A 55,088-nucleotide genomic window follows, 5' to 3' on the forward strand; every position below is an offset into this window, starting at 1 on the left:
CGACAGCATGTGTAACGGGAGCTTCGTTGCTGCGCAAGCCGCCACGCGGCATCGACAACCCTCGACGCAAATCCTTAACTCACCGGCATTGCGCCGTGGCAGCACGAAGTCTTCCGGATCATGGAAACCCGCGCGGCGGGCGACACGGCGCCTGTGACGGGGGCGGGCCCGCTACTGTGGCAGGGTGGATCTGCCGGTGATGCCGCCCGTTGAGCCGATGCTGGCCAAGAGCATTCCCAGCCTGCCGAGCGCGGAGGGGATGAGCTTCGAGCCGAAGTGGGACGGGTTCCGTTGCATCGTGTTCCGTGACGGCGGCGAGGTCGAGCTGGCCAGCCGGGGTGGCAAGACGCTGACGCGCTATTTCCCCGAGGTCGTCGCCCAGGCCCTGGCGCAGCTGCCGGAGCGGTGCGTGGTCGACGGGGAGATCATCGTGATCCGGCGCGGTGAGGGCGAGCCGAAGCTCGACTTCGAGCTGCTCGGGCAGCGGATCCATCCGGCCGCGTCGCGGGTGAACATGCTGGCGGAGCAGACGCCGGCGTCGTTCGTCGCGTTCGACCTCCTGGCGATCGGTGACGAGTCGCTGGTCGAGGTGGGGTATGCACAGCGCAGAGCCAGGCTGGAGGACGCCCTCGAGCACGTCCGGCCGCCGGTGCACGTGACGCCGGTGACCACGGACATCGAGGTAGCGCGGGACTGGTTCGAGCGGTTCGAGGGCGCCGGGCTGGACGGGGTCATCGCGAAGCCCGCCGCAGGCGCCTACGAGCCGGGCAAACGCACCATGTACAAGATCAAGCACGCGAGGACCGCTGACGCCGTCGTGGCCGGGTTCCGGTGGCACAAGGACGGGCCGATCGTCGGGTCGTTGCTGCTGGGGTTGTACGACGAGGAGGGCCGCCTGCACCACGTGGGGGTCGCCGCGTCGTTCACCAGGGAACGCCGGGCCGAGCTGGTCGAGGAGCTCGCGGCGTACCGCGAGGACATCGTCGACCATCCGTGGAACTGGGCGGGTCAGGTGCCCGGCGCGGCCGCCGCGAGTCTCGACGCGGTCCCCGCCGGCGACGCCGCGACGAGGCTGCCGGGCGGGCTGAGCCGTTGGTCGGGCAAGAAGGACCTGTCGTTCGTGCCGCTGCGTCCCGAGCTCGTCGTCGAGGTCGGCTACGACGCCATGGAAGGCGACCGCTTCCGGCACACCGCGCAGTTCAAGCGCTGGCGGCCGGACCGGGAGCCGCTCTCGTGCACCTACGACCAGCTCGACCGCCCGATCCGCTTCGACGTCGAGTCCGTGCTGGCAGGGCGGCCTTGAGAAAGGCGCTGGCGGTCCTGCTCGTCGCGGCGACATTGGGGGGTTGCACGCTCCCTGCGGACCCGGCGCAGGAGGGCCGTCGGCTGGCCGAGCCGTCGGCGAGCGCGTCGACGGCCGACGGCGTCAAGGTCGACCCGGCGCAGTGGAAGTCGTGCCCCGACGTCTACAAGGGGATCTTCGCCAGCCCGCCGCAGAACGTGAAGTACGACTGCGCGACGGTGAAGGTCCCGCAGGACTGGCACAACCCGGAAGGGTCCGGCACGTTCGACGTCGCGCTGGTCCGGGGCCGGTCGACGACACAGCGGGACCGGGTCGGTTCGCTGTTCATCAACCCGGGCGGGCCCGGTGCGTCAGGGTTCGACTACGCCGTCTACCGGTCGGTGTACCTGCCTGCGGAGGTCGTGCGGCGCTTCGACGTGATCGGGTTCGACCCGCGCGGCATCGGCCGGTCGTCGCCGGTGAAATGTTTCTCCGACGCCGACCTCGACGCCAACTTCGGCATCGACCCCGACCCGCAGACGGACGCGGCGTTCGGCGAGTCGGTCGCGTTGACCCGGAAGCTGGCGCAGAGCTGCGGCGACAAGTACGGCGACACCCTGCGGTACTTCTCCACCGAGCAGACGGCCCGGGACATGGACGCGATGCGCGCCGCGGTCGGAGAGCGGCAGCTGACGTACCTCGGCTACAGCTACGGCACGCTGCTCGGCGCCGTGTACGCGCAGCTGTTCCCGAAGAACGTCCGCGCGCTCGTCCTCGACGGGGCGGTCGACCCGACGCTGTCGATGCGGGACTCGGCGGAGAAGCAGGCCGCCGGGTTCGAGCACGCCTTCGACAACTTCAGCACCTGGTGCAAGGCCAACGCGGGCTCCTGCCCGATCGGCCCCGATCCGCGGGCCGTCGTGACGAAGGCGATCGCGGACGCGCGGACGAGTCCCGTGCAGGGCAAAGGGCGCAGCGCGACCACCGGCTGGGTCTTCACCGCGGTGGTGTCGTCGCTGTACAGCGAGTCGAGCTGGCGGTCGCTGGCCACTGCGATGCAGGACCTGCGCGCGGGGAAGCCGGAGAAGATGTTCCAGCTCGCCGACTCGTACGCGGAACGGGACCCGCAGGGCAAATACACCAACATGTTCGACGCCAACGCGGCCGTCGGCTGCGCGGACAGCGACGACACCCCGACGGTCGAGCAGGCCAAGGCGCTGCAGCCGCAGTGGCGGCAGAAGTACCCGCTGTTCGGCGGGGCGCTCGCACTGAACCTCATCTGCGCGCAGTGGCCCGGCAAGCGCGACCCGTACCCGGCCGGCGGGGCGACCGGTTCGGCGCCGATCGTCGTCATCGGCACGCTCGGCGACCCGGCCACCCCGTACGAGCAGGCGCCGGCCCTGGCGAAGATGTTGGGCGTCGGCACGCTGGTCACGTGGAAGGGCGAAGGCCACACGGCCTATCCCAAGACCGGCTGCGTGATCGACGCCGTGAACCGCTACCTGATCGACCTGCGCGTCCCGGCGACGAACCTCACCTGCGACAAGTAGCCGCTACTCGACGGGGCGGGCCCGGCTCGGCTGGACCCGCATCGGCTCGCCCGGCATCTTCGGATACTCCGGCGGATACGGCATGTCGCCCTCGCCGTTCGCGGCGTCGCGCTCCGCCCACTCCAGCAGCGGCGTGATGTCGTGCGCGACGTCGTCGATGCCGGCGTGCGCGTCACCGAGCTTCGCGATCCGCTGCGGCACGGTGCGCAGGTCGAAGTCGTCGGGCTCGACGTCGGGCAGCTCCTCCCAGCGCAGCGGCGTCGACGCCGTCGCCCGGGCGTTGGCCCGCAGCGAGTACGCGCACGCGATCGTGCGGTCCCGCGCCATCTGGTTGAAGTCGACGAAGACCCGCTCGCCGCGCTCCTCCTTCCACCACTTGGTGGTGACGAGGTCCGGCCGGCGGCGCTCGACCTCGCGCGCCAGCGCGATCACGGCCCGCCGTGCCTCGACGAACGTCCAGTTCGGCTGGATCCGCACGTACACGTGGACGCCGCGGCCGCCGCTGGTCTTCGGCCAGCCCTTCCAGCCGAGCTCGTCGAGCACCGCCCTCAGCTCGCCCGCGACGACGGCCGCGTCGGCGAAGTCCGTGCCCGGCTGCGGGTCCAGGTCGATGCGCAGCTCGTCGGGGTGGTCGGCGTGCTCCCTGCGCACCGGCCACGGGTGGAACACGATCGTGCCCATCTGCGCCGCCCACGCCACGTGCGCGAGGTCGACGGGGCACAGCTCGTCGGCCTTGCGCCCGCTGGGGAACGCGATCTGCGCCGTCTCCAGCCACGGCGGGACCCCCTTGGCGGGGACCCGCTTCTGGAAGAACGTCTCGCCGGCGAGCCCCTCCGGGAACCGCTGCAAGGTCGTCGGCCGGTTGCCCAGCGCCCGCATGATGCCGTCGCCGACCGCGACGTAATACTCGAACACGTCGCGCTTGGTGAACCCGCGCTCCGGGAACATCACCTTGTCGGGACTGGTCAGCCGGACCTTCCGTCCTGCGACCTCGATCTCCAACACACTGGCGGCCATGCCAAGCACCCTACGCGCCGGTCACCGCCGTGGTGCCCCACGACACCGTCATGACCGCCGGGTCGCCTGCGGGCTCGGCCTGCGCCGCGGCATCGGCGCCGCCGGCCGGGCCGGGGTCCTGGGGGTGCGCTGCCGGGTCGGCTCGTCGCCCTTGTCGCCGAGCCGGGTCAGGTACAGGATGCCGGCCCCGCCGATGATGAACGCGAACCCGACCGTCGTCATCAGCGACGACGTGCCGGTCACGGGCAGGGTGCCGGTGGCCGTGGCGGTGCCGGTCGCCGCACCCGCCCCGGATCCGGCCGGGACGCCGGGCACTCCAGGACCACCGCTGCCCGAGCCTGTTCCGCCGGGTGTTGTGCCACCGTTCGCGTTGCCACCGCCGCCGCCGGGTGTTGTGCCACCGTTGCCGTTGCCGTTCCCGCCGCCACCGCCGGGCGTCGCGCCGCCCGGGGTCGACCCGCCCCCGCCACCGGGTGTGGTGCCACCGTTGCCGTTGCCACCGCCGCCACCGGGGGTCGTGCCGCCGTTGCCGGTACCGCCGCCGCCACCAGGTGTGGTGCCACCGTTGCCGTGCCCGTTGCCGCCACCGCCGCCGTTGTGCGAGCCACCCGGTCCGCCGTAGCCGCCGCCGTTGCCATGGCCGCCGTTGCCGCCGTGCCCGGAGCCGCCGCCGTTGCCCGAGCCGTGACCGCCGTTGCCGTGGCCGCCGTTACCCGAGCCGTGACCGCCGTTACCGTAGCCACCGTTACCCGAGCCGTGACCGCCGTTACCGTAGCCACCGTTACCCGAGCCGTGGCCGCCGTTACCGTAGCCACCGTTACCCGAGCCGTGGCCGCCGTGGCCGCTGCCGTAGCCGGGGGCGTCGTCGTCGCCGGTGCCGTGGCCCGCGTACAACGGGCCGCCCGTGCCGGCGGTGGTCGGGCTGTCGTACTGCCAGTCGTTCGTGTCGCTCGGGCCGTAGCCGGCGGGGCCGGTGCCCGGGTGGGACGTCTCGCCGTCGGCGCAGAGTTCGAGGTTGCCGCTCCGCGAGTCCCAAGACGTCCCGCAGCCGTCCACCCGCAGCTCGTGTGCCGCGAGTCCGGCGTGCGCCGCGGTGGCCAGTGGCGTGATGCCCGCGGCACCGGCCGCGCCGACCGCAACGGCCTTGTAGAGCAGCCTCATCGTTGTCGTACCCCGTCCATTCGACCGATGTGCCATGAAAAGTCCGAATCACGGCTTTCGTCGGTCCAACGAGGCGGCGGCGGAGACGTCGCGCGCGCAGCACAGAAATCGTGTTCGCGGGCCGTAATGGTCGCCCCGCCCCGCGCCGCCTACCGTTGAGGCATGACCGAGCCAGTTGTCGACCTGCCCACCACCGATGCCGAGTGGCGCGTGCGGCTGTCCCCGGACGAGTTCCGGGTCCTGCGCCGCGCGGGCACCGAGGCGCCGTGGAGCGGGGAATACGTCAGCACCAAGACCGAGGGTGTCTACAACTGCCGCGCGTGCGGCGCCCAGCTCTTCGAGAGCACCTCGAAGTTCGACTCGCACTGCGGCTGGCCGAGCTTCGACGACGCGATCCCCGGCACCGTGAAGGAGATCGAGGACCGCAGCATGGGCATGGCCCGCACCGAGATCCGTTGCGCCCGGTGCGACTCGCACCTGGGCCACGTGTTCCGGGGCGAGCGGATGACCGACAAGAACACCCGCCACTGCGTCAACAGCCTGTCGATCAAGCTGGATCCGGCATCCAGCTAGACATGCACGGATCCGTCATGACCACCGCGCGCTCCGGAGATCGACCGGGCCAGGTGGTCATGGCGATCCCGGCTAACCGCGGGTTTTGGCACGGAAGAGCAGGGCCGTCGCGGCCACCGACACCACCATGATCGCCAGGCACCACGCGACCGCCTTCCACGGCGCGGAGCCGACCGGCTGGTCGAGCAGCAGTCCCCGCAGACTCTCGGTGATCGGCGTGACCGGCTGGTTGCCGGCGAATCCGCGCAGCCACGAGGGCATGGTGTCGATCGGGACGAAGGCGCTGCTGGCGTACGGCAGGAAGGTGATCCCGAAGGTGTAGCCGCTGGCCGCCTCGGGTGAGGACGCGAACAGCCCGAGCGCCGCCGACAGCCACGACACGGCGGCGATCGTCAGCACCAGGATCCCGGCGGCGGCGAGCCACTGGGCCGCCGAGGCGTGCGGCCGGAACCCGATGGCGAACGCGACCCCGAAGACCAGGGCGCTGGAGAACACGTTACGGGCGATGCTCGCGGCGACGTGACCGGCGAGGATGGCCGGCCCGCCGACGTCGAGGGACCGCAGCCGGTCGATGATGCCGCCGGTCATGTCGTTGGCGACGGAGCCCGCGGTCATCGCCGAGCCGAACGTGACGCACAGCAGCATGACGCCGGGCACGACGTAGGTGACGTACGCGGTGCCGGTGTCGATGGCGCCGCCGAAGAGGTACACGAAGACGACCATCAGCATCACGGGCAGCACCAGCGACATGATCAGCGCCTCGACGTTGCGCCGGCCGAGCCGCAGCGAACGGCTGCCCATGGTGAGCCACTGGACGGGAGCGGTGGCGATGTCAGACATTGACGGACTCCTTCAGGACGGGAGTGGTCAGGGCGAGGAACACGTCGTCGAGCGTGGCGCTGTGCAGGGAGAAGCGGCGCACGGCGACGCGCTGCGGGTCGATCTCGTCGAGGACGGCGCGGACGTGCGCCGCGCTGCCGTCCGTGGTGACGCCGATGGTCAGCCGGTCGGGGTCGGACTGCACGACGCGCGCACCGAGCAGGGTGATCACGGCGTCGAACCGGGTCCGGTCGGCGAGCTCCAGGTCGAGGCGCTGGTCGCCGAACCGCCGCTTCAGCTCGGCCGGGGTGCCGGAGGCGACGACCCTGCCGTGGTCGACGACGGCGATGCGGTCGGCGAGCCGGTCCGCCTCCTCCAGGTATTGCGTCGTCAGGAACACGGTCACGCCGGTGCTGACCAGGCCGGTGATCACCTGCCACATCGCCTGCCGGCTGGTGAGGTCCAGACCGGTGGTCGGCTCGTCCAGGAAGATCACCTGCGGGGTGCCGACGAGCCCGGCGGCGAGGTCGAGGCGGCGGCGCATCCCGCCGGAGTAGGTGCCCGCCCGCCGGTTCCCGGCGCCGGTGAGGTCGAAGCGTTCGAGCAGCTCGGCGGCCTTGCGGGTGGCGGCGGCCGCGCCGAGGCCGTTGAGCCGGCCCATCATGCGCAGGTTCTCCGCGCCGGTCTGCAGGTCGTCGACCGCCGCATACTGCCCCGTGAGGCTGATCGCGCCGCGGACCTGCCGGCGCTGACGGACGACGTCGTGGCCGGCGACGCGGGCCTGGCCGCCGTCGGGGCGCAGCAGCGTCGCGAGGATGCGCACCGTGGTGGTCTTGCCCGCGCCGTTGGGCCCGAGCAGGGAGAACACGGTGCCCGCGGGCACCGCGAGGTCGACGCCGGTGAGGACGTCGAGTTTGCCGTACGACTTCGTGAGGCCGACGGCCTCGACGGCGAGAGGCATGAGCCACGCTCCAAGATTCTTTATTGCGTATGACGTACGCTCTACTGCGTAAGTTATACGCAGAAGTAGGATCTGAGTCAATGGAGAACGAGCTGCCCGCCGTCCTCGCCACCGCCTGGGGTCTGCGCACCCGCCCGGGCAAGGGGCCGCGACCTGGGCTGACCCTGGATCGGATCGTCGCGGCGGGCGTGCACGTGGCCGGGACGGAGGGCCTCGGCGCGGTGTCGATGAGCCGGGTCGCCGCCGAGCTCGGTGCGGCCACGATGTCGCTGTACCGCTACGTCGCGGCCAAGAACGAGCTGCTCGACCTGATGGTCGACGCGGCGGTCGGGCCGCCGCCGGCCCTGCCGCCGGGCGAGGACTGGCGCGCGGGGATGCTGCGTTTCGGTCGCATGCACCTGGGCATCCTGCGCCGGCACTCTTGGATCGTGCGGGTGCCGATCACCACGCCGCCGCTGACGCCCAACCAGGTCGGCTGGATGGACCACGGCCTCGAGATCCTCGCCGGGACCACCCTGGAGGAATATGAGAAGCTCTCCACGATCATGACCGTGAGCGGCATCACCCGGAACTGGGCACTGCTGACCGCCGACATCACCGCGGCGGCGCAGGCGTCCGGGACGACCGCCGACGAGGCGATGCTCACCTACGGTCAGTTACTCGGCAAGCTGGTCGACCCCCGCCGGTTCCCCGCCATCGGCAGACTCCTGGCGACCGGCATACTCGATGTGCCGGACGACGTGCCCGACGCCGACTTCGAGTTCGGGTTGGCGCGCGTCCTGGACGGCATAGCGACCTTGATCGACCGAAGAGCGAGCGGCACGCGCGCCCCCAACTGACAGTGACGCGTTGATAGGGTGCGACGGTCATCTCACAGGAACGGCGGATCACGTGGCAGTAACCGTGGAACAGCCCACGTCAGCGGCACCGACGTCGGCCCCGGCCCGGCGAAAGCCGCCCGCTTGGGCGCCGCCGGCCGTGCTCGGCGTATTGATCTTCATCGGCCTCGCGTTCTACGGCGTACCGGTCTGGACGACCGCGATCTTCGCCGGATACGTCGCCCTGGGGCTCATCCTGCCGGGCATGCTCATCTGGCGGGCGGTCCGCGGGCGGCCCGGCTGGTTCGTCGAGGACGTCGCCGCGGGCCTCGCCGTGGGCTACTCCTGCGAGGTCATGATCTACATCGGCGCGCGGGCGATCGGCGCGCCGTTGCTCAACGTAGCGTTCCCGATCGTCACGATCGCCGTCTTCGCGGCCGTGCCCGGGCTGCGGCGGCACTGGCGCGGCACCGACCGCGCCGAGGAGCGGACCCCGCTCTGGTTCTCCTCGATCCTGTCGGGCTCCGCGCTCGTGCTCTTCTACTGGAGCATCATCCGGTTCTTCCGGACGCACGACCTCGCCGAGCCCGGCATGCTGAGCCCCGACGGCGACTCCCCGTTCCACCTGGCATTGCTCGGCGACGCGAAGCACCACATGCCGCTCGCCTCGCCGTGGCTGCCGGAGCAGCCGGTGCTCTACCACTGGTTCGTCTACGCCGAGATGGCCTCCACGTCCTGGGTCACCGGGATCGAGCCGCAGGTGCTGCTGCTGCGCCTGTCGCCGCTGCCGATGGTCTTCGGCTTCCTCATGCTCATGGCGGTCCTCGGCAAGCGGCTCACCGGCAAGTGGTGGGCGGGCGCCGCGGCCGCCGTCACGACCTACTTCGTGCTCACCCCGACGCCCTACCAGTGGCGCCTCGGTGGCTGGTTCTCCACCTTCGGCACCAACGCCTACGAGGACGGCTCCTCGCTGCGGGCGCAGATGTGGACGAGCCCGACGCAGACGTTCGGCGCCATCCTGTTCGCCGGCCTCGCGCTGGTACTGGTCGACGTGCTCACCGACCGCAACCGCAAGCGCTGGGCCCTGGTGATCCTGCTGACCGCGGCGGTCACCGGCGGCAAGGCGACGTTCCTGCCGATGCTGCTCGCCGGGCTGCTGCTGGTCGTCGCCGTGCGCATGCTGACCCGCAAGCGGGTCCACCCGGCGGCGCTGATCACCTCCGGCATCGCCTTCCTCGCGGTGCTGTTCGCGCAGTTCGTGCTGTTCGGCGGCGCCGCGCAGGGCCTGGCGATCGAGCCGCTGCACTTCGCCCGGATCTCCGGCGCGCCCTACACGGCCACGTTCGCGCTGCCCGGCCTCGGCGGGCCGTGGCGGCTGCTGCTGGTCACCGCGATCACGTTCGTCTGCTGGGCCTGCATCTGGCCCGGCCTGCTCGGCCTGTCGAAGCTCGCGAAGCGCCGCCGACCGGACCTGAAGATCGCCGCCGACCCGGTCATCCTGATGTTCGGCATCGGCCTGTCCGGCATCGGCGCGCTGCTGATCTTCGGCCACGAGGGCGGTGCCGAGGGCTGGTTCATGGTCTCCGGCCGGCCCTACCTGTCCCTCGCCGCCGTGGTCGGCCTGGCGATGATCACGCCCAACGACGTCCCGACCGGACGGATGCTGAAGTGGGTGTACGGCGCGATCGGCACCGGCGCCGCGATCCTCATCGTGGTCCACGAGCTCAACCCGAAGTGGACCCCGCGACCGGGCCGGGTCGGCGGGGCGGCGCAGACCGCGTTCCACCTGGTGTGGCCGTATCTGGCGGTGTTCGCGCTGCTGGCGGTCGCCGTGTGGGTGGTGCGCCGCTCGTCGTTCCCGGCCAAGGGCACCGTCTATGCGAGCCTCCTCGCCGGGATCTGCCTGGTCACCACGCTGCTGCACCTGTTCGAGACGACCCGTGAGGCCAACCAGACCGGCTGGCGCGGCGTCCAGCAGTACGAGGCCTTCATCCCCGAGGGCACGAAGGACGCCGGCCGCTGGCTGCGCGACCACTCGAAGCCCAGCGACCTGGTGGCCACGAACGCGCACTGCGTCGTCGCCAGCGACACCCCGCCCGGCGTCTGCGACAACCGGCACTTCGCCTTCGCCGCCTACACCGAGCGCCGCTTCCTCATCGAGGGCTGGGGCTTCACCAACCGCACCCACGTGGTGGCCGCCGAGACCGGCACCAACGCCGTCTGGGCGCCGTACTGGAACCAGCAGCTGCTCACGGACAACGACCAGGCCTTCGCGCAGCCGTCGGCGGCGACGGTCGGTAAGCTGCGCGACCAGTACGGTGTGCGGTGGCTGTTCGTGTACGAGGCACCGGACCCGGACGACGCCCCTCTCGCGCCGACACTGGGCGACTTCGCGCAGTTCAGGCACCGTGCCGGGCAGATCGCTGTCTACGAGATCCGCTGAGGGATGATGAACGACACTGTGACTGACGCCCCCGTGACCGAGCCGGCGGCAGCGGGCCGCCAGGCCCGCCTCGCCGAGGTCCTCTCCTGTCCGGAGTGCCGCACGCCGCTGCGGCTCGACGGCGGCGAGACGATCACCTGCCCGGCCTGCGGCCACACGGGCAAGCGGCGCGGCGGTCAGCTGAAGTTCGGCGGGTTCGACTCCGACGAGCTCACCGCCGACGCGCTGAACCGGATCAAGGAGTTCGTCAAGAAGCGGTTCAACAAGGTGTATCCGACGGCGATCAAGGTCCTGTCGCCGGTCATGGACCGCAACCTGATCATGCCGTTCCTGCGCGGCTTCGACCTCGACAAGGACCTCGTCGCCGACTTCGGCTGCGGCACCCACCGCCGCGACCAGCGGGTCATCTGCATGGACGGCGGCACCTACCCCAACGTCGACATCGTCACCGACCTGCGCAACGTGCCCCTGGCCGAGGGCAGCCTCGCCGGCGGGATCAGCATCGCCGTCCTGGAGCACGTGCCGGACCCGGCCGCGCACATCGCCGAGATGCACCGCCTGCTGCGCCCCGGCGGCCGGATGCTGGTGTTCGTGCCGTTCATGCAGCCGTTCCACGCCTCGCCGTACGACTTCCAGCGCTACACCGAGGTCGGGCTGCGCGAGCAGTTCCCGCAGTTCGAGGTGCTCAGCGTCAAGGTCGGCGCCGGACCGACGTCGGGCATGCTCTGGACGCTGCAGGAGTGGCTGGCGATGCTGCTGTCGTTCGGCAGCATGCGGCTGTACCGGGCGATCCTCCCCCTCACCTGGATCCTGTCCCCGTTGAAGCTGCTCGACCTGCTGCTGGCGCACCACCCGGCGGCCGCCGTGACCGCGAGCGGCTTCGTCATCGAGGTCCGCAAGCCCTCATGACGATGAGGGACGCACGACTGTTCGGCGGGTCCGGCGGCGACCTGACCGCCAACCCGTTCCGCGCCGACCGTGACCGGATCGTCGCGTCGCCGTTCTTCGCCCGCCTCGGCGGCGTCACCCAGGTGATCAGCCCCGGCGGGTCCGGTCTGCTGGTGCACAACCGGCTCACCCACAGCCTCAAGGTCGCCAGCGTCGCCCGCGGCATCGTCGAGCGCCTGTGCTCCCCCACCACCGGGTCGCAGGCGCTGCTGGACAAGCTCGGCGGCTGCGACGCCGACGTCGTGGAGGCGGCGGCGCTCGCGCACGACCTCGGGCACCCGCCGTTCGGGCACCTCGGCGAGCAGGTGCTGGACCGGCTCGCCCGGCAGCGGCTCGGGCTCCCCGACGGGTTCGAGGGCAACGCGCAGTCGTACCGCATCGTCACGAGCACCGAGATCAGCGGCTCCACGGTCGGGCTGGACCTGACCGCCGCGGTCCGGGCGGCCATGGCGAAGTATCCGTGGACGCGGAGGACCTACCCGTCGCCGCACGTACACCTGATGCGTCCGACACCGCGTGGTGCCGGCGTCGACCCCGGGGACCCCGCGGTCGGGTCGCTGAAGTTCGGCGCCTACGTCACCGAGCTCGCCGACCTGCGGCAGGCCCGGGCGCCGTTCGACGGGCTGCTCGCGCAGTGGCAGCAGACCGCGGAGGCGTCGGTGATGGACACCGCCGATGACATCGCCTACGCCATCCACGACCTCGAGGACTTCCACCGCGTCGGGGTCCTGCAGCAGGGCACCGTCGCCACCGAGCTGATGGCGTGGCAGCGCGACGCGACCGTGCTGCGCGACCTGGACCTTCCTGAGTTGCGCGGTTCCGCGCGCCGGCCGGGGCGGTCGGTGGAGCTGCTGCGCCGCGACCTGTTCCGCAAGGACGGCTGGATCAGCAGCGACGACGCGTTCTGGGCGGCGGTCGAGCACGTGCGGCAGGAGCTCGTCGACGGGCTGCTCGCGGCGCCGTTCGACGGCTCGATCGAGGCGGAGCAGAGCGTCGCGCGCTTCTCCGCCCGGTGGACGCGGCGGCTCATCGACGCCATCAACGTGCTCCAGGACCCGCCGATGCGCGCCGGGCACGTGGCGCTCGGCACCGCCCAGTGGCACGAGGTGCAGGTGCTGAAGTTCGTGCACCACCGGTTCGTCCTGGAGCGGCCCGACCTGGCCCTGCACCAGCGGGGGCAGGCACGGCTGCTGAGCGCGCTCGTCGAGGCGCTGCACGCGTGGCTGGTCGACCCCGACGAGGCGGCGCGCCTCCCGCGGCGGCTGCACGACCTGGTCGACATGGCGTACGCGGAGCTCGTCGACCTCTCGGCGGCGGACTACGGCCTCGCGTCGGGCGACCTCGACCGGATGGCGATGGCCCGCGGCCGGGCGATCGTGGACTTCGTCGCCGCGCTCACCGACGGGCAGGCGGCCGGCCTGCTCGACGCGCTGTCGGGGCGGTCGCGGCAGCTGTGGACCGACGCCTTCGTATTGTGAGCGTCATGCTCACACTCCGTCCGCTGACCCGGTCCGAGTTCGATGTCCGGATCGCCGCGCTCAAGGCGCTGTACGCCGTCGACGAGGTCCAGGCGGGGCGCGGCTCGCCGACCGAGGTCGAGGCGCGGATCGAGCGGCAGTTCGCGACGCTGCTGCCCGACGGCCTCGCCACCGAGGGACAGCTGCTGCTGGCCGGCGAGGCCGAGGGTGAGGTCGTCGGGTTCCTGTGGATCGGGCTGCCGACACCCGAACGGCCGCAGGCGTGGATCTTCGAGATCACCGTCGACGAGGCGCACCGCCGCCGCGGCCACGGCCGGGCGCTGATGCTCGCCGCCGAGGCCGAGCTGCGCGCCCGTGGCGTCACCCGGCTCGGCCTGAACGTCTTCGGGCACAATCCCGGGGCGCTGCGCCTGTACGAATCGTTGGGGTTCGAGACGACTTCGCGGCAGATGTCGAAGGCACTTCCGTAAACATGTGTATCAATAGGTGGACAACGTCACTCCTGTACCACTAGAAAGGTTCGGTGACCACCGAGAGTGATCTTCCGGCGACAGGGCGGCGCGCGGACCGGCGCGGCTTGCACTGGGGGCCGATCGGCGTGGCGGTCGCCGGCGTCGCAACGGTGGCACTGACCGCGATCCTCGTCTATCCGTTGACACAGCCCGGACACCGGACGTCGGCGGACGGCCTGACGCCCGAGCAGCGCCGCTCCGCGGAACGGGCCGGCCTGCCCGGCTCCGGGGTCTCGCCGGCACCGTCGCTTCCGCCGTCACCGTCACCCTCGGTGTCCGCCGGCGCGTCGCCGTCGGTCGCACCGCGGGTCGCGTCGCGCAGCGGCGGCAAGCCGGTCGCGGCCAACACGGGCGTGATCGCCGGGACCACGCTGACGGTGCTCAACGGCGACCAGACGCTGTCCGCCGACAACGCGGTCATCGCCAATGCCGACATTCGCGGATATGTCCGCATCATCGGGAAGAACGTGACGATCCGCAACTCGATAGTGCGCGGCGGGGCGGCCCGCTGCCCGGCCGCGGTCATCCAGGTCGAGGGCAGCGCCGTCATCGAGGACGTGGAGATCGCCCCGGCCAGTCCCAACGCGTGCCTCGACGGCGTCTGGGCCGGCGCCACCACCCTGACCCGGGTCAACATCCACGGCACCGTCGACGGCGTGAAGGCCGGCAACGACGTCGTCGTCCAGGACTCCTGGATCCACGACCTGACGTATTACCGCACCGGCGCACCCGGCGGCGGCGAGACCGTCAACGACGCCGTCGACACCCGCGGCAGACGCCGGGTCACCCTGCGGCACAACGTGCTCCACCCGGGCGCGAACGCCAACGCCGCCTACCAGGTCACCCAGGAGGGCGGCGCCAGCGGCGACGTGCGGGTGGAGAACAACTGGCTCGACGGCGGCCACTGCGTGCTCAACTTCGCCCACCGCGGCGGCGGACCCACCCCGATGACCGGTATCGCCGTGGTGAACAACCGCTTCGGCCGCAGCAGCATGTTCGTCTGCCCCATCCTCATCAGTACGCAGACGACGCTGAGCGCGAATTCCGGAAACGTCTGGGACGACACCGGCGCCGCCATCCCGGCACCCGACAGACACGATTAAATGATCGGGTGACTTCTTCCTCCGGATCCCCCGAGCGTCTGGTCGTCATCGGCGGCGACGCCGCGGGCATGAGCGCCGCCTCCCAGGCCCGCCGCCGCCGCCCGGTCGGCGACCTGCGGATCGTGGCGTTCGAGAAGGGCCGGCACGTCTCCTATTCCGCGTGCGGCATCCCGTACCTGGTGGCCGGCGACGTGAGCTCCCCCGACGACCTGGTCGCCCGCACCCCGGAGCAGTTCCGCGAGCTCGACATCGACCTGCGCCTCGCCAGCGAGGTCACCGCGATCTCCCTCGACTCGCGCTCGGTGACCGTGGCTTCGCAGGGCAGTTCCTACACCGAGCCCTTCGACCAGCTCGTCATCGCCACCGGCGGCACCCCGGCCCGCCCCGACGTCCCGGGCGCCGACGCGGCCGGCATCCACGGCGTGCAGACCCTGGAGGACGGGATCCGGCTGCTGTCGTACCTCGACCGGCACAACCCCCGCAGGGCGGTCGTCGTCGGCGCCGGGTACATCGGCCTCGAGATGGCCGAGGCGATGATCAGCCGCGGGCTCGAGGTCGCCCTCATCGACGCCGCCGACCAGCCGATGCGCACCCTCGACCCCGACATGGCCTCCCTCGTCTCCGACGCGCTGCGCGGCCTCGGCGTCGACCTGCGCCTGTCCACCCCCTTCACCGGCTTCGCGTCCTCCGGCGGCCGGGTCACCGGCGTGCACGTCCCGGACGGGACGCTGCCCGCCGACATCGTCATCCTCGGCCTCGGCACCCGGCCCAACAGCGCCCTCGCCGCCGACGCAGGGATCACGGTCGGCGCGACCGGCGGCATCGTCGTCGACCGCCGCCTGCGCACCTCCGCCGAGGGTGTCTGGGCCGCCGGCGACTGCGTCGAGGTCTTCCACCGCGTCTCACAGCGCCCGGCGGCGATCGCCCTCGGCACCCACGCCAACAAGCAGGGCCGCGCGGCCGGCATCAACATCGGCGGCGGCTACGCCACCTTCCCCGGCGTCGTCGGCACCGCCGTGTCGAAGATCTGCTCGCACGAGGTCGCCCGCACCGGCCTCACCACCGCCGAGGCGCTCTCCGCCGGCTTCGCCACCTTCTCCACCGTCACCGAGTCCACCACCCGCGCCGGCTACTATCCCGGCGCCCTCCCCATCACCACGAAGATCATCGCCGAGCGCACCACCGGCCGCCTCCTCGGCGCCCAGATCGTCGGCCAGGAAGGCGCCGCGAAGCGCATCGACGCCCTCGCCGTCGCCCTCTGGCACGGCATGACCGTCGAGGAGATGACCGGCCTGGACCTGTCATACGCTCCCCCGTTCGCCCCCGTCTGGGACCCGGTCCTCATCGCCGCCCGCAGGGCCGCCGAGCAGCTGGCTACGCTCAGGCCGTGACCACGCACAGCGCCCCGTTCGCCTCCCTGGACGTCTTCACCCTGTACGCCGTGCTCCGCCTCCGCAGCGACGTCTTCGTCGTCGAACAAGCCTGTCCCTACCCGGACATCGACGGCCGCGACACCGAACCGGGCACGGTGCACGTGTGGCTCACGGACGCTTCGGGCACCGTGATCGCCTACCTGCGCGTCCTCACCGAACCCGACGGCACCGCCCGCGTCGGCCGCGTCGTCACCGCCCGCGCGCAGCGGGGCCGGGGCCTGGCGGGCCGCCTCCTGGCGGAGGCGGTCTCGATCGTCGGCGCTCGCGCGTCGGTCCTGGACGCGCAGACCACCGCGGTGCGGGTGTACGAGCGGTTCGGCTACGCACCGTCCGGCCCGACGTTCATGGAGGACGGCATCGAACACATCCCCATGCACCGGCCCGCGCTGACGCCCTGAGCCGCCCTCGGCCGATCCGCGAGGAGTTCGGGGGTGACGCTGACGGTTCCCCGGCCCAGGTGCGGGCGGCCGAACGGCACCCGGGGCGCGCCGAGGAGGACCGGTCCAGCGGATGACCGTGCGCGGATGACCGTGCGGCGGGCGGCGGGCGGGGTTACGGGAGGTTGGCGATCAGGTCGGCGAGGTCGCGGCGGCGGCCCGTGTAGAACGGGACCTCCTCGCGGACGTGGCGGCGGGCCGTCGAGGCCCGGAGGTCGCGCATCAGGTCGACGATGCGGTGCAGGTCGTCGGCCTCGAAGGCGAGCATCCACTCATAGTCGCCGAGCGCGAAGCTGGCGACCGTGTTGGCGCGGACATCCGCATAGCCGCGGGCCATCTTGCCGTGTTCGGCGAGCATGGCGCGGCGCTCCTCGTCGGGCAGGAGATACCACTCATACGACCGGACGAACGGATAGACGCAGACCCAGGCGCGGGCGTGCTCGTCGGCCAGGAACGCCGGGATGTGGCTCTTGTTGAACTCCGCCGGGCGGTGCAGCGCCAGCTGGGACCAGACGGGGGCGAGGTGGGCGCCCAGCGCGGTGCGGCGCAGTGCGGCATACGCCTCCTGGAGGGCCTCGGCGCTCGGGGCGTGCCACCAGATCATGAGGTCGGCGTCGGCGCGCAGACCGGCGACGTCATAGGTGCCGCGGACCACGACGTCCTTCGCGGCGAGGTCGGCGAGGAACGCGGTCGCCTCGGCGGTGGTCTCGGCACGGGTGGCGGGGTCGAGCGGGGTCTTCGCCTGGAAGACCGACCACATCGTGTAGCGGATCGAGTCATTGAGCTCACGGATGCGTGCCGCGTTGCTCGTCCCGGTCTCGTCGGAGCTCGTCATGTCGTCATCCTTCCAGGGCGTCCAGGAGCGTGTCGGCGGCGGTCTGCCCCGATGTGACGCAGGCGGGGATGCCCACGCCGTCATAGGCGGCGCCGGCGACCGTGAGCGGTGGGTGGGCGGTGAGCGCGGCGCGCAGGGCGGCGACGCGGTCGCGGTGGTGCGGCTCATACTGCGGCAGGCCGCCACCCCACCGGAACACCGCCGCGTCGACCGGGTCGGGGAGGCGGTCGACCCCGAGCAGCCGGGCGACCTCGTCGCGGACCAGGTCGAGCAGGTCGGCGTCGGCGCGCTGCAGCTGCTGCTCCTCGCCGGCCCGGCCGACCGAGGCGCGGATCAGGGTGAGGCCGGGGCGGCGCAGGTGTGACCACTTCTGGTCGAAGAACGTGACGGCCTTGACCGCGAACCCTTCCGTCGCCGGCACCAGGAACCCCGACAGTTCCGGCAGCTTCGTCGGCGGCAGGGCGAGGCCGACGAGCGCGACGCTGGCGTAGTCGAGCGGCACGCCCGTCACCCCGTCCACTGTGGACAGCAGGCGGGCGGCGGGGGCGGCGGGCACGGCGAGGACCACGCCGTCGGCGTCCACTGTGGACGGGTCGCGGGTCGAGCCGACGGTGAGCCGCCAGCCGGTGCCGTGGCGGCGCAGCTCGCGGACGGGCAGCCCGAGCCTGACGTCGGGCAGCGTGGCGGCGACCGCGTCGACGAGCCGGCTCATGCCGCCCCGCACCGCGCTGAACACCGGCGTGCCAGGGGTGCTCCGCCGGGCGGCCAGGGCCGCGCGAACGGCATCGGTGAGCGTGTCGGAGTGCTCGGCGGCGTCGGCGAGCGCGGGCAGCGCCATGCGCAGCGACAGGCGGTCGGCGCGGCCGGCATAGACCCCGCCGAGCAGCGGCTCCACGAACCGGTCGACGACGAGGTCACCGCGCCGCGGCCGCACGAGCGCGCCGACGGTCACGTCCTGCCCGGCCCGCAGCAACGGACCGCTTCCGGGAGGCTCCGCGGAGCCCAGAACGGGAATGCCCATCAGGGTGCCGGCCGGCAGGTCGTGCAGGGCGCCGCCGAACGCCACCGCGGCCTTCCCCGTCGCGGGGTGCACCAGCTCGAGCCCCATCGCCCCGGCCAGCCGCACCGCGGCGCTCGGTCCACCCGAAGGATCGCCGGACAGGAACGACTCGGCGCCGCGCTCCACAGGGCCACCGGCCAGGGAGACGGTGCGCAGCTTGCCGCCGGGACGGTCGCTCCGGTCGATCAGGACCACGTCGAGGTGCGGGGCGCGCTCCACGAGCCGGTGCGCCGCGGCAAGACCGGCGATGCCACCCCCGACCACCACGACCCGTCCCATGCCCCGAGTCTATGGTCGCCATATGACAGAAACGCGAGTGGCCGTCGTCACCGGCGCGGCGCAGGGGATCGGGCGCAGGATCGCCGAGCTGCTGGCCGAGGAGGGGTATCAGCTGGCGGTCATCGACGCGCAGCCGGTCGACCTCGAGGGGCTCATGTTCACCGGCGACGTGTCCGACGAGGCGTCGGTGGCGCGTTTCGTGGCGGAGGTCGAGTCGGTGTACGGCGGCTGCGACGTCCTCGTGAACAACGCCGGCATCGCCTCGATCGCGCCGGCCGAGGACACGGACGCGGCGCAGTGGCGGCGGGTCCTGGACGTGAACCTGACCGGGCCGTTCCTGCTGTGCCGGGCCTTCGGGCGGCGGATGCTCGTGCGCGGGACGGGCTCGATCGTCAACATCGCCTCCGTCGCCGGGCTGATGGGCGTCGCGGACCGGGTGGCGTACAACGCGAGCAAACACGGCCTGATCGGCCTGACCCGCACCCTCGCGGTCGAATGGGGCGGCCGGGGCGTCCGGGTCAACGCGGTCTGCCCCGGCTGGGTGAAGACGGAGATGGACGACGCGTCGCAGGCGTCGGGCGCGTACGAGGACACCGACATCACCGAGCACGTGCCGATGGCGCGGTTCGCCCAGCCGGAGGACATCGCCCGGGCGGTGGCCTTCCTCGCCGACCCGGAGAAGTCCGGATTCGTCAACGGGGCAACACTCTCCGTCGATGGCGGCTGGGCGGCGGACGGCTCGTGGCAGTCGCTGCGGCTGAACAGCCGAGGGCGCTGAACCCCCCGACGCACACCCGGAGTACGTCGATATGTCGTCGGGTCGGGCGATTCTGACCAGGGGGATGTCCATCTGTGGGACGAACCCCTCTGGAACATCTCGCCCGAGGCGAGCACACTCTCTCGGATGAGCGACCTTGCGTCCTCCCGACCGTCACCGGACGAGCCGAACGACCGCGCGCTGAATCCCGGCGCCGGCGGCGGTCACGCGCCGTGGACCGCCGAACCCTGGACGACCGACCCGTGGCAGATCGGTGCCGGGCAGACGGGGGACGGCTACGGGGCGGATCCGCTCGCCGACGTCATCGCGGACCTGGCCGACCTGGCGGCCGACCCGGACGACCCGGCCGACCCGGCGGCGGCTGCGGCGGCTGCCGCGGCAGCGGCAGCGGCGAGGGCGGCACCGGTCGACGACGTGGAGCCGACCGCGCGGACCATCTCCGCGCTGCTCGCCGACACGGCCACGTCACCGGCGGAGCTCGCCGACGCGGTCGCCTGGTGTTACGACGACGAGGCGCTGCCGCTGCTGCTGCCGCTGATCCACCACGCCGACGCCCGGGTCCGGCGGGCCGTCGCGCAGGCGTTGCCGAGCGTCCTGGGTGAGGCCGCGCCCGACGACACGGTCCGGGCGCTGCTGGTGCTGAGCAACGACCCCGACGACGACGTGCGCGACTGGGCGTGTTTCGCGCTCGGCACCCAGCTGTCCGAGGTGGACGCGCCGGTGCTGCGCGACGCCCTCGTCGTGCGCCTGGACGACCCGCACGACGACACCCGGTGCGAGGCGCTGCTCGGCCTGGCCCGGCGCCGCGACGGGCGCATCCTGCCGGTGCTGCAGGAGCGGCTGGCCCGCGACAACGTGTTCTCGCTGGAGATCGACGCGGCCGGTGCGCTGGGGCACCCGTCGCTGCACACGCTGGTCCGCGGGCACCTGTCGGGCTGGGACGACGACGTGGTCGCCCGGGTCTGCGCGGCGCTGCGGCTCACCGACCCCGACGGCGTCGGCGACGACCTGCTCGACGGGCTCGCCGAGTGGTTCGTCTGCGGTGCGCCGCACGCCAGCGACGAGGACCGCTACTGGTGGACGGTGACGCTGCAGCTGCTGGAGCACGCCGAGTACCGCGCGCCGGAGATCGCCGAGCTGGTGCACGGCCGCCTCGCCGGCGAGACCCGGGCGACGTCGCTGATGCTCGGCTCGCGACTGGCCCAGCTCGCCGGCGACCACGGCTGGTGGCGCTGGACCCCGACGTACTAGAGCGAGTGCACGAGCGAGACGACCCTGGTCAGCACGTCCGGCGAAGTCTCCGGCATGACGCCGTGACCGAGGTTGAAGATGTGCCCGGGCGCCTTGCGGCCCTCGGCGACCACCCGGCGCACCTCGGACTCCACGACGTCCCACGGCGCGAACAGCACGCACGGGTCGAGGTTGCCCTGCAGGGCCTTGCCGGGGACCCGCCCGGCGGCCACATCGAGGGGCGTGCGCCAGTCGACGCCGACCACGTCCGCGCCGGCCTCGGCCATGGCGGGCAGGAGCTCGCCGGTGCCGACGCCGAAGTGGATGCGGGGAAGACCGGCGACGCCGTCCAGGACGTGCCGGGAGTGCGGCAGGACGTATCGGCGGTAGTCCGCCTCCGACAGCGCCCCGGCCCACGAGTCGAACAGCTGCACCGCATGCACGCCCGCCCCGGCCTGGACCTGCAGGAAGGTCAGGGTGATGTCGGCGAGCTTGGCGCACAGGGCGTGCCAGACGTCGGGTGCGCCGTACATGAGCGCCTTCGTCTTCACGTGATGCCGTGACGGCCCGCCCTCGACGAGGTAGCTGGCCAGGGTGAACGGCGCCCCGGCGAAGCCGATGAGCGCGGTCTGCCCCAGCTCGGCGAGCAGCAGCCGGATCGACTCGGCGACGAACCCGACGGCTTCGGGATGCAGCGGCGGCAGCGCGTCGACGTCGGCCATCGTGGCGACGGGCGAGGCGACGACGGGCCCCGTCCCGGCGACGATGTCCAGGTCCACGCCCGCGGCCTGCAGCGGCACGACGATGTCGCTGAAGAGGATCGCCGCGTCGACGTGGTGGCGGCGGACCGGCTGGAGGGTGATCTCGCAGACCAGGTCGGGCCGGCGGCACGACTCCAGCATGCCGATGCCGGCCCGCAGCGCGCGGTATTCGGGCAGGGAACGACCGGCCTGGCGCATGAACCAGACGGGAGGGTGCGGCACCGCCTGACCGCGGGCGGCACGCAGCAACAAGTTGTCAGTCATAGCGAAGTCATCGTTTCACTGCGTGCACAACGGCGGCGCGGCGGCACCCCCCACGTGGGTTTGCGCCTTACTCTTCCGGTATGGCGCCATCGACCGCGACTCCCCCAACGTTCACCCGGGCGGTGGAGGAGCTGCGCGCGTTCACGGCGCGGCCCGAGATCGAGCTCGAGGAGATGCCGGCGCCGCAGCGGCTGGCGCCGTTCGCGCACGCGATGAGCGGCACGGTGCTGCGCGACGGCGACGAGGTCGCGACGGGGCGCCTGATCCTGCTGCACGACCCGGCCGGGCACGAGGCGTGGGACGGCACGATGCGGCTCGTCACCTACGTCACGGCGGAGCTGGAGGCGGAGCTCGCCGCGGACCCGCTGCTGCCGGTCGTCGGCTGGAGCTGGCTGACCGACGCCCTCGAAAGCCACGGCGCGTCCTACACGGCGATCGGCGGGACGGTCACGCAGACGCTGTCGACCCGCTTCGGCGACCTCGCGCTCACCGGCCCGCCGACGGCGGCCGACCTGGAGATCCGGGCGTCGTGGACGCCGACGGACGAGGACATGCAGGCCCACGTGCACGCGTGGTGCGCGCTGCTGGCCTCGACGGCGGGGCTGCCCCCGCCCGGGGTCACCGCCCTGCACTGACAGGCGGAGCGGCGACCCACGAGCAGGACATGAGCGGGATCAGGTTCCGAGCAGGACCTCAGCCTCGTCGCACGGCTTCTTCATCTCGGTGAGCTTGCTCTGCAGCGTCGTCTTGTCGCCGCTGCTGGACGCGTCGAGCGCCTCGATCAGCAGCGTCAGGCACTTGCCGATGACGTCCCGCTGGCGCTTCGCCTCGGTGCTGTCGGCGGTGACGCCACGCAGCTCCTGCTGGGCCTTGGTGAGCTCGTCGGCCTTGGACTTGAGGTCGGTCTTGGTCTTGTCGAGCTCGCCCTGGGTCGCGGTCAGGCTGTCCTGGCGCTGCGAAGCGAGCTTCTCCGACTTGTCGAGCTTGCCGCTCTTGTCGACGTACAGGCCGACGAACACGCCGGCCGCGATGATCGCGAGGGCCAGGACGCTGGCGAGAATCGGCACCGCGACGCTCTTCTTCGGCGCCGGGCCGGGGGTCTGGTAGCCGCCCTGGGCGTATCCGGGCGGGCCGGACACCGGGCCGTACGCAACCGGCGGACCGGACATCGGCGGACCGGACATCGGCGGGGCCGACATCGGCGGGTGCGCCATCATCGGCGAGGTCGGCGGCGCGGAGACCGACGGCTCCAGGTTGTAGGCGGCCGGGGGCTGCTCGCCGTACACGGGCAGCTGCGCGGTGCCCTGGTCGTACGGGTTCGCCGGCGGCTGGCCGTAGCCCTGGTCGTGGGTGGGCGCCGGCTGCTGCGGCACGGGGGCGCCGTACGGGTTCGGCGGCGGGAAGGCCCCCTGCGGCGCGTTCGGGTCGGGGTAGCCGTAGCCCTCGTTCGGGTTCCCCTGGGGGTTACCGGGATATGTCATCTGTTTTCTTCCTCCTGAGAATCCCTCCGGGCAACGCCCCGGGCGGGGGTGGTGGTGCGGCCGTCGCGACCGGGACGCGACGGCGTGGTGCGGTCCGTTTCGAGGGATCAGCAGATGCTGATCGTGGCGCAGACCACCGAGATCGGGATGGCCAGACCGATGCCTTCGGCCTCTCGCGCCTTCAGCGTCGCGACGCCGACGACCTCCTTCTTGGCGTTGAACACCGGGCCGCCGGAGTTGCCGGGGTTGATCGCCGCGTCGAACTGCATCAGCTCCTCGCCGCTGAGCGAGCGGAACGCGCTGACGACGCCGGTCGTGACGGTGTCCTCCAGGCCGAGCGGCGCGCCGACGACGAGGACGGGCTCGCCGACCTTCGGCACCTGCGCGGCGGCCACGAGCCGGGTGAACTCCTCGTCGGTGTGCAGCACGGCGAGGTCCTTGTCGGGGTGCGCCTCGATGATCTTCGCCGGGAAGCGCTGGTTGGTCCGCTCGATGCTGACCTCGCGCTCACCCTTCTCGTAGGCCTGCTGCACCACGTGGTAGTTCGTGATGAGGTTCGTGCCGCCGCCCGAGGGGGCCTTGCCGAGCGCGAAGGACGTGCCGGTGGCGTACTTGGTGGAGACGCGGAACACACTCGGGCGGACGCTCTCGGCGACGGCGGCGGCGTCGAGGTTGCCGCCGGTCTTGGCCTCGAGCTTGTCGGCGCGGTCCTCGACGGCCTTGAGCCGGCTCTCGTCGCTCTGCTTCGCGGCGGACGCGGCCTGCTCGGCCTTGTCGAGGCGGGACTCGAGCCGGATGATGAACGCCCCCTGCACGCCGGCGACGACCAGCAGGATCGCGGCGATGATCAGGGCGAGGACACCGCTGCGACCACGGCGCGCGGTCTCCTGCTGCGGCTGGTGAACGAGGTGCGGCGGCCCGCTGTGCGGCGGGGGCGGCCCCGCGGGCGCCGACACGGGCCAGGCGCTCGTCGGCTGGGCGGGGAAGGCTCCGGTGGACGGCGCGCCCGCGGGGGACACGCCGGCGGCCGGGAACGATCCGGTCTGGGTCATGCGTGGAGGAAGTGGACCGAGTCGCTCCGAGTCGTCGACGGACCGGTCCGCGTGGCGCGGACGATCGTACGAATCGGAGGTTCCGGAAGCCACCGGGTTCGAGGGGTCATACCCGGCCGTCATGCTTCTCGTTTTCCTTCCTGTCACAATTCCACCCGTTTTGTCCCCGAGGCACGGTGCGATGTGCGGCCTCGCGGTCGGCCTCACCCTAAACCGCCGGCACAAGCCCCGCGACCTCCGAGGCAACCACCGGACACAACCGGAAGTACCAGTTCGGCCCGTGCAGGCGACCGTACCGGGACGGCCGGTGTTTGTCCGTCCCGAAAAGGCCGTCCGGGCGCGTTCCGGACCACCGGAACACGGCTCGCCCGACCGCCGAAACCCGACGCGCCGGACGACCCGAAACCGGCGAGCCGGACCACCGGAAACCGGCGAGCCGGACCACCGGAAACCGACGCGCCGGACCCGGCTGCATCGGCGTACCGGTGCCGCAACGTACCGTGGTCCGGGTGACCGACGAACCCCCCGCGCGGCGTCGGGACGAGGAGCCAGACAGTCCGGACAAACCGGACGACAAGACCGAGCCCGTCCTGCTGACCGCCCCCCGAGACGGGACCCCCGAGCCGATCACCGACCGGGCCGAGCTCACGCGTGCCGTCGAGCGCTTCGCCCAGGGCAGCGGCCCCGTGGCCGTGGACGCCGAGCGCGCCTCCGGCTACCGGTACACGCATCGGGCGTATCTCGTGCAACTGCGCCGTGCCGGAGCCGGCACCGTCCTGATCGACCCCCTCCCCTTCGGCCAGCTACCAGAGCTCGACGAGGTGATCTCACCCACCGAATGGATCCTGCATGCCGCCAGCCAGGACCTGCCGTGCCTCACCGATCTCGGGCTGCGCCCCACCCGGCTGTTCGACACCGAGCTCGCGGCGCGGCTGTGCGGCTTCGAGCGGGTCGGGCTGGCCGCCCTGACCGAGTCGCTGCTCGGGTACACCCTGGAGAAGCACCACTCGGCGGCCGACTGGTCGACCAGGCCGCTGCCGACCTCCTGGCTGACCTACGCGGCGCTGGACGTCGAGCTGCTGCTCCAGCTGCGCGACACCCTCGTCGAGGAGCTGCACCAGCAGGGCAAGACGGAATGGGCGGCGCAGGAGTTCGCCGCGCTGGTCGCCTCCGCCGGCGACCCGCCGCGGGTGCGGGCCGACCCGTGGCGCCGCACGTCGGGCATCCACCGGGTCCGCGGCGCCAGGGCCCTCGCCCGGGTCCGCGCGCTGTGGCACGCCCGCGACGAGATCGCCGCCCGCCGGGACGCGAGCCCCGGCCGGGTCCTCGCCGACGCGGCGATCATCGCGGCCGCCGAGGCCGACCCGAAGGACGAGCGGACACTGCTGACACTCGCCGGGTTCGGCGGGCGGTCGGTGCGCCGGCTCGCGCCGACCTGGCTGGCCGCGCTGACCGACGCCAGGGCACTGCCGGACCGGGAGCTGCCGACCACCCCGCCGTCGGACGGGCCTCCCCCGCCGCACCGGTGGGCGGAGCGGGACCCCGTCGCGGCGGGCCGCCTCGCCCGCTCCCGCGAGGTGGTGACCGGCCTGGCCACCGCCAACCGGGTGCCGCCGGAGAACCTGATCACGCCGGACTCGGTGCGCCGCCTCGCCTGGTCTCCCCCGGAGGAGCTCACCGAGGAGGCCGTCGGCGCGGTGCTGTCCGGCTACGGCGCCCGCCCGTGGCAGGTCGCACTGGTGGCCCCCGGGCTCACCCAGGCACTGGAGGTACCGGCGGAATAGCGGAATGACGGGGTGTGGGCGGATCCACAGGCGCAGCGGACCTACTGGCGAGTAACATTGCCGGTAATTCGTCGCTAGGAGGACACCCGTGCCCCGTCCCGTCCGCGACGTCGTCTTCGTCGACGGCGTGCGCACCCCGTTCGGCAAGGCCGGTGGGATGTATGCCAACACCCGCGCCGACGACCTCGTCATCCGCTGTATCCGGGAGCTGCTGCAGCGCAATCCGCAGCTGCCCCCGGAGCGGGTCGACGAGGTCGCGATCGCGGCCACCACGCAGATCGGCGACCAGGGCCTGACCATCGGCCGGACCGCCGCCCTGCTGTCGGGTCTGCCCAAGACCGTCCCGGGCTACTCGATCGACCGCATGTGCGCCGGCGCCCTGACCGCGGTGACCACCGTCGCCGGCGGGATCGCCTTCGGCGCCTACGACGTCGCGATCGCCGGCGGCGTCGAGCACATGGGCCGCCACCCGATGGGCGAGGGCGTCGACCCCAACCCGCGGATCATCGCCGAGAAGCTCGTCGACCCGTCCGCGCTCGTCATGGGCGCCACCGCGGAGAACCTGCACGACCGGCTGCCCGGCATCACCAAGGAGCGGGCCGACCGGTTCGGCTACGCCTCCCAGGTGAAGACCGCCGCCGCGTACAAGGCGGGCAAGCTGCAGCCGGACCTGGTCAGCGTCGCCACCCGCGACCCCGGGGCGGGCTGGGGCCTGGCCACGGTCGACGAGGCGCCCCGCGACACCAGCCTGGAGAAGCTCGGCACGCTCAAGACCCCGTTCCGCCCGCACGGCAAGGTCACCGCGGGCAACGCCGCCGGGCTCAACGACGGCGCCACCGCCGCGATCATCGCCGCCGAGGACGTCGCCCGCGAGCTGGGCCTGCCCGTCGGCATGCGCCTGGTGTCCTACGGTTTCGTCGGCGTGGAGCCCGAGGTCATGGGCTACGGCCCGGTCCCGGCCACCGAGAAGGCGCTGCGCCTGGCCGGCCTCACCATCGCCGACATCGGCCTGTTCGAGCTCAACGAGGCCTTCGCCGTGCAGGTCCTGGCGTTCCTCGACCACTTCGGCATCGCCGACGACGACCCGCGGGTCAACCAGTGGGGCGGCGCGATCGCCGTCGGGCACCCCTTGGCGTCCTCCGGCGTGCGGCTCATGACGCAGCTGTCGCGGCAGTTCGCCGAGCACCCCGAGGTCCGCTACGGCCTCACCGCCATGTGCGTCGGCATCGGCATGGGCGCGTCCGTGATCTGGGAGAACCCGAACTGGGAGGGCGGCAAGTGAGCACGACCATCATCAACCCGAACGAGGTCGTGACCAAGGCGCTGCTGCGGTTCGTCACGCTGCCGTCGCGGGAGCGCGCCGCGCTCATCACCCTCGACAACGGCTTCGACCACACCAAGCCCAACTCGTTCGGCCCCGGCGGCCTGGCGAGCCTGGAGGCGGCGATCGACGAGGCCGTCGCGGCCGCGCCGAAGTTCATCGCGCTGACCGGCAAGCCGTACATCTTCTGCGTCGGCGCCGACATCACCGCCATGCCGCTGCTCACCGAGCGCGAGCAGGCTCTGCAACTGGGCCGCTACGGCCACCAGGTGTTCAAGAAGTTCAAGGATTCGCCGGTACCGACGTTCGCGTTCATCAACGGCGCGGCGATGGGCGGTGGCCTGGAGGTGGCGCTGCACTGCCACTACCGGACCGTGTCGTCCGGCGCGGTGGCGCTCGCGCTGCCCGAGGTCGCGATCGGGCTCGTGCCCGGCTGGGGCGGCACCCAGCTGCTGCCCAACCTCATCGGCATCGCCCCGGCGGCGCAGGTCATCATCCAGAACCCGCTGACCCAGAAGACGCTCAAGCCGGCGCAGGCCCGCGAGCTCGGCATCGCCGACGAGCTCTTCGAGCCGGCCGACTACCTGGAGCGGTCCCTCGCCTGGGCCGAGGGTGTCGTGGACGGCACGGTCACCGTCACCCGCCCGGAGATCGACCGGGACATGTGGGACGGCGTGCTGTTCTTCGCCAGGCATCAGCTCGACGAGCGGCTGCACGGCGCGGTCGACTCGGCGAACAAGGCCCTCGACCTGCTGGCCCTGGCGAAGTCGTCGACCTTCGACAACGGCACGGCAGCCGAGGACGAGGCGCTCGCCGACCTGCTCATGGGCGACCAGTCCCGGGCCAGTCTGTACGCGTTCGACCTCGTCCAGCGCCGCGCGAAGCGGCCCGCCGGCGCGCCCGACAAGGGCCTCGCCCGTGACGTCAACAAGGTCGGCATCGTCGGCGCCGGCCTGATGGCCTCGCAGCTGGCGCTGCTGTTCGTGCGCCGGCTCGAGGTCCCGGTCGTGCTCACCGACCTCGACCAGGCCCGCGCCGACAAGGGCGTCGGCTACGTCGTCGCCGAGATCGACAAGCTGGTGGCCAAGAAGCGCCTCGACCCGGGCAAGGCCGCCAAGTACAAGGGTCTCGTCAGCGGCTCGGCGGACAAGGCCGCGTTCGCCGACGCCGACCTGGTCCTCGAAGCCGTGTTCGAGGACCTCGGCGTCAAGCAACAGGTCTGGGCCGAGGTCGAGAAGATCGTCCGCGACGACTGCGTCCTGGCGACCAACACGTCCTCGCTGTCCGTCAGCGAGCAGGCCGCCGGGCTCGCCCACCCCGAGCGGGTCGTCGGGCTGCACTTCTTCAACCCGGTCGCGATGATGCCGCTGCTGGAGATCGTCCGCGCCGACCGTACCGACGACGCGACCCTCGCGACGGCCTTCGCGGTCGGCAAGGCGCTGAAGAAGTCCTCGGTGCTCGTCGCGGACCGGCCGGCGTTCGTGGTCAACCGGCTGCTGACCCGCTTCCTCGGCGTGGTCACCGCCGCCGTCGACAACGGCACGCCGATCGAGGTCGCCGACTCCGCCCTCGACCCGCTGGGCCTGCCGATGCGGCCGATGGCGCTGCTCACCATGGTCGGCCCGGCGGTCGCGCACCACGTGTCGGAGACGCTGCACACCGCGTTCCCCGACCGTTTCGGCGTCTCGGCCAACCTGGGCCGGGTCGTGGAGGCCGGCAAGCGCGGCTTCGTCGACGGCGAGGGCAACCCCGACCCGGAGGTCCTCGCGCTGCTGCGGGTCGGCGACTCCCCGTCGACCGCGGACGAGCTGCGCGACGAGGCGACCACCGCCCTGGCCCGCGAGATCCGCCTCATGCTCGACAAGGGCGTCGTGGCCGACCCCCGCGACATCGACCTGTGCATGATCCTCGGCGCGGGCTGGCCGATGCACCTCGGTGGCGTCACGCCGTACCTCGACCGCGAAGGCATCTCGGAGAAGGTGACCGGGGCACGGTTCCTGCCGCCGGGCGTGGCGAACGCGCCGTAGGTTCACTCGATCGAGCGGACATTTACAGAATGTCGGATACGAACCCCGTCAGCGCCTAGCGTTGGCGGGGTTCGCTCGCAGTCCCCCCGGCTGCACGGCTCACTCGTCCCCGGGGGTGCACCATGCGCAAAATCATGTCCGTCGCCGCGTTGCTGCTGGCGGTCCCGCTGTTGCCGGCACCCGCGCACGCGGCCCAGGCGGCGACCGTGGTCTCCCCGAAGCGCCCCCTGAACGTCCGGGCCGGCAGCGCCGTGTGGACGGTGCCGCTGCGGACCCTGCCGCACGGGTCGCCGGTCGCGATCGACTGCTGGGTCAAGGGTCAGCTGATCAACCAGGGCAGCGTCCGCGTCACCGACCAGTGGGACCGCCTCACCGACGGCTCCTACGTCTCCGACGCGTGGATCCGCCGCTCCGACGCCCCGATCCCCGCCTGCGGCGCGGCCGCCCCGGTCGCCCCCGCCGCCGTCGCGGCCGCCGCAGCGGTCACCACCACCGCCGGCACCGTCGCGTCCGGCGGCACGCCGCTGAAGGCCCGCACCGCGCCCGCGCACACCGCACCGCTGATCGCCGCCCTGCCCAACGGCACCGCACTGACCCTGGTCTGCCAGCAGCAGGGCGAGAACATCGCCGGCACCCAGCGGACCACCGCCATGTGGAACCGGCTGCCCGAGGGCACCTACGTCTCCGACGCGTACGTGCGCCGCGCCGCCACCCCACCGCCCTGCACCGCCGTGAACCAGCCGGTCGCCGCGCCCGCCGCACCCGCCACCGGCGGCGAATGGACCAGCCCGCTGCCCGGCTTCCGCGCCCGGCCCGGCTTCCGGACCGCGAACAACCCCAACCACATCGGCGCGGACATCATGTCCTTCACCGGCACCCCCATCCACGCCGCCTCCGCCGGCACCGTCACCGAGGTCGTCTGCAACATCGAGGCCGGCCACAGCTGCGACCAGACCGGCAGCCCCTCCATCGGCGGTTGCGGCTGGTACGTCAAGGTCCAACACTCCGGCGGCATCGCCACCCTGTACTGCCACATGGTCCGCAAGGCCATCGTCCAGCCGGGCCAGAAGGTCAAGGCCGGTCAGGTCATCGGCTACGTCGGCAGCTCAGGCAACTCCTCCGCCCCCCACCTGCACTTCGAGGTCCACATCAACGCCCCGCCGACAGGCCCCCAGAACGCCATCGACCCCATCCCCTTCATGCGCACCCACAACGCCTCCATCGGCTAGCTGTGCTGTTACCCGCATTTCGCCTTCGGCGATGGCTCGCTGCCCCACGCTTCGCGCGGGTCCCGCCGGGGGGATTCTCACCCCCGGAGCCCCCCAATGCGCCGCGAGCGGCGCACAGTCCGCGCGTGCCGCGCTGGCTGGGATCCGCTCACGCGGCATCCCAGGTGGCCGGCCGCCACCGCCCGCGAGGCTCCATGATCCGGAAGAGTTGTGGTCGCCAGAGAGCCTGTTGCGTTTTGGCGGAAAACTGTCTCGTCGACGGTCGTCGCGACCCTCGACGGCTACCGATCGGCCGCGACCGGCTCGCACAGCCGTGTTTTTCTCAGCACGGAACGTGAGACGGCCATTTCGCAACAGGCTCCAGAGCAGCAAAAGGTCTACCGGATCACGGAAACCAGCCGGACCGTCCGGCGGCCGGTCGGTGTAACTCGTGATCCGGAAGACTTTTGTGTAGCCCGGGGTGCACAAGGTCTACCGGATCACGGAAACCAGCCGGGTCGTCCGGCCGCTGGTCGGCGTGACTCATGATCCGGTAGAGATGTTGTCGCCCTGGCGACCAAGAGTCTTCCGGATCATGGAAAGCGCGGCGGGGGCCACGGTGATGCCACGCGCATGCGTGTGAGGCTGCCGCGCAAGCCGGCAGTGCGTCGCGGAGCGGCGCATTGGGGGGCTCCGGGGGTGAGAATCCCCCCGGCGGGACCCGCGCGAAGCGTGGGGCAGCGAGCCATGGCCGAAGGCCAAAGGCGGGAAACAGCACAGCTACGCGGCGCGGTGGCGGCCGGGGCGGTCCGGGCCGCGTTTTGCGGCGTACATGGCCTGGTCGGCGGTGCGGAGGACCTCGTCGGGGTCCTCGCCGGGGCCGGCCAGGTGGAGGCCGACGCTGGCGCCGATGCGGACCTCCTGGCCCGCGATGTCGAACGGGGAGGACAGCGAGTCGCGCAGGCGGGCCGCAAGGGCGTCCGCGTCCTCGCCGCCGACGACGCCCGGCAGGAGCAGGACGAACTCGTCGCCGCCGACGCGGGCGAGGACGTCGGTGGGGCGCAGGCAGGCCGAGAGGCGGTCGCCGACCTGGCGCAGGAGCTCGTCGCCGGCCTCGTGGCCGAGCTCGTCGTTGACGGGTTTGAAGCCGTCCAGGTCGACGAAGAGGACGCCGACGGGGGTGTGCTGCAGGGAGGCGGTGAGGCGTTCCTGCAGGCGGCGGCGGTTGGGCAGGCCGGTGAGCGGGTCGTGGTGGGCGTCGTGGGCGAGGCGGTCCTGCATCTCGCGGCTGTCGGTGATGTCGCGGGCGTTGATGACGACGCCGTCGAGGGCGGCGTTGTGCAGCTGGTTGGAGGCGGTGAAGTCGAACCAGCGGTGGTTGCCGTCGGCCTGCCGGACGCGGACCTGCATGCGCTCCAGGCCGCCCTTCTCGGCCAGCAGCGCGGCGAAGCGGTCCCGGACGTGCCGGCGGTCGTCGGGGTGCACCAGGTCGAAGACGGGCGAGCCGATGGCTATGAAGCCGAGGATGCGTTTGCCGCTGGGGCTGGAGTACACGACGCACCCGTCACCGTCCAGGACGGTGACGACGTCCGGGGCATGTTCGACGAGCGCGGCGAAGCGTTCCTCGGCCCGGCGGCGGACCAGCTGGGAGCGGTGGCCGAGCACGGCGATCCCGACGACGCCGACGAGGAGCATGGTCAGCAGCGCGAGGTTGATGGTGAGGCTGCGGTTGCGGACCGGGCCGTCGAAGGTGGCGGTGGACTGGGTCCGCACGTACGCCCAGCCGCCCGGCAGCCCCCCGTGCACGGCCGCGATCATGGATCTGCCGCCGGAGCGGTACGTGACGAACACCGACTCCTCGGAGCCGAGCTTCTTAATGATCTCGGAGTCGACGAGGGTGCCGACCGCGGCCGGGTCGCTCGACGCGCCGACGGTGCCGGCGGCGTCGACGACGAGTGAGAGGTGCGACGGGTCGCTGAGCTTCTCCAGGTACGCCTGGAGCTGCCCCTTCAGCACGGGGATGAAGCCGTAGGCGAGCGCGACGGGGTCGCTGCCCACGACGATCGGCACCGCGACCGCCTGGACCAGGGTGTCCTTGACCGTCATCAGGGAGGAGAACCCGGGCCTGCCCAGCGCCAGGCCGGAGATCAGCGGTTTCCAGCCGATCGCGGCCTGGTCGGGGAAGAAGTTCGCGGTCTTCGTGGCATTGATCGGGTTGCCGGTCAGGTCGGTGAGGACCACGCCGTAGGTGAAGAACGTCGACTTGTTCGAGTATTCGATGAGCGCGGCCCGGTCGCCGGTGTCACCGGGGGTCAGTGACAGCGGCCGGCTGGCGACGAAGTCGTTGAGCTCCTTCGCCGACACCAGGAGCAGCTGCTCGACGAGGCCGCCGTTGTTGGTGGCGAGGGCGAGGGTGTCGGCGCGGTGCACGGTCTCCGCGGCGCGCAGGGCGGAGCGGTTGACGGAGATGCCGACCGCCCCGATGGCGAGCAGCAGTGCGGCGCTGATGCTCACGACGAGCCAACTCCGCAGCCGCATCCGGTTTCCTCCGACTCGTCCTGTGGAGGTCTCATCGGCCGCGAAGGGGTCGGAACTGAGAAAGTGTGCCCGCCGTCACAAAGGTCAGGCAGTTCAGACAGGTCAGACGGGTTTCACGGGCGCGGAGCCGGTGAGCACCGGGGTGATCGCGGCCGCGGGGAGGCTGACGGTGACCTCCAGGCCGCCGCCGTCGAGGGCGACCGCGCTGGCGCCCCCGCCGTGCGCCTCGCAGACGGCGCGGACGATCGACAGCCCGAGCCCGGAGCCGCGGGCGCCCGTGCGTTCCCGGCCGCCGCGCCGGAAGGGCTCGAAGAGCACGGGCACGTCGGCGGGGTCGACCTCGAAGCCGGTGTTCCCGACGACGAGCCAGGCGAGGGTCTCGTCCGTGCCGGTGCGCACCCAGATGCGTCCGCCGAGGTGGTTGTACCGCACGGCGTTCTCGATCAGGTTGCCGGCGAGCCGTTCGAGGAGGCCGGGGTCGCCGACGACGTTCGCCGGCGCGAGGTCGGTCGTCACGCCGAGCGTGAGCCGTTTGATCTCCTTGCCCATCGCCGACATCGCGACCGTGACGCCGGTGGCCAGGTCGGTGGGGACCTTGCGGCCGAGCCGGCGGCCCGCCTGCGCCTCGGTGCGCGCGAGCAGCAGCAGCGACTCGACCAGCGCGTTGGCCCGCGTGGAAGCGTCGCGGACGACGTTGGACATGCGGCGGAACTCCTCGACGTCCGCCTCGGGGTCGTCGAGGGTCACGTCGACCTCGGTCCGCATCACGGCGAGGGGGGTCCGCAACTCGTGGGAGGCGTTGGCGACGAAGCGTTTCTGCGTCTCGAACGCCTCGCCTATTCGGTCGAGCATGGCGTCGAACGTCTTCGCCAGCTCCGACACCTCGTCGTCGGCGCCGTCGTAGTTGATCCGGGCGTCGAGGGTCTCCCCCGTCAGCCGCTGCGCGGTGGTGGTGACCCGATGCAGGGGGCGCAGCGCCCGGCCGGCGACGACGTAGGCGCCGGCGACCCCGACCGCGCCGATGAGCAGCAGCGCGAGGCTGCCGCGGGTGACGAGCTCCCATTCGGCGGCGTCGGCGAGCTCCGTCTGCCACTGGCGGGCGTCGACCTCGCTGCCGTCCTGCAGCACGATCCGGGTGCCGGGCTGCAGCTCGTCGGCGGGCCTGATCGCGCTGTCGACGAGGATGTACGCGAGGACGACGAGCACCAGCCCGGCCCCGACGAGCAGGATGCCGTTGAGCAGGGTGAGCCGCAGCCGCAGCGTCGGGCGGAACAGGGCCGCGCGGCGGGCGTCGTAGATGGTCATCGCAGCGGCCTCATTGTGGTGGCCTGGTCCTGTACCCGGCGCCGACGACGGTCTCGATGAGCGCCGGGTCGCCGAGCTTCTTGCGCAGCGTCATCATCGTGACCCGCACGGTCGTGGTGAAGGGGTCGGCGTTGGCGTCCCAGACCCGCTCCAGGAGCTCCTCGCTGGACACGACGGCGCCGCGGGCCTTGAGCAGCTCCTCCAGGAGGCCGAACTCCTTGCGGGTCAGGTCGAGCGGCTGCCCGCCCCGGCTCGCGACCCGCTTCGCCTGGTCGAGCACGAGGTCGCCGATGGTCAGCACCGGCGGCGCGGCGGGGGTGGCCCGGCGGCCGAGGGCCTGGACCCGGGCGACGAGCTCGTCGAAGGCGAACGGCTTCGGCAGGTAGTCGTCGGCGCCGATCTGCAGCCCTTCCACGCGGTCGGCGACGCTGCCGCTGGCGGTCAGCATCAGCACGCGGGTCAGCGCCCCGGACGCGACGAGGTCGGCGCAGATGTCGTCGCCGTGCACGCCGGGCAGGTCCCGGTCCAGCACGACCACGTCATACCGGGTGACCATGGCCATCTCGTGGCCCTCGGTGCCGTCGTACGAGACGTCGACGGCCATGCCCTGCCGGCGCAGCCCCCGCCCGATCGCGTCGGCGAGGCTCCGTTCGTCCTCGACCACCAGCACGCGCACGCCGCATCACCCCCACCCGGATCGGGCCAGTGTCGGGCACCGGCTGTGAAGTCCGCGTGAGCCAACGTATACCGCACCGTTGGCGACCATGGCCTTCGCCAGGCACCCTGATGTCGTGGAAGAGCGGCTGATCGACCTCGGTGTGGTCAACCATCATGCGGATCAGCTGGAGATCGGGCCGCCGCCACCGGCGCCGGGCAGGCGGCAGTGGCCGTTCGTGACGGTGCTCGCGCTCCTCGCCGCGTTCACCGGCGGCTCCGTCTCGGGCAGTTCGGTGGAGGTGCTCGGGGTCCTCGCCGAGCACACCGTGGGGTTCGTCGCCGACCGGGTCGCGCTGTACGCGCTGCGGGAGGAGCCGGCGGTCACCGCGTACGACTGGGGCACCGGCGAGGAGCGCTGGAGCCGCTCGATCCCGCCGAACGCGGGCCAGGTGTATCTCGCGGCGGACCGCGCCTACATCCGGCACCGCCCGTGCACCGACGCGACCGGCTGGAGCCTGGAGCGCCTCGACCCCGCCGACGGGCACCAGCAGTGGCTCGCCGCCGGCGCGCCGGTCGCGGTCCTGCGGGCCGGCCAGGAACCGGACAGCAGGCACCCGTTGCTGCTGCTCGTCGACGAGCGCGCGGCCACCTGCCCGCCGGCGGTGCCGCTGCGCAACAGCCCGCAGACGCCGGTACACCTGGCGGCCATCGACGCGGAGAGCGGCGTCGTGCGGTGGCAGTTCCAGATGCCGGCCGGCGGCCGGTTGGTCTCCCCCGACGTGCCCGGCAACGACTGGTTCGCGATCTGGTATCCGGGCGGGCACACCGAGGTCCGGGCCGCCGCGACCGGCGCCGTGATCAGCGCCGCCGAGGTGCCCGAGCTCGCCGACGGCCCGCCGCAGAGCGTCCGGATCGTCGGCGACATGCTCGTCATCGTCGCCGTCCAGCTCGACGGCGCGCTGATCACCAGCTATGGGCACGAGCCGCTGGTGTACCGGTGGCAGCGGCTCTTCCAGTCCGCGGAGCCGGTGCCGATCGCGGAGCTCGCCTACGGCCCGGTCGTCGTGGCGTGCGGCCCGATGGTGTGCGTGCCGAACTGGCGCGACATCGCGGTGCTCGACCCGAGGACCGGCGAGCAGCGCTGGCGCCGACCGATCCAGCTGGACGCGGTCGGCGCCGGCGTGCTCGTCGCCCGCGACCGGGAGGACTTCATGCGCATCCGCATCGTCGACTGGCAGACGGGCGTGGACCGCAGCGAGCTCGTCGGCTGGGGGCTCGTCCCGACGGCCACCGACGGCATCGACGACGCCGCCGGCACCGCCGCCACCGCCGGCGCGACGTGGGCGCTGGTGCAGAAGCCCGACGGGGGCTCGTCCCGGATCGCGCGGGTCAACCTGCACACCGGCGAGGTCGAGGTCCTCGGCCAGGTGAGCCCGATCCCGTCCCGGTGCGCGCTGCGCGGTCACCGCCTGTCTTGCCTGGCCGGCGGCGACAGCGTGCACCTGTGGAAGCTGTAGGAGCCCTGAGCCGTCGTGCGGCACCGGCGTCGCGGGCACCTTGATCACGAGCCGTCGGTGGGCGTGCGGGTGCCATGCCGACCGGTCAGGGAAGCCGCAACAGGACGACCTCGTCGGCGTCGGTACCGCAGGCGACGAGCACGACGTCGATCTCGCAGCTGACGAGGGTGCCGGGCACGGAGGCCGACGGCGTGGGCGCCGGACCGTCACCGGACCAGGCGAGCAGGGTGTCGCGGTCGGTCTGCAGCCCGAGCAGGACCCGGGGCCCGTCGGCGGCGAGGAACCGCCAGCCGGCCGGGACCGTGCGCCCGGTGTCCGCGGGCATCGTCAGCGCGCCGCCGGGCGCGACCGCCGGCCCTGACCGCGGCACGATCCACAGCAGCGCGCCGTCGGACACGCCGACCGCGGCGGTGCGCTCGCCGCTGACGCACAGCGCCGCATCGCACGGCAGGACGGTGAGCGGGCCGGCGGGACCGACCGGCACCTGCGCCTTCCAGCGCGGGACGAGGTCGCGGCCGTAGGCGGTGAGCCAGATGCTGCCGGTCGCCGCGTCCGACCGGCCGACGAGCAGCAGGTCGCCGACGGCCGCGACGAGGTCGTCGGCGGGCCCGGCGACGCCGGTGACGGGGGCGGTGCGCGCGCCGGTGGTGAGGTCGACGGTGCTCAGCCCGCCGTCGCCGTCGAGCAGGGCCGCCCAGGTGGCGCCGGTCCCGGCGGCGTCGACGGCGACGCGGGTGCCGGGCTCCACCGCGGTGTCCCAGCGCACCAGGCCGGCGGCGTCGATGAGCTGCCAGCGCAGCACCCCGGCGGTCGGGGTGTTGGTGGTGAGGGCGGTGCACCCGTCGGACCACAGGCTGCGCATGACGACGGTGCCGGTGCCGCCGGGCGGGGTGCGCACGGGCACGCCCACGGCGCGCCACTGCTCCCGCCCTGTCGCCCGGGTCACGGCGACGGTGGTGCCGGTGACCCCGGAGCGGCACAGGTCCGGGGACAGCACCGCGAGGTCGCCGCGGATGTCGACGTACGACAGCGAGGCCAGCCCCTCGGGCGTAAACGTCCATCGCAGCGAGCCGTCGGCGGCGGCGTAGGCCTCGACCGGGGTCGGGGTGCGGTCGCTGTCGAGCACGAACAGTGCCCCGCCGGCGAGGTGGAAGTCGCCGTTGCGCAGCGGCTGGCGGGTCACCTCGTGCGGGTGCCCCGGCAACGGCCCGGCGGAGACCAGGCTGAGCAGCATCGCCAGGACGGCGGCCAGGCCCCAGCCGCGGGGCAGGCCGACGGGGTCGTCGTCGACGCGGTCCCAGCCGTCGTCGATGACGCCCAGATCGATGGTGACCGTGCTCACCGGCACAGCCTCATTGTGCGCGGGTCAGTGCCGGTTCGGCAGTCTCCACACGGACAGGCCGCCGACGACGACGCAGGCGAGGGTGCTGCCGTCCACGGAGCATTCGGGGTTGCCGAACCAGTTCCCGGCCCGGGCGAAGACGGTGACCAGCCCGGTCGCCGGGTCGAGCTCGCCGAGCAGCGCGGTGCGCTTGTCCACCGCCCGCCACAGCAGCGGCCGGCTGCCGGCGGCCAGCACCCGCCAGCCCGTGAGGTCCTTGGCGACGGCGCCGGTGCGGCTGTCGACGACCGCGAGGAGTCCCGGCTCGGTGGGATCGGTGTAGGTGCCGGCGAGGAGGCGCTCACCGGCGAAGCTGAGGGCCATGTTGTGCCCGTCGAGGTGCCACCGGCGCTCGCCCGTGGTGCTGTCGACCGCGTTCAGGCCGCTGTCGTCGCCGCTGCAGAAGAGCGTGGCCGTGCAGCGGAACAGGGCGTGGCCGGACCCGTCCGGCCAGCGGAACAGCAGCCGGCCCGACGGCACGTCGTAGACGGCCGAGCCGGACCGGCCGTCGGGGTAGACGACGACCCGGTCGGCGGGCCGCCCGGAGCCGTCCAGCCAGCCGGCGTTGAACGCGGCCGGCACGCCCGACCAGGTGAGCTGGTGGGTCGCGACCACCTGGCCGGTCCGGGCGTCCCACCGGGTCAGCTGCCCGGTGCGGCTGAGCACGTCGAGCCGGTTGAGCCGCGACTGGTACATGCTGGACCAGCTGAAGTCGACCTCGGATCCCTGCGGGACGGTGATCTCCCACGCGGTCAGCCCGGTCCGCGCGGACAGTCCGAGGATGCGCCGCTCCGGCTGCGGCCCGGCGCGGTTGACGTCCGGGCCGTAGTCCTGGAAGACGTCCACCGTGTATTCGCCGGCCAGTGGCTCCTCGACGACGACCACACCGTCGGCGGTGCCGTCGAGCCTGACGGCAGCCCGCGTCCACAGCTCCCGGCCGGTGGCGGCGTCGAGGACGACGAGGGTGCTGGAGTCGCCGCGCCCGGTCCGGTCCTCGCTCATCAGGATCACCACGTCGGGCCCGCCGACCACCAGCTGCTGCTGCACCTCGGCCGGGCGCTGCCACAGCAGCCCGCCGTCGGCGAGGCCGTGTGCCTCGATCATCGGTCCGGGGTCGGTGCCCTGGTACCGGGCGAGGAAGAGCCGGCCGCCGGACGTCTGCGCCTTGAGGACCTGCTGGTCGAGTGTGTAGAGCAGGCCCGCGCCGGAGGACGGCCCGGCGGAGACGAGCACGCCGAGGGTCACGGCGAGGACCGCGGCGACGGCCACCCACCGGGCCCGCAGGCGGCGCCGGGGTGCGGGCGGCTCCGGCGGCTCCCACGCAACGCTGAGGTCCAGCTCGATCACGGTCTCCGGCACGGGGTTCAGCCTGCCACGACGGTCCTGCGGCGTCATCCGCGCCGGGCGGGCAGCTGCCAGACGGTCATCCTGCCGACCATGAGGCACGCGAGGGTGTCCCTGCCGGCGCTGCACTCGGGCGGCCCGTACCACTCGCCGGCCCGGCCGAAGACGGCGACCCGCCCGGTCACCGGGTCGAGCTCGCCGAGGATGCCGGTGACCGGGTCTGCGGCGCGCCACACCAGGATCCGCTCGCCGGACGCCTCCCGGATCAGCCGCCAGCCGTCGAGGTCGGTGACGAGGGCGCCGGTCCGCGCGTCGGCGATGCCGAGCGGAGCGGGCCGCGCGCTGCTGTAGTCGTACGTGCTGACGACGAGCCGGTCGCCGACGGACGCGACGATCTCCGTGAAGCCGGCCAGGCGCCACGCGGGTTTCCCGGTGGTGCTGTCGTAGGCGGCGAGACCGCGGTCGGTGGTAGAGCAGTAGAGGCCGGCGGCGCACGGGTACAGGCCGTCGTAGATCGCGACGTCGGTGGGGAACAGGGACCGCCCGTCGGCGAGGTCGAACACGATCCCGCCGCGCTGCCCGTCCGGGTAGACGACGGCCCTGTCCGGGACCCTGCCCGGGACGACCTGCCAGCCGGCGGTGGTGCTGAACATCGCGGGCCGCCCCGACCAGCGCAGCTGCACGGTCGAGCGCACCGCGCCGGTGCGGATGTCCCGGCGGGTCAGCAGCCCGGACGTCTCCAGCTGGTCGACGCCGGTGACCCGCCCGACCGGGAACCGGCCGTCCCAGCGGAAGTCGAGGACGGCGCCGTCCGGCGGGGTCATCTCCCAGACCGTGGTCCCGGTGCGCTCGTCGAGCACGCGCAGTGGCAGCGGTGGGACATCGGCGGCGTGGTTGACGGCCGGGTCCCGCTCCTCGCCGACGGGCAGGTCCACGACCTTCTCCGGCGCGCCCATCTCCTGCACGACGACCAGGCCGTCGCGGCTGCCGACGAACGCCGAGTTCTGCCGCGTCCACAGCTGCCGGCCGGTGTCCGGGTCGAGCACGGTGATGGTGCTGCTGAAGCCGCGGTCCTCGATGCCGTAGTGGACCAGGATCAGCGCGCCGGCGCCGGCGACCACCGGGTGCTGCTCCAGGCTGCCCTGGACGGCCCACAGCAGCGCGCCGTCGGAGCGCCGCCGCCCCTCGATCCGTGGATCGGTCACGGACTGCTGGAAGCGTTCGACGATCAGCTTGTCGCCGGCGACGGTGACCCCGCGGACCCGGTCGTCGATCATGTAGAGCGGCCCGGTGCGCGGTCTCGGGCCGGCGGCGGCCAGCACACCGGACGCGACGGCGAGCACCGCGCACACCGCGACCCAGCGGGCCCTCAGCCGCCGTCGCGGCGCGGGATGCTCCGGGGGCTCCCACGGGCTGCTGAGGTCGAGCTCGATCACCGTCTCGGGCACGTCAGTCAGAGTCGCACGCCCGGCGTCCGGTTGCGCGCCCGCGGCGGATCCCCTCGCGGGGATCCGCCGTCGTGTGCGGTGAGGTCTAGCGGCGGGCGCGCGCCGGGACCGCCGGCTGCTCGGCGTCCTCCAGGCGGCTGACCCACTCGGTGACCTGGCGGGACACGTCCTGCGCGGTCAGGCCGATCTCCGCCAGGATCTCGGCGCGGGTGCCGTGCGGGTGCCATGCCTGCGGGACGCCGAGGTCGCGCAGCGGCACCCACACATCGGCGTCGCGCAGCGACTTGGCGATCGCGTCGCCGACGCCGCCGGTGCGCACACCGTCCTCGATCGTGACGACGAGGCGGTGCTCGCGGGCCAGGCCGACCAGCTCGACCGGCACGGGACGGACCCAGCGCGGGTCGACGACGGTCACGCCGTAGCCCTGCTCGGCGAGGCGGGCGGCCGCGTCGACGGCCAGGTGCGCGAACGCGCCGACGCTGACCAGCAGCACGTCCTTGCGCTCGTGCTCGCTGAGCACGTCCACGCCGCCGAAGCCGTCGACGCCACCGACGCGGCGCACCGCCGGGAGGTCGGCGGGGACCGCACCGGTCGGGAAGCGCACGATCGTCGGGCCGTCCTCGATGCCGACGGCCTCGCGCAGCTCCTCGCGGACGGTCTGCGCGTCGCGGGGCGCGGCCAGGCGCAGGCCGGGGACCACGCCGAAGACCGCCATGTCCCAGATGCCGTAGTGCGACGGGCCGTCGGGGCCGGTGATGCCGGCCCGGTCGAGCACGAACGTCACCGGCAGCTTGTGCATCGCCACGTCCAGCAGGACCTGGTCGAACGCGCGGTTGAGGAACGTCGCGTAGACCGCGACGACGGGGTGGAAGCCGCCGATCGCGAGCCCGGCCGCCGACGTGGCGGCGTGCTGCTCGGCGATGCCCACGTCGTAGGCCCGCTCCGGGTATTTCTTCATGAGCTTCGCGATGCCGGTCGGCTCGGCCATGGCGGCGGTGATGCCGACGATGTCGGCGCGCTCGTCGGCGATCGCGACGAGCTCGTCGGCGAAGACGCCGGTCCACTTCACCGCGGCCGGGGCGAGCAGCTTGCCGGTCTCGATGTCGAAGGCGCTGCCGGGGCCGTGCAGGCAGTCGGCCTCGTCCTCCTCGGCGGGCCGGTAGCCGAAGCCCTTGCGGGTCACCGCGTGCACGATCACCGGGCCGCCGAAGGACTTCGCCTTGCGCAGCGCCGACTCGACCGCGGTCTGGTCGTGGCCGTCGACGGGACCGACGTACTTGATGCCCAGGTCCTCGAACATCGCCTGCGGCGCGACCGCGTCCTTGATGCCCTTCTTGACCGCGTGCAGCACCTCATACAGCGGCGGGCCGACCAGCGGCGTGCGGCCGAGGGAGTCCTTGACCAGGTCGAGGACCTTCTCGTAGCTCGGGTTGAGCCGCAGGTTGGACAGGTGGTCGGCGAGGCCGCCGATCGTCGGCGAATAGGACCGGCCGTTGTCGTTGACGACGATCACGAGGGGGTTCTTCGCGCCGGCGATGTTGTTGAGCGCCTCCCAGCACATGCCGCCGGTCAGCGCGCCGTCACCGACGACCGCGACGACGTGCCGGGGCTCGCCGCGCAGCGCGAACGCCTTCGCGAGACCGTCCGCATAGGACAGCGCGGTCGAGGCGTGCGAGTTCTCGATGACGTCGTGCTCGCTCTCGGCCTGGCTCGGGTAGCCGGTGAGACCCCCGCGCTGGCGGAGCAGGTCGAAGCCGTCCTGGCGACCGCTCACGATCTTGTGGACATAGGCCTGGTGGCCCGTGTCGAAGAGGATGCGGTCCTTCGGGGAGTCGAAGACCCGGTGCAGTGCGAGCGTCAGCTCGACCACACCGAGATTGGGGCCGAGATGGCCGCCGGTGCGGGAGACCTTGGCGACGAGGAAATCGCGGATCTCCGCCGCGAGCACCTCGAGCTGCTCCGCCGTGAGATCACGGAGGTCGCCCGGGTTGCGGATCGAGCTCAGCAGGGTGGCGGACTCGGTCTCTTCAGTGCTCATGGAGCCCAACTCTAACTGGGACGCGCATCAGTGCACGTCGGCCGGATGAATCTTGACAGCTTCCACACATGCTCGTTACCTGGTCACACCGTCCGCGAACTTGACGGTGTCACGATCCTGCACGAACAGGGCCAGTGCCGTGTCGATGGCGGCGCTGCGCTTCGTGCCGGCGACGACACCATGCGTGAGCGAGCCGACCACGCGGGTCGAGCTGTCGGTCCACTCGGCGATCGCGAGCGCGAGATAGCCGGTGTACTTCGACTTGTCGGCATCCAGCCGCGCCGGGACGGACCCCTTCTGCGGGTTGAACGCGTCCTGCCCGCTGACCGAGCCGCACTCGATCAGCCACTGCTCCGCGGCCCGCCGGTGCGGCGCCCCCCGCGGCAGCGTGAACGAGTCCGACAGGAAGTCGTAGACCTTCGCCGAGCCGGGGCTCGCCACCACCGAGTAGCCCTCCTGGAACACGAGCTTCCTGGTCCGCAGGTACGCGTCGGCCCAGTCGCCCATCACGTTGTAGGCGGCGGTCCCGGCGACGACCTTGTCCAGCGCGGGCTGCCAGTCACCGGCGGCGGTGGCGACGTCGGACTGGTCGAGGACCTTCACGAACAGCGCGAGCGCCTCCTGGACCGGCGCGCCCTTCCAGTCCGTCGCGCCGTCCCAGAGGCCGGTGTACCCGTCCGCGCCCAGCTCGCCGAGCAGCACGCACTCCAGCAGGTGCTTCTGCGTCCAGGCGGGCCCGATCGACAGCGGCAGGACGCCCTTCTCCCGCAGCGCCGCCGCCTGGGTCAGGAACTGCGACCAGCTGGCCGGCGGCGTCAGGCCGTGCGTCTTCAGCACCGCCGGGTTGAACCAGAGCAGGTTCGCCCGGTGGATGTTCACCGGCACCGAGTAGATCCTGCCGTCGAAGGTCAACGCCTCGACCAGGCCCTTCGGCAGCCGGTCCCGCCAGCGCTGCTGGTCGTACAGGTAGCGGACGTCCTCGACGTAGCCGGCCTCGATGTCGCTGTCGAGCTCGAGGCCGGCGTGCGTCTGATACGAGTCGGGCGGGTCGTCGTTCTCCAGCCTGGTCGCGAGCACGGTCTTGGCGATCGTGCCGGCCCCGCCCGCGACCGCGGCGTTGTCGAACTCGATGCCGGGGTTGCGCTGCCGGAAGTCGGCGACGAGCGCCTCCAGGCCTTCCTTCTCACCGGGCGCCGCCCACCAGGAGAAGACCTCCACCTTGCCGGCCCCGTCGTCGGCGGCCCCGTCGGCGCCGACCGCGCAGGCGGGCAGCCCGAGGACCGTCAGCCCACCGGCGATGAGCAGATTTCTCCGGCTATATCCCACTTTTTCAGTATCTTCGCCGTTCGCGGCGGCGTCAGCGGTTCGGCGGCATCCAGTCCTCGTCGCGCCCTTGTTCCGGCTGCTGCTGCTGTACCGGCTGCTGCTCCTGTACCGGCGGCTGCCCGGGCGCCCACTGCTGCTCCGGTGCCCACTGCCGCCCTGGCGCCGGCTGTCCTTGTGCCCACTGCTGCTGCTCTGGCGCCGGAGGCTGTCCTCGGAGCCCCGCCTCGTCGGCCAGGGTCGCCGTGGTGAGCGGCTCCGTGCGGGCCCGCAGGTCCGCGTACGCGGTCAGGGTCAGCGGCGCGGTCAGCACCGCCGCGGCCCGCGCGATCAGCTCCGCAAGCGCCGTGCCGACCACCAGCGCGACGACGTACCGGGTGTCGACCGTCCCCTGCCCGCCGAGCGTGACCGACGGGCCGCCCGCGGCCTGCACGATCGAGCTGATGACGAACCCGGCGACCCCGACGCCGATGCTGATCCCGGCGATCGTCGCGATCCGGCTGATCGACGAGCCCAGATCCCGGTGGAACAGCTTGAAGCAGCGGCTGATCGCCGACCAGCCCCGCTCGAACGTCACCACGACCGGCAGCAGCATGAACACCGCACTGAGGTAGATGACCGGCACGATGCACGCGCACAACCCGACCAGCATGATCAGCCCCGCCACGATCTGCCAGCCGATCAGCGGAAACACCCGCCGCACCGCCAGCCCCAGCGCCGCACCGAGCCGCGGCCGCAGCCCCGCCGCCACCGACACCGCCACGTGGTTGCACGCGATCGCCACCACGAACGTCGCCAGGATCGCGAGGAACCCCCCGACGAACGCCAACCCGAGCGTCGCGAGCACCGGCCCCAGATCCGGCGTGACCGCCTGCCCCGTCTCGGGGTCGACGGTGACCCCCGAGCTCGGCAGGTCCTTGGTCCAGTCCAGCACCAGCAGCGCCTGCGGCACACTGAACAGCAGCGACATCAGGAACCCGATGAACTGCAGCACCGCCAGCTGCCGCCACCCCTGCTTGACGACGGCGGTGCTCCGCCGCCACCAGCCCGGGTAGTCCGGACTGATCAGCGGGTCCCCGTCCCCGATCTGCCCCGGATACGACCCACCGGCCGGCGCAGCGGCCTGATAGATCGCGTACGCCTGCGACGGGTCGTACACCCCCGGATACCCCTGCGACTGGTCGTACCCACCCATCGGATACTGCGGCTGCCCCTGCGGCGCCGCCCCGTAGGCGCCTTGCGCCGGATACCCGGGCTGCTGCCCATACGGTGTGGCGGGCCCGGCCCCGTCCGCCGCCGGAGCCGCCGGCCTGATCCCGGGCAGCCCCCCGGCCCCGCCGGACGCGGCAGCGCCCTGCGGCGGCACGGCGGCAGCCGGCGGCGCAGGCTCCTCGGACGCGGCGCCGTCCTGCGGCGGCTCAGCGGCCGGCGACACGGCGGCGGGTGGAGCGGTGTCCTCCGGCGGTGCGGTCTTCCGCAACTGCCCGGGCTCCGCCGGTGGCACCGGCTCGGACGGCTGGGCCGGACCCGTGGACTCGTCGGGCCCCGGGGGCTGGGTCATGGTTCCTCCGTATCGCGGACTGCACCGGGCGGCACGACACAGAAGATAGGGCCACGCGGCCCGAAACGCCGCCCCCACCGGCAGCGAACCTTTCCCGGCGCTCACCCCGGACAGACGCAGGCCACCGCCCCCACCGCCCACCGAAGCCCGGCCCCGGCAGCCGCGAAACCCCGGCCCCACCAGCGGCGGACCTCCCCGCAGCCGGCCAGGCGGGGGTGAACCGTGGCTCCCACCAGCGGCGAGCCCGCCCGCCCGGCGGTCAACCGTGCAGGTCCGGAACACCGCCCCGTCGAAGGCGAACCTCTCCCGCGACAAGCCAGGCACCGCGGTCAGCGGTTGCCACGCCGTCCGACGGCGGGTGGCTGGTGCGCCGTGCGCGGACCCTCGGCGGACTTGATGATCCGGAAGAGTTTGTGCCGCTATGGAGCCTGTTGCGAAATGGCCGTCTCACGTTCCGTGCTGAGAAAAACACGGCTGTGCGAGCCGGTCGCGGCCGATCGGTAGCCGTCGAGGGTCGCGACGACCGTCGACGAGACAGTTTTCCGCCAGAACGCAACAGGCTCTATGGCGACACAAAGTCTTCCGGATCACGGGAAATGTGGACGCGAGGCGAGGCGGAGCGAGGCGAGGGTCAGCGGAGCAGTCCGGAGTAGACGATGGTCAGGACGAAGCCGGCGACCCACAGCCCGCCGCACCACCAGGTCAGCCGCACCTCGGTGGCCCTGTCGTCGGTGCGCAACGCCTTCACCGCGATGAGCGCGGCCGTCACCATGACCGCCAGGCTGGCGATCCAGACAACCCACGCGGCCGGCCCGCGCTCCACCTTCTGCCCGTCGTCGAGCCCCAGCACGAGCCGGATCAACGGCACCAGGAACAGCACCGTGAACGCGATCGTCACCTGCGCCACGGTCCGCCGCACCGGCCGCCACTGATCCCGCCGCGGCCGGTCCGCGAGCCCCTCCGAAGACTCAGCCGCAGACTCCGCCGAAGACCCTGCCGCAGACTCCGCCGCAGACCCTGCCGAGGAGCCTGCTGAAGCGTCGGCCGCAGGCCCCGCTGACCCCGCAGCGGCCGGATCCGTGAATCCGTCGTCCTGCCGGCCGGACGACGCGGAAGACGCTGACGCCTCTGAAGACTCCGATCGCTGCGAAGACGGCGACTGCGCCGCGGAGTCCGGCGGCGTCGGACGGGACGAGGGCCCGGGCTCGGTCGGCTCAGTCACCGGACTCACCGGATCCACCGGACCGCCGCCGGGCGAAGCGGGGCGAGAACAGCTCCAGCAGCCGCACCGTCTCCTCGAACGGTAGCTGCCCCGGCGCCGGGCGCCCGCCGATCGCCGAATAGGTGATCCGTGACCCGAGCACCGGCAGCATCAGCCGCGAAGCGGCCCCCTCGGCGCCCATCGCGATCGCGATCACGCCACGGTGCTGGTGGCGCAGGGTGAACTCCGTCAGGGTCCGCAGGTCGTCGGGGCCGTGCGCCATCGTGCTGACCTTGACCAGGTCGGCGCCGGCGGCGAAGCCCTCCTCGGCGAGCGCGTCGAGGCGCGCCGGGGAGGGCGTGGTCGTGAAGTCGTGGTGGGACAGGATGACGAGGGTGCCGTGCGCCCGGGCGGCGGCGACCACACCGGCGCGGATCTCGGTGGAGGCCAGCTCGACGTCGACGGCGTCGACCTCGGGCACGAGCGCCGCATAGAGCCGCAGCCGCGAAGGCTCGTCACCCGCCCAATAGCCCCCCTCGTCCTTGGACCGGACCGTGGCGAGGGTCGCCGCGCCCGCGAACGGCCGCACCTGGCGCAGCGCGTGCCCGGGATCGGTCGAGGCATACCAGTCGACGCGCAGCTCGGCGACGTCGACGCGCAGGTCACGGACGAGCGCCGCGTCCCGCCCGGCGTCCTCGTCGCCGAAGCTGACCGCGACCAGCGGCACCCCTTCGGCGAGCCGTTCCCGCAGCTTGGCCATCCCCAGCAACCCCCACTCGACGAGCGACTGGGGCGAGTCTACGTGCGAGGTACGACAAGCCGGCGCAGCGTCCGCTCGTAGTCCTGGAAGCGCGCCTTGGCGATCACCGACCGGTCCGGCGCCCGCAGCACGATCCCCTCGGCGCGGCCCGCGACCCCGTCCAGCCCGACCAGCGTGGCCGGCAGTGACGCGGTCAGCAGCTCGTGCATGTCCACGACCGCCGGGGGCAGCGACGCGCCGGGCCGGTGCCACAGCCGCGGGGTCAGCGACAGCCCGGCCGCCGCGGCGAGCGGCACCAGCGCGTCCTCGGGCACCCAGGGCTGACCGCCGGCCTCGCGCCACGCCGAGATCCGCGGCACGGGCCACGACAGCGGGTCCTGCCAGGCGGCCAGGTCGACCACGTCGAAGAGCCGCCATCCGAACTGCGTGGGATCGCCGGTGTACTGCTTGGCAGCCCCACCGACCTTGCCGCCGTAGAGCTCCATGAAGTACACGCGGATGCCGGCGCCGGCGGGCAGGCGCTCAGCGATCGGCCGGAGCTGTTCGACGATGCCGAGCGCCGGGTTCCCGATGAGGTCGCCCTTCGCGTACAGGAGCTCCTCCCGCGATCCGATGAGGTACGTGCCGTCGGGCAGCAGCACGACACGGCTGTTGGTCCCGTCGACCTTCTCCGTCGCGATGACGTCCCCGGGGAACACCGTGGCGGGGTCCGTCAGACCCCCGTTGCGGGGATCCAGGGTGTGGTACGTCGGAATCGACGGGTACTTGGTCAGCGAGTTGAGCAGCCGCGGATCGACGGCACGGACATCGAACATCGCCACATCATCGGGCCGGAAAATGGCGGGCGGCACGCGGATATCCGCTGCTACGGTTCCCGGCACAGATGTTCCGCCGTGGTGGCCCGGTGCGTAGGCGCCGGATACTTCGACTATGGATCGAGAGGTCGCGGGTTCGAATCCCGCCGTCCCGGCGCTTCGGGACGTAGCTCAGCGGACAGAGCACTTTGTGCCGGCGCCGCCTGGATCTCGGGTCACCACGACGGGACGTCTTTCTCTTTTTCGACAAGGGAAGGTGATCCCGGATGGCGAAGTTCAACCTGAAGACCGCAGGCACGAAGCGGCGCCCGGACGGTGTCACCTACCAGGGCGGCCCGGGCTACTCGCGCGACCTGAAGTCGGAGCTGTTCCTGCTCGCCGTGGCCAACATGGTCGGCGAGCAGACGTTCTACGAGTCTGCCGGCGGCCGCGACCGGCGTTTCCGGGAGCTCGTCGGCGGCGCCGCGATCAAGGATCCGCTGTGGACGGTCCGGTTCCTGCGCTGGCTGCGCAAGGACGCCAACCTGCGCAGCGCGTCGCTCGTCGGCGCCGCCGAGTACGTTCGGGCCCGCCTCGCCGCCGGCCTGGTCAACGGCACCGGCGAGCACCGCAGGGTCGTCGCCGACGTGCTGCAGCGCGCCGACGAGCCGGGTGAGCTCCTCGCGTACTGGACGTCGCGCTACGGCCGTGCCGTGCCGAAGCCGGTGAAGCGGGGCGTCGCCGACGCCGCGGTCCGGCTGTACAGCGAGCGCAACCTGCTCAAGTACGACACCGCCAGCCACGCGTTCCGCTTCGCCGACGTGCTCGACCTGACCCACCCGGCCCCGGCCGGCGCCGCGCAGGGCGACCTGTTCACGTTCGCGCTCGACCGCCGGCACAACCGGCCCGAGCCGCGCGTGGCGGAGTCGCTCACGATGGTCGCCGCCAACGCCGCCCTGCGCGCCGAGGCAACGACCGACCCGTCGGTGCTGCTCGACCCCGAGCGGCTCCGCGCGGCCGGCATGACCTGGGAGGACGCGCTGTCGCTGGGCGGCTCCCGCCTGCCCAAGGATCGCCTGTGGGAGGCCCTCATCCCGTCCATGGGCTACATGGCGCGGCTCAGGAACCTCCGGAATTTCGACCAGGCCGGCGTGTCCGACGCGGTCGCGGCGCAGGTGGCGGCACGGCTGGCGGACCCGGACGAGGTGGCGCGGTCGCGGCAGTTGCCGATGCGGTTCCTGTCGGCGTACCGGGCGGCGCCGTCGCTGCGCTGGGCGTGGGCCCTGGAGCGGGCGCTGAACCTCAGCCTCGCGGGCATCCCCGAGCTGCCCGGCAGCACGCTGATCCTGATCGACACGTCGGGCTCGATGCATTCGGCGTTCTCGAAGGACGGCACGCTCATGCGGTGGGACGCGGCGGTGATCTTCGGGCTGGCGCTCGCGCTGCGGTGCGAGCGGTCGAAGGTCGTGTCGTTCTCGACCCGGACCACCGTGTTTCCCGTGGAGCGGGGCGAGTCGCTGCTGCGCGGGATCGACCGGTTCAAGGCGAAGGGACACTTCCACAACGGGGGCACCAACACGGCGTCGGCGGTGCGGGCGCACTACCGCGAGCAGAGCCGGGTGGTGATCCTGACCGACGAGCAGGCCTCCTTCGACGGTGACGTCTCGACGTCGCTGCCGGAGCACGTGCCGCTGTTCACCTGGAACCTCGCCGGGTACCGGATGGGTCACACGCCGCAGGTGCGCAACCGCTGGACGTTCGGCGGCCTCACCGACGCGGGCTTCACCATGATCCCGCTGCTGGAGGCCGGCGAGCGCGGAGCGTGGCCGTTCTAACTCCGGACGAACAAGCCGATGGTCTCGAAGTGCTGGGTCATCGGGAAGCTGTCGAAGGCGCGGATCTGCGCCGGCGAATACCCGAGTCCCAGCAGGAAACCGGTGTCCCGGGCGAACGCGGCCGGGTCGCACGCGACATAGGCGATGGCGCGCGGCGACCTGGCCGCGATCGACGACACCACCTCGCGGCCCGCGCCCGCTCTGGGCGGGTCGAGGACGACCAGGTCGACGCTGCGCCAGCGCTGATTGCTCAACGCGGCGGCCACATCGTCGTTGACGAATCGGACGTTCGGCGTGTCGCGCAACGCCTTACGACCGGCGGCGACGGCCCGGCGGTCGCCTTCCACGACGGTGACGGGACCGCAGTGCGGCGCGAGGGTGGCCGCGAAGAGGCCGACGCCGCCGTACAGGTCCCAGGCCCGCTCCCCCGCCGCCGGTCGCAGCATCTCCAGCACCGTGCTGGTGAAGGTCTCGACGGCGTGCGGGTGGACCTGCCAGAACCCACCGGCGTCGATGCTCCAGTCGTGGCCGGCGGCGACCTCGCGGACGCGGACGGGCGGGCCGGTGAGCCTGCCGCTGCGGGCGGCGCGGGTCAGCACCGCGGTCTCGCCGCTGGACGCGGCGACGGCCTCGACGGCCGAGCCGGCCGGCCAGCGCTCGGACGTGACGGGCAGCGCCTGGATCGCCGGGTGCGCGATCCTGCACCGGTCGACGGGGATGACCTCGCCCGACCGGTGGCGGTGGAATCCGGCCCGTCCCTCGTCGTCGACGGCGTACTGCACCCTGGTCCGCCAGCCGAGCGGCCCGCCGGGCAGGGCTTCCACCGGCACCGACGCCGGAAACGACGCGAGCCGGGCCAGCTGCTCGGTGAGGACCTGCGTTTTCAACCTGCGCTGCGCGGCCGGGTCGGCGTGCTGCCAGTCGCAGCCGCCGCAGGCTCCGGGGCCGGAGAACGGGCACGGCGGGATGACCCGGTCCGGTGACGGCAGCAGGATCTCGACGGCGTCGGCGCGCAGGAAACCCTTGCGTTCGTCGGTGACGCGCGCGAGGACCCGCTCCCCCGGCAGTGCGTGCCGGACGAAGATCACTCTGCCGTCGTGCCGCGCGACGCAGTGCCCGCCGTGCGCGACCGCCCCGACCTCGAGTTCCAGGAGCGTCATTCGGCGGGTGGTTCCGGTGTACGGCGTGGGCCACGCTGCGGTCCGCGGGTGAACGCGGCGTCGAGCTTGGCGATGTCGACGTCGTCGATGGAGCTGAGCTGCCACGGGACGCTGGTGACCATGACGCCGGGCTCGAAGAGCAGCCGGCCCTTGAGCCGCAGCGCGCTCTGGTTGTGCAGCAGGTGCTCCCACCAGCGCCCGACGACGTATTCGGGGATGAAGACGGTGACCACGTCGCGGGGCGAGTCGCGCCGCTTCGACCGCACGAAGTCCAGGATCGGGCGGGTGATCTCGCGGTACGGGCTGTCGACGACCGTCAGCGGCGCGGGGATGCCGCGGCGTTCCCATTCCTGCTGCAGGTTGCGGGTGTCGTGGTCGTCGACGTTGACGGTGAGCGCGGTCAGCGAGTCGGGGCGGGTGGCCTGCGCGTAGGCGACGGCCCGCAGGGTCGGGCGGTGCACCTTGCTGACGAGGACGACGGCGTGGTTGCGCGACGGCAGGACGGGCCGGTCCTCCGACGGGGTCAGCTCGCGGGCGACCGTGTCGTAGTGCTTCTTGATGCCGACCATCAGGAAGTAGATGACGATCATCGCGATGATGGCGATGTACGCGCCGAGCAGGAACTTCGTGATGAGCACGATGACGAGCACGGTGGCGGTCATGCTCAGGCCGACCATGTTGATCGTGCGGGACCGGATCATGCGGGCGCGGACGCTCTTGTCGCGCACGGAGCGCAGCAGCCGGTTCCAGTGCAGGATCATGCCGGCCTGCGACAGCGTGAACGAGACGAACACGCCCACGATGTACAGCTGGATCAGCCGGGTGACCTCGCCCTGGAACCCGATGATGAGGACCATCGCGGCGAGCGCCAGCAGGATGATGCCGTTGGAGAACGCCAGCCGGTCGCCCCGGGTGTGCAGCTGGCGGGGCAGGTAGCGGTCCTGGGCGAGGATCGAGCCGAGCACCGGGAAGCCGTTGAAGGCGGTGTTGGCCGCGAGGAAGAGGATCAGCGCGGTGATGACGGCGACGACGTACAGCATGATCGAGCCGGACCCGAAGACCGTCTCGCCGAGCTGGGTGGTGACGGTCTTCTGCACGTAGTCCTGCGGCCCGGAGGTGATCTGGCGGGCGGGGTCCTCGACGTACTGCAGGCCGGTCTTGCCGGCCAGCAGGATGATGCCGAGCAGCATGGTGATCGAGATCGACCCGAGCAGCAGCAGGGTCGTCGCCGCGTTCTTGCTCTTCGGCTCCTTGAACGCGGGCACGCCGTTGGAGATCGCCTCGACACCGGTGAGCGCGGCGCAGCCGGAGGAGAAGGTGCGCAGCAGCAGGAACGCCATCGCCCAGCCGGTCAGGTTGGTCTGCTCGGCCTCGATGTGCAGCCCCGCGCTCGGCGCTCGCAGGTCGTCGCCCAGGACGAAGATCTTGAAGAAGCCGGTGAGGATCATGCCGATCATCACGATCATGAAGCCATACGTGGGGATCGCGAAGGCGCTGCCGGACTCCCGGATACCGCGCAGGTTGAGCGCGGTGAGGATGGCGATCGCGATGATCGCGATGGCGACCTTGTGGGTGGCGACCCACGGCACGACCGACCCGAGGTTCGCCACGCCGGACGCGGTCGACACGGCGACGGTCAGCACGTAGTCGACGAGCAGGGCGCTCGCGACCGCGACGCCGAACCGCGGCCCGAGATTGACCGAGGCCACCTCGTAGTCGCCGCCGCCGGACGGATACGCGTGCACGTTCTGCCGGTAGCTGGCGACGACCGTGAGCATCACCACAGCGACGGCCAGACCGACCCATGGAGAGATGAAGAACGCCCCCGCACCGGCGATCGACAGCGTCAGCAGGATCTCGTCGGGGGCGTAGGCGACCGATGACAGGGCGTCGGAGGCGAAGACCGGCAGGGCGATGCGCTTGGGCAGCAGCGTGTGTTTCAGCCGGTCCGAGCGGAACGGTCGGCCCAGGAGCAGCCGCTTCATCAGGGAGGTGGGACTGGCCACGACCGCTAAGCGTACGGGTCGCGCGCCTGCCGGGTGCACCGGTCCGGCCCGCGCATGGCATCCTCAACTCGAGTGCCGCACACATCGGAGGCGTTACGTGCACGTGGTGATCATGGGGTGCGGACGCGTGGGGTCGACCCTCGCGCTGAGCCTCGAACAGCGCGGACACTCGGTCGCCGTGATCGACTCCGACGCCGACGCCTTCCGGCGCCTCGGCGGGGACTTCACCGGCGCGACCGTCACCGGCATCGGCTTCGACCGCGACGTGCTGCTGTCCGCGGGCATCGAGCGGGCCGACGCCTTCGCCGCGGTGTCCTCCGGCGACAACTCCAACATCATCTCCGCCCGGGTCGCCCGCGAGACGTTCGGCGTCGAGCGGGTCGTCGCGCGCATCTACGACCCGAAGCGCGCCGAGGTGTACGAGCGGCTCGGCATCCCCACGGTCGCCACGGTCCGGTGGACGGCGGACCGCATGCTGCGCCACCTCGTGCCCGAGGGCAACGTGGAGATCTGGCGCGACCCGACCAGCACGGTCTCCATCATGGAGATCCCGATGCACCCCGACTGGATCGGCCGCTCGGTCGGCGACCTCGAGGCCCGCAGCGGCACGCGGCTGGCGTATCTGATGCGCTTCGGCCTGGCGATGCTGCCCACCGCGTCGACCGTGATCCAGGACGGCGACCTCCCGTTCATGCTCGTCACCGACGAGATGGTCGCCACCGTGACGAAGGTCACCGGCTCCGCTCCCGAAGGGGGACACTGACCATGCGGATCGCCATCGCCGGGGCCGGCAACGTCGGCCGCTCCATCGCCACCGAGCTCGTCGACAACGGCCACCAGGTCATGCTCATCGAGCGGGTCCCGCGCATGGTCCGCCCCGAGCGGGTCCCGGCCGCCGAGTGGATCCTCGCCGACGCGTGCGAGCTGTCCTCCCTGCAGGAGGCCGACCTCGCCTCCTGCGACGTGGTCGTGGCCGCCACCGGCGACGACAAGGTCAACCTCGTCGTGTCGCTGCTGGCGAAGACCGAGTTCGCGGTGCCGCGGGTCGTGGCCCGGATCAACCGCGCCGAGAACGAGTGGCTCTTCAACGAGCAGTGGGGCGTCGACGTCTCCGTCAGCAAGCCCAGGCTCATGGCCGCCCTCGTCGAGGAGGCCGTCTCCGTCGGTGACCTGGTCCGCCTGATGACCTTCCGCCAGTCGGAGGCCAACCTGGTGGAGATCACGTTGCCGGAGACCGCACCGTATGTCGGTCATCCCGTCCGCGACGTGCCGCTGCCGCACGACTCGGCGCTGGTCGCGATCCTGCGCGGCAAGCGGGTCCTCGTCCCGACGCCCGACGACCCCCTGGAGGCCGGCGACGAGCTGGTGTTCGTCGTCACGTCGGAGATGGAGGACTCGGTGCGCGCGGTGGTCCTCGGCGCCGACTCGGTGGAGAACACCCGCAAGAAGCGCGGCCCGCAGTTCTTCTGACCACTTTCCGTGATCCGGAAGAGTTTGTGCTGCCCTGGCGCAATGCCGGTGAGTTAAGCGTTCAGGGTGATGGATGGGGCTGGATGGTGACTGTGAAGGTTGCTGTCCAGCTTCGTTGTTTGCGGCCGGGTGGTT

Annotated in this window: 45 protein-coding genes and 1 tRNA gene; 23 read left to right on the forward strand and 23 right to left on the reverse strand. The window is 72.2% G+C overall.

The window, feature by feature from the left end; genetic code table 11:
- Positions 1–184: 184 nt before the first annotated feature.
- Both ABZS58_RS43200 and ABZS58_RS43205 read left to right on the forward strand, forming a co-directional pair.
- Positions 185–1,303, forward strand: coding sequence for an ATP-dependent DNA ligase (locus ABZS58_RS43200; protein WP_354789843.1), 1,119 nt, complete (start codon positions 185–187; stop codon positions 1,301–1,303).
- The gene (locus ABZS58_RS43205; RefSeq protein WP_354789845.1) at positions 1,300–2,832 is read left to right on the forward strand and encodes an alpha/beta hydrolase; all 1,533 of its coding nucleotides are present in this window, start codon (positions 1,300–1,302) and stop codon (positions 2,830–2,832) included. Before ABZS58_RS43200 ends, ABZS58_RS43205 begins: the two co-directional genes overlap by 4 nt.
- A gap of 3 nt (positions 2,833–2,835) precedes the next feature.
- Here the strand turns inward: ABZS58_RS43205 and ligD are convergent, their stop codons facing one another.
- Positions 2,836–3,858, reverse strand: coding sequence for a non-homologous end-joining DNA ligase (gene ligD / locus ABZS58_RS43210; RefSeq protein ID WP_354789847.1), 1,023 nt, complete (start codon positions 3,856–3,858; stop codon positions 2,836–2,838).
- Positions 3,859–3,897: 39 nt separating this feature from the next.
- Positions 3,898–5,010 carry a hypothetical protein gene (locus ABZS58_RS43215; protein ID WP_354789848.1) on the reverse strand — a complete coding sequence of 371 codons (1,113 nt, stop codon included), beginning with the start codon at positions 5,008–5,010 and terminating at the stop codon, positions 3,898–3,900.
- Positions 5,011–5,172: 162 nt separating this feature from the next.
- On the opposite strand from ABZS58_RS43215, the gene msrB reads away from it, so the two are divergent.
- Positions 5,173–5,583 carry a peptide-methionine (R)-S-oxide reductase MsrB gene (gene msrB / locus ABZS58_RS43220; protein WP_354789849.1) on the forward strand — a complete coding sequence of 137 codons (411 nt, stop codon included), beginning with the start codon at positions 5,173–5,175 and terminating at the stop codon, positions 5,581–5,583.
- 72 nt (positions 5,584–5,655) lie between these two features.
- Here msrB and ABZS58_RS43225 read toward each other — a convergent pair whose 3' ends face one another.
- Positions 5,656–6,423 carry an ABC transporter permease gene (locus ABZS58_RS43225; protein WP_354789851.1) on the reverse strand — a complete coding sequence of 256 codons (768 nt, stop codon included), beginning with the start codon at positions 6,421–6,423 and terminating at the stop codon, positions 5,656–5,658.
- Complete coding sequence (locus tag ABZS58_RS43230; protein ID WP_354789852.1) at positions 6,416–7,363, reverse strand: ATP-binding cassette domain-containing protein; 948 nt, start codon at positions 7,361–7,363, stop codon at positions 6,416–6,418. The genes ABZS58_RS43225 and ABZS58_RS43230 overlap by 8 nt, the downstream gene beginning before the upstream one ends.
- Before the next feature lie 80 nt (positions 7,364–7,443).
- Here ABZS58_RS43230 and ABZS58_RS43235 point away from each other — a divergent pair, with 80 nt between their 5' ends.
- From ABZS58_RS43235 to ABZS58_RS43270, 8 genes are all read left to right on the forward strand, one after another.
- Positions 7,444–8,202 carry a TetR/AcrR family transcriptional regulator gene (locus ABZS58_RS43235; protein WP_354789853.1) on the forward strand — a complete coding sequence of 253 codons (759 nt, stop codon included), beginning with the start codon at positions 7,444–7,446 and terminating at the stop codon, positions 8,200–8,202.
- A gap of 139 nt (positions 8,203–8,341) precedes the next feature.
- Positions 8,342–10,624, forward strand: a complete 2,283-nt coding sequence (locus ABZS58_RS43240) for a hypothetical protein (protein WP_354789855.1) — start codon at positions 8,342–8,344, stop codon at positions 10,622–10,624.
- A gap of 18 nt (positions 10,625–10,642) precedes the next feature.
- Positions 10,643–11,533: a methyltransferase domain-containing protein gene (locus ABZS58_RS43245; protein WP_354789856.1), complete on the forward strand. Its 891-nt coding sequence runs from the start codon at positions 10,643–10,645 to the stop codon at positions 11,531–11,533.
- Positions 11,534–11,535: 2 nt separating this feature from the next.
- Positions 11,536–13,050, forward strand: coding sequence for a dGTP triphosphohydrolase (dgt, locus tag ABZS58_RS43250; RefSeq protein ID WP_354789857.1), 1,515 nt, complete (start codon positions 11,536–11,538; stop codon positions 13,048–13,050).
- Positions 13,051–13,055: 5 nt separating this feature from the next.
- The gene (locus ABZS58_RS43255) at positions 13,056–13,520 is read left to right on the forward strand and encodes a GNAT family N-acetyltransferase (protein ID WP_354789858.1); all 465 of its coding nucleotides are present in this window, start codon (positions 13,056–13,058) and stop codon (positions 13,518–13,520) included.
- Between the two features lie 53 nt (positions 13,521–13,573).
- Positions 13,574–14,665, forward strand: a complete 1,092-nt coding sequence (locus ABZS58_RS43260) for a hypothetical protein (RefSeq protein WP_354789860.1) — start codon at positions 13,574–13,576, stop codon at positions 14,663–14,665.
- An 8-nt stretch (positions 14,666–14,673) separates the two neighbouring features.
- Positions 14,674–16,056 (forward strand): FAD-dependent oxidoreductase, encoded by a 1,383-nt coding sequence (locus tag ABZS58_RS43265; RefSeq protein WP_354789862.1) that lies wholly within the window; start codon positions 14,674–14,676, stop codon positions 16,054–16,056.
- Positions 16,053–16,496: a GNAT family N-acetyltransferase gene (locus ABZS58_RS43270; RefSeq protein ID WP_354789864.1), complete on the forward strand. Its 444-nt coding sequence runs from the start codon at positions 16,053–16,055 to the stop codon at positions 16,494–16,496. The genes ABZS58_RS43265 and ABZS58_RS43270 overlap by 4 nt, the downstream gene beginning before the upstream one ends.
- Before the next feature lie 154 nt (positions 16,497–16,650).
- Here the strand turns inward: ABZS58_RS43270 and hemQ are convergent, their stop codons facing one another.
- Together hemQ and hemG are read right to left on the reverse strand one after the other, a co-directional pair.
- Positions 16,651–17,370, reverse strand: a complete 720-nt coding sequence (hemQ, locus tag ABZS58_RS43275) for a hydrogen peroxide-dependent heme synthase (protein WP_354789866.1) — start codon at positions 17,368–17,370, stop codon at positions 16,651–16,653.
- A 4-nt stretch (positions 17,371–17,374) separates the two neighbouring features.
- Complete coding sequence (hemG, locus tag ABZS58_RS43280) at positions 17,375–18,709, reverse strand: protoporphyrinogen oxidase (protein WP_354789867.1); 1,335 nt, start codon at positions 18,707–18,709, stop codon at positions 17,375–17,377.
- Between the two features lie 22 nt (positions 18,710–18,731).
- Here hemG and ABZS58_RS43285 point away from each other — a divergent pair, with 22 nt between their 5' ends.
- Together ABZS58_RS43285 and ABZS58_RS43290 are read left to right on the forward strand one after the other, a co-directional pair.
- A complete protein-coding gene (locus ABZS58_RS43285) occupies positions 18,732–19,487 on the forward strand; it encodes an SDR family oxidoreductase (RefSeq protein WP_354789868.1) in 756 nt (251 codons plus the stop codon).
- Between the two features lie 126 nt (positions 19,488–19,613).
- A complete protein-coding gene (locus ABZS58_RS43290; RefSeq protein ID WP_354789870.1) occupies positions 19,614–20,738 on the forward strand; it encodes a HEAT repeat domain-containing protein in 1,125 nt (374 codons plus the stop codon).
- Here ABZS58_RS43290 and hemE read toward each other — a convergent pair.
- Positions 20,735–21,742, reverse strand: coding sequence for a uroporphyrinogen decarboxylase (hemE, locus tag ABZS58_RS43295; protein WP_354789871.1), 1,008 nt, complete (start codon positions 21,740–21,742; stop codon positions 20,735–20,737). The genes ABZS58_RS43290 and hemE overlap by 4 nt on opposite strands.
- An 80-nt stretch (positions 21,743–21,822) precedes the next feature.
- On the opposite strand from hemE, the gene ABZS58_RS43300 reads away from it, so the two are divergent.
- On the forward strand, positions 21,823–22,377 hold the full coding sequence (locus ABZS58_RS43300) for a DUF3000 domain-containing protein (RefSeq protein WP_354789872.1): 555 nt from the start codon (positions 21,823–21,825) through the stop codon (positions 22,375–22,377).
- A 39-nt stretch (positions 22,378–22,416) separates the two neighbouring features.
- Here ABZS58_RS43300 and ABZS58_RS43305 read toward each other — a convergent pair whose 3' ends face one another.
- Positions 22,417–23,223, reverse strand: coding sequence for a hypothetical protein (locus ABZS58_RS43305; protein WP_354789873.1), 807 nt, complete (start codon positions 23,221–23,223; stop codon positions 22,417–22,419).
- Between the two features lie 107 nt (positions 23,224–23,330).
- On the reverse strand, positions 23,331–24,275 hold the full coding sequence (locus ABZS58_RS43310; protein ID WP_354789874.1) for a S1C family serine protease: 945 nt from the start codon (positions 24,273–24,275) through the stop codon (positions 23,331–23,333).
- A gap of 509 nt (positions 24,276–24,784) precedes the next feature.
- Between ABZS58_RS43310 and ABZS58_RS43315 the strand changes: the two genes are divergently transcribed.
- From ABZS58_RS43315 to ABZS58_RS43330, 4 genes are all read left to right on the forward strand, one after another.
- The gene (locus ABZS58_RS43315; RefSeq protein WP_354789875.1) at positions 24,785–26,059 is read left to right on the forward strand and encodes an HRDC domain-containing protein; all 1,275 of its coding nucleotides are present in this window, start codon (positions 24,785–24,787) and stop codon (positions 26,057–26,059) included.
- Between the two features lie 88 nt (positions 26,060–26,147).
- Positions 26,148–27,341, forward strand: coding sequence for an acetyl-CoA C-acyltransferase (locus tag ABZS58_RS43320; RefSeq protein ID WP_354789876.1), 1,194 nt, complete (start codon positions 26,148–26,150; stop codon positions 27,339–27,341).
- On the forward strand, positions 27,338–29,407 hold the full coding sequence (locus tag ABZS58_RS43325) for a 3-hydroxyacyl-CoA dehydrogenase NAD-binding domain-containing protein (protein WP_354789877.1): 2,070 nt from the start codon (positions 27,338–27,340) through the stop codon (positions 29,405–29,407). Before ABZS58_RS43320 ends, ABZS58_RS43325 begins: the two co-directional genes overlap by 4 nt.
- A gap of 122 nt (positions 29,408–29,529) precedes the next feature.
- On the forward strand, positions 29,530–30,636 hold the full coding sequence (locus ABZS58_RS43330) for a peptidoglycan DD-metalloendopeptidase family protein (RefSeq protein ID WP_354789878.1): 1,107 nt from the start codon (positions 29,530–29,532) through the stop codon (positions 30,634–30,636).
- Positions 30,637–31,395: 759 nt separating this feature from the next.
- Here ABZS58_RS43330 and ABZS58_RS43335 read toward each other — a convergent pair.
- The 3 genes from ABZS58_RS43335 to ABZS58_RS43345 form a co-directional block, all read right to left on the reverse strand.
- A complete protein-coding gene (locus tag ABZS58_RS43335; protein ID WP_354789879.1) occupies positions 31,396–33,153 on the reverse strand; it encodes a sensor domain-containing diguanylate cyclase in 1,758 nt (585 codons plus the stop codon).
- Between the two features lie 102 nt (positions 33,154–33,255).
- On the reverse strand, positions 33,256–34,458 hold the full coding sequence (locus tag ABZS58_RS43340) for a HAMP domain-containing sensor histidine kinase (protein ID WP_354789881.1): 1,203 nt from the start codon (positions 34,456–34,458) through the stop codon (positions 33,256–33,258).
- 10 nt (positions 34,459–34,468) lie between these two features.
- Entirely contained in the window at positions 34,469–35,134 is a 666-nt protein-coding gene (locus ABZS58_RS43345; RefSeq protein WP_354789882.1) for a response regulator transcription factor, read from the reverse strand.
- Between the two features lie 115 nt (positions 35,135–35,249).
- On the opposite strand from ABZS58_RS43345, the gene ABZS58_RS43350 reads away from it, so the two are divergent.
- Entirely contained in the window at positions 35,250–36,632 is a 1,383-nt protein-coding gene (locus tag ABZS58_RS43350) for a PQQ-binding-like beta-propeller repeat protein (RefSeq protein ID WP_354789884.1), read from the forward strand.
- Between the two features lie 85 nt (positions 36,633–36,717).
- On the opposite strand, the gene ABZS58_RS43355 is transcribed toward ABZS58_RS43350, so the two are convergent.
- From ABZS58_RS43355 to ABZS58_RS43395, 9 genes are all read right to left on the reverse strand, one after another.
- Positions 36,718–37,974 carry a hypothetical protein gene (locus ABZS58_RS43355; RefSeq protein ID WP_354789885.1) on the reverse strand — a complete coding sequence of 419 codons (1,257 nt, stop codon included), beginning with the start codon at positions 37,972–37,974 and terminating at the stop codon, positions 36,718–36,720.
- Between the two features lie 24 nt (positions 37,975–37,998).
- Complete coding sequence (locus ABZS58_RS43360) at positions 37,999–39,372, reverse strand: PQQ-binding-like beta-propeller repeat protein (protein WP_354789886.1); 1,374 nt, start codon at positions 39,370–39,372, stop codon at positions 37,999–38,001.
- Positions 39,373–39,404: 32 nt separating this feature from the next.
- Entirely contained in the window at positions 39,405–40,805 is a 1,401-nt protein-coding gene (locus tag ABZS58_RS43365) for a hypothetical protein (protein WP_354789887.1), read from the reverse strand.
- An 85-nt stretch (positions 40,806–40,890) separates the two neighbouring features.
- Positions 40,891–42,843 carry a 1-deoxy-D-xylulose-5-phosphate synthase gene (dxs, locus tag ABZS58_RS43370; RefSeq protein ID WP_354789888.1) on the reverse strand — a complete coding sequence of 651 codons (1,953 nt, stop codon included), beginning with the start codon at positions 42,841–42,843 and terminating at the stop codon, positions 40,891–40,893.
- A gap of 75 nt (positions 42,844–42,918) precedes the next feature.
- Complete coding sequence (locus ABZS58_RS43375; protein WP_354789890.1) at positions 42,919–44,169, reverse strand: ABC transporter substrate-binding protein; 1,251 nt, start codon at positions 44,167–44,169, stop codon at positions 42,919–42,921.
- Positions 44,170–44,200: 31 nt separating this feature from the next.
- Complete coding sequence (locus tag ABZS58_RS43380) at positions 44,201–45,727, reverse strand: hypothetical protein (protein WP_354789892.1); 1,527 nt, start codon at positions 45,725–45,727, stop codon at positions 44,201–44,203.
- Positions 45,728–46,358: 631 nt separating this feature from the next.
- The gene (locus ABZS58_RS43385) at positions 46,359–46,625 is read right to left on the reverse strand and encodes a hypothetical protein (protein WP_354789894.1); all 267 of its coding nucleotides are present in this window, start codon (positions 46,623–46,625) and stop codon (positions 46,359–46,361) included.
- 316 nt (positions 46,626–46,941) lie between these two features.
- A complete protein-coding gene (locus tag ABZS58_RS43390) occupies positions 46,942–47,688 on the reverse strand; it encodes a type I 3-dehydroquinate dehydratase (protein ID WP_354789895.1) in 747 nt (248 codons plus the stop codon).
- A gap of 38 nt (positions 47,689–47,726) precedes the next feature.
- The gene (locus tag ABZS58_RS43395; RefSeq protein WP_354789896.1) at positions 47,727–48,503 is read right to left on the reverse strand and encodes an RNA ligase family protein; all 777 of its coding nucleotides are present in this window, start codon (positions 48,501–48,503) and stop codon (positions 47,727–47,729) included.
- Between the two features lie 87 nt (positions 48,504–48,590).
- Here ABZS58_RS43395 and ABZS58_RS43400 point away from each other — a divergent pair.
- Positions 48,591–48,658 (forward strand) — tRNA-Ser (locus ABZS58_RS43400).
- A 111-nt stretch (positions 48,659–48,769) separates the two neighbouring features.
- Positions 48,770–50,317: a TROVE domain-containing protein gene (locus ABZS58_RS43405; RefSeq protein WP_354789897.1), complete on the forward strand. Its 1,548-nt coding sequence runs from the start codon at positions 48,770–48,772 to the stop codon at positions 50,315–50,317.
- On the opposite strand, the gene ABZS58_RS43410 is transcribed toward ABZS58_RS43405, so the two are convergent.
- Together ABZS58_RS43410 and ABZS58_RS43415 are read right to left on the reverse strand one after the other, a co-directional pair.
- Positions 50,314–51,477 carry a class I SAM-dependent RNA methyltransferase gene (locus ABZS58_RS43410; protein ID WP_354789898.1) on the reverse strand — a complete coding sequence of 388 codons (1,164 nt, stop codon included), beginning with the start codon at positions 51,475–51,477 and terminating at the stop codon, positions 50,314–50,316. The genes ABZS58_RS43405 and ABZS58_RS43410 overlap by 4 nt on opposite strands.
- The gene (locus ABZS58_RS43415; RefSeq protein ID WP_354789899.1) at positions 51,474–53,483 is read right to left on the reverse strand and encodes an APC family permease; all 2,010 of its coding nucleotides are present in this window, start codon (positions 53,481–53,483) and stop codon (positions 51,474–51,476) included. Before ABZS58_RS43415 ends, ABZS58_RS43410 begins: the two co-directional genes overlap by 4 nt.
- A 97-nt stretch (positions 53,484–53,580) precedes the next feature.
- On the opposite strand from ABZS58_RS43415, the gene ABZS58_RS43420 reads away from it, so the two are divergent.
- Both ABZS58_RS43420 and ABZS58_RS43425 read left to right on the forward strand, forming a co-directional pair.
- Positions 53,581–54,246, forward strand: coding sequence for a TrkA family potassium uptake protein (locus ABZS58_RS43420; RefSeq protein ID WP_354789901.1), 666 nt, complete (start codon positions 53,581–53,583; stop codon positions 54,244–54,246).
- Entirely contained in the window at positions 54,243–54,953 is a 711-nt protein-coding gene (locus tag ABZS58_RS43425) for a TrkA family potassium uptake protein (protein ID WP_354789903.1), read from the forward strand. Before ABZS58_RS43420 ends, ABZS58_RS43425 begins: the two co-directional genes overlap by 4 nt.
- Positions 54,954–55,088 lie beyond the last annotated feature (135 nt).

Source organism: Dactylosporangium sp. NPDC005555 (assembly GCF_040605635.1).
Lineage (GTDB): Bacteria > Actinomycetota > Actinomycetes > Mycobacteriales > Micromonosporaceae > Dactylosporangium.

Bases quoted from the DNA above. Each gene is read 5' to 3' on its own strand.
- ABZS58_RS43255 (WP_354789858.1), top strand. From the start codon at position 13,056: ATGCTCACACTCCGTCCGCTGACCCGGTCCGAGTTCGATGTCCGGATC.
- ABZS58_RS43230 (WP_354789852.1), bottom strand. From the start codon at position 7,363: ATGCCTCTCGCCGTCGAGGCCGTCGGCCTCACGAAGTCGTACGGCAAA.
- ABZS58_RS43285 (WP_354789868.1), top strand. From the start codon at position 18,732: ATGACAGAAACGCGAGTGGCCGTCGTCACCGGCGCGGCGCAGGGGATC.
- msrB (WP_354789849.1), top strand. From the start codon at position 5,173: ATGACCGAGCCAGTTGTCGACCTGCCCACCACCGATGCCGAGTGGCGC.
- dgt (WP_354789857.1), top strand. From the start codon at position 11,536: ATGAGGGACGCACGACTGTTCGGCGGGTCCGGCGGCGACCTGACCGCC.
- ABZS58_RS43380 (WP_354789892.1), bottom strand. From the start codon at position 45,727: ATGACCCAGCCCCCGGGGCCCGACGAGTCCACGGGTCCGGCCCAGCCG.
- hemG (WP_354789867.1), bottom strand. From the start codon at position 18,709: ATGGGACGGGTCGTGGTGGTCGGGGGTGGCATCGCCGGTCTTGCCGCG.
- ABZS58_RS43300 (WP_354789872.1), top strand. From the start codon at position 21,823: ATGGCGCCATCGACCGCGACTCCCCCAACGTTCACCCGGGCGGTGGAG.
- ABZS58_RS43390 (WP_354789895.1), bottom strand. From the start codon at position 47,688: ATGGCCAAGCTGCGGGAACGGCTCGCCGAAGGGGTGCCGCTGGTCGCG.
- ABZS58_RS43410 (WP_354789898.1), bottom strand. From the start codon at position 51,477: ATGACGCTCCTGGAACTCGAGGTCGGGGCGGTCGCGCACGGCGGGCAC.
- ABZS58_RS43330 (WP_354789878.1), top strand. From the start codon at position 29,530: ATGCGCAAAATCATGTCCGTCGCCGCGTTGCTGCTGGCGGTCCCGCTG.
- hemQ (WP_354789866.1), bottom strand. From the start codon at position 17,370: ATGACGAGCTCCGACGAGACCGGGACGAGCAACGCGGCACGCATCCGT.
- ABZS58_RS43395 (WP_354789896.1), bottom strand. From the start codon at position 48,503: ATGTTCGATGTCCGTGCCGTCGATCCGCGGCTGCTCAACTCGCTGACC.
- ABZS58_RS43405 (WP_354789897.1), top strand. From the start codon at position 48,770: ATGGCGAAGTTCAACCTGAAGACCGCAGGCACGAAGCGGCGCCCGGAC.
- ABZS58_RS43335 (WP_354789879.1), bottom strand. From the start codon at position 33,153: ATGCGGCTGCGGAGTTGGCTCGTCGTGAGCATCAGCGCCGCACTGCTG.
- ABZS58_RS43225 (WP_354789851.1), bottom strand. From the start codon at position 6,423: ATGTCTGACATCGCCACCGCTCCCGTCCAGTGGCTCACCATGGGCAGC.
- ABZS58_RS43305 (WP_354789873.1), bottom strand. From the start codon at position 23,223: ATGACATATCCCGGTAACCCCCAGGGGAACCCGAACGAGGGCTACGGC.
- ABZS58_RS43290 (WP_354789870.1), top strand. From the start codon at position 19,614: ATGAGCGACCTTGCGTCCTCCCGACCGTCACCGGACGAGCCGAACGAC.
- dxs (WP_354789888.1), bottom strand. From the start codon at position 42,843: ATGAGCACTGAAGAGACCGAGTCCGCCACCCTGCTGAGCTCGATCCGC.
- ABZS58_RS43235 (WP_354789853.1), top strand. From the start codon at position 7,444: ATGGAGAACGAGCTGCCCGCCGTCCTCGCCACCGCCTGGGGTCTGCGC.
- ABZS58_RS43340 (WP_354789881.1), bottom strand. From the start codon at position 34,458: ATGACCATCTACGACGCCCGCCGCGCGGCCCTGTTCCGCCCGACGCTG.
- ABZS58_RS43215 (WP_354789848.1), bottom strand. From the start codon at position 5,010: ATGAGGCTGCTCTACAAGGCCGTTGCGGTCGGCGCGGCCGGTGCCGCG.
- ABZS58_RS43310 (WP_354789874.1), bottom strand. From the start codon at position 24,275: ATGACCCAGACCGGATCGTTCCCGGCCGCCGGCGTGTCCCCCGCGGGC.
- hemE (WP_354789871.1), bottom strand. From the start codon at position 21,742: ATGACTGACAACTTGTTGCTGCGTGCCGCCCGCGGTCAGGCGGTGCCG.